The 57,671-nt window shown below is 42.0% G+C and carries 54 protein-coding genes and 1 rRNA gene (1 of these 55 running past the window's edge); 29 read left to right on the forward strand and 26 right to left on the reverse strand.

The genetic code is table 11. The features are described from left to right. Positions 1 to 99, forward strand: a 5S ribosomal RNA gene (gene rrf / locus JO943_RS16055); the annotation flags it as partial. A 76-nt stretch (positions 100 to 175) separates the two neighbouring features. Here rrf and JO943_RS16060 read toward each other — a convergent pair. From JO943_RS16060 to ribF, 6 genes are all read right to left on the reverse strand, one after another. Continuing rightward, positions 176 to 721, reverse strand: coding sequence for a type 1 glutamine amidotransferase domain-containing protein (locus JO943_RS16060; RefSeq protein ID WP_202741298.1), 546 nt, complete (start codon positions 719 to 721; stop codon positions 176 to 178). 335 nt (positions 722 to 1,056) lie between these two features. Beyond that, positions 1,057 to 1,599: an NADPH-dependent FMN reductase gene (locus tag JO943_RS16065; RefSeq protein ID WP_202741299.1), complete on the reverse strand. Its 543-nt coding sequence runs from the start codon at positions 1,597 to 1,599 to the stop codon at positions 1,057 to 1,059. 104 nt (positions 1,600 to 1,703) lie between these two features. Then, on the reverse strand, positions 1,704 to 2,186 hold the full coding sequence (locus tag JO943_RS16070; protein WP_009516399.1) for an FKBP-type peptidyl-prolyl cis-trans isomerase: 483 nt from the start codon (positions 2,184 to 2,186) through the stop codon (positions 1,704 to 1,706). A 1-nt stretch (position 2,187) separates the two neighbouring features. Further along, complete coding sequence (gene lspA, locus JO943_RS16075; protein ID WP_165569320.1) at positions 2,188 to 2,718, reverse strand: signal peptidase II; 531 nt, start codon at positions 2,716 to 2,718, stop codon at positions 2,188 to 2,190. Between the two features lie 4 nt (positions 2,719 to 2,722). Further along, positions 2,723 to 5,560 carry an isoleucine--tRNA ligase gene (gene ileS / locus JO943_RS16080; RefSeq protein WP_199949954.1) on the reverse strand — a complete coding sequence of 946 codons (2,838 nt, stop codon included), beginning with the start codon at positions 5,558 to 5,560 and terminating at the stop codon, positions 2,723 to 2,725. Positions 5,561 to 5,616: 56 nt separating this feature from the next. Next, positions 5,617 to 6,618 (reverse strand): riboflavin biosynthesis protein RibF, encoded by a 1,002-nt coding sequence (gene ribF, locus JO943_RS16085; RefSeq protein ID WP_202741300.1) that lies wholly within the window; start codon positions 6,616 to 6,618, stop codon positions 5,617 to 5,619. A 207-nt stretch (positions 6,619 to 6,825) separates the two neighbouring features. On the opposite strand from ribF, the gene JO943_RS16090 reads away from it, so the two are divergent. After that, positions 6,826 to 7,959: a TDT family transporter gene (locus JO943_RS16090; protein ID WP_202741301.1), complete on the forward strand. Its 1,134-nt coding sequence runs from the start codon at positions 6,826 to 6,828 to the stop codon at positions 7,957 to 7,959. A 62-nt stretch (positions 7,960 to 8,021) separates the two neighbouring features. Beyond that, positions 8,022 to 8,588, forward strand: a complete 567-nt coding sequence (locus JO943_RS16095; protein ID WP_202741302.1) for a 5'-nucleosidase — start codon at positions 8,022 to 8,024, stop codon at positions 8,586 to 8,588. A 98-nt stretch (positions 8,589 to 8,686) separates the two neighbouring features. On the opposite strand, the gene JO943_RS16100 is transcribed toward JO943_RS16095, so the two are convergent. The 12 genes from JO943_RS16100 to ubiG all read right to left on the reverse strand — a co-directional run bounded on the left by JO943_RS16100 (position 8,687) and on the right by ubiG (position 19,427). Beyond that, complete coding sequence (locus JO943_RS16100; RefSeq protein ID WP_202741303.1) at positions 8,687 to 9,028, reverse strand: hypothetical protein; 342 nt, start codon at positions 9,026 to 9,028, stop codon at positions 8,687 to 8,689. A 214-nt stretch (positions 9,029 to 9,242) separates the two neighbouring features. Next, a complete protein-coding gene (locus tag JO943_RS16105; RefSeq protein WP_005228225.1) occupies positions 9,243 to 9,854 on the reverse strand; it encodes a TetR/AcrR family transcriptional regulator in 612 nt (203 codons plus the stop codon). Positions 9,855 to 10,096: 242 nt separating this feature from the next. After that, a complete protein-coding gene (locus tag JO943_RS16110; RefSeq protein WP_032870817.1) occupies positions 10,097 to 10,897 on the reverse strand; it encodes an ABC transporter ATP-binding protein in 801 nt (266 codons plus the stop codon). Between the two features lie 13 nt (positions 10,898 to 10,910). Then, positions 10,911 to 11,714 (reverse strand): aliphatic sulfonate ABC transporter permease SsuC, encoded by an 804-nt coding sequence (gene ssuC / locus JO943_RS16115; protein ID WP_202741304.1) that lies wholly within the window; start codon positions 11,712 to 11,714, stop codon positions 10,911 to 10,913. Beyond that, positions 11,711 to 12,886: an FMNH2-dependent alkanesulfonate monooxygenase gene (gene ssuD / locus JO943_RS16120; RefSeq protein WP_009516397.1), complete on the reverse strand. Its 1,176-nt coding sequence runs from the start codon at positions 12,884 to 12,886 to the stop codon at positions 11,711 to 11,713. Before ssuD ends, ssuC begins: the two co-directional genes overlap by 4 nt. A gap of 21 nt (positions 12,887 to 12,907) precedes the next feature. Further along, positions 12,908 to 13,813, reverse strand: a complete 906-nt coding sequence (locus JO943_RS16125; protein ID WP_413814533.1) for a sulfonate ABC transporter substrate-binding protein — start codon at positions 13,811 to 13,813, stop codon at positions 12,908 to 12,910. Positions 13,814 to 13,907: 94 nt separating this feature from the next. Next, a complete protein-coding gene (locus JO943_RS16130; RefSeq protein ID WP_202741306.1) occupies positions 13,908 to 14,894 on the reverse strand; it encodes a sulfonate ABC transporter substrate-binding protein in 987 nt (328 codons plus the stop codon). Between the two features lie 312 nt (positions 14,895 to 15,206). Continuing rightward, positions 15,207 to 16,562, reverse strand: a complete 1,356-nt coding sequence (gene argA / locus JO943_RS16135; protein ID WP_202741307.1) for an amino-acid N-acetyltransferase — start codon at positions 16,560 to 16,562, stop codon at positions 15,207 to 15,209. Between the two features lie 112 nt (positions 16,563 to 16,674). Further along, a complete protein-coding gene (locus JO943_RS16140) occupies positions 16,675 to 17,058 on the reverse strand; it encodes an RcnB family protein (protein WP_004773416.1) in 384 nt (127 codons plus the stop codon). A 180-nt stretch (positions 17,059 to 17,238) separates the two neighbouring features. Further along, positions 17,239 to 17,985: a YciK family oxidoreductase gene (locus tag JO943_RS16145; protein ID WP_005228239.1), complete on the reverse strand. Its 747-nt coding sequence runs from the start codon at positions 17,983 to 17,985 to the stop codon at positions 17,239 to 17,241. A gap of 30 nt (positions 17,986 to 18,015) precedes the next feature. After that, positions 18,016 to 18,717 carry an HAD family hydrolase gene (locus tag JO943_RS16150; RefSeq protein ID WP_171062236.1) on the reverse strand — a complete coding sequence of 234 codons (702 nt, stop codon included), beginning with the start codon at positions 18,715 to 18,717 and terminating at the stop codon, positions 18,016 to 18,018. After that, a complete protein-coding gene (gene ubiG, locus JO943_RS16155; protein WP_009516391.1) occupies positions 18,714 to 19,427 on the reverse strand; it encodes a bifunctional 2-polyprenyl-6-hydroxyphenol methylase/3-demethylubiquinol 3-O-methyltransferase UbiG in 714 nt (237 codons plus the stop codon). The genes JO943_RS16150 and ubiG overlap by 4 nt, the downstream gene beginning before the upstream one ends. Before the next feature lie 506 nt (positions 19,428 to 19,933). Here ubiG and JO943_RS16160 point away from each other — a divergent pair. Further along, entirely contained in the window at positions 19,934 to 20,554 is a 621-nt protein-coding gene (locus tag JO943_RS16160; RefSeq protein WP_005281463.1) for a thiol:disulfide interchange protein DsbA/DsbL, read from the forward strand. Between the two features lie 52 nt (positions 20,555 to 20,606). Here JO943_RS16160 and JO943_RS16165 read toward each other — a convergent pair whose 3' ends face one another. Both JO943_RS16165 and JO943_RS16170 read right to left on the reverse strand, forming a co-directional pair. Then, positions 20,607 to 21,242 carry a TetR/AcrR family transcriptional regulator gene (locus JO943_RS16165; protein ID WP_005228246.1) on the reverse strand — a complete coding sequence of 212 codons (636 nt, stop codon included), beginning with the start codon at positions 21,240 to 21,242 and terminating at the stop codon, positions 20,607 to 20,609. Between the two features lie 107 nt (positions 21,243 to 21,349). After that, positions 21,350 to 22,000 carry a TetR family transcriptional regulator gene (locus JO943_RS16170; RefSeq protein WP_005228248.1) on the reverse strand — a complete coding sequence of 217 codons (651 nt, stop codon included), beginning with the start codon at positions 21,998 to 22,000 and terminating at the stop codon, positions 21,350 to 21,352. A 312-nt stretch (positions 22,001 to 22,312) separates the two neighbouring features. On the opposite strand from JO943_RS16170, the gene JO943_RS16175 reads away from it, so the two are divergent. The 5 genes from JO943_RS16175 (at position 22,313) to JO943_RS16195 (ending at position 28,504) form a co-directional block, all read left to right on the forward strand. After that, positions 22,313 to 23,338, forward strand: a complete 1,026-nt coding sequence (locus tag JO943_RS16175) for a flavin reductase family protein (protein ID WP_032876864.1) — start codon at positions 22,313 to 22,315, stop codon at positions 23,336 to 23,338. A 33-nt stretch (positions 23,339 to 23,371) separates the two neighbouring features. Further along, positions 23,372 to 24,514 carry a fatty acid desaturase family protein gene (locus tag JO943_RS16180; RefSeq protein ID WP_171071012.1) on the forward strand — a complete coding sequence of 381 codons (1,143 nt, stop codon included), beginning with the start codon at positions 23,372 to 23,374 and terminating at the stop codon, positions 24,512 to 24,514. Between the two features lie 97 nt (positions 24,515 to 24,611). Further along, on the forward strand, positions 24,612 to 25,328 hold the full coding sequence (rph, locus tag JO943_RS16185; RefSeq protein ID WP_005228254.1) for a ribonuclease PH: 717 nt from the start codon (positions 24,612 to 24,614) through the stop codon (positions 25,326 to 25,328). Between the two features lie 315 nt (positions 25,329 to 25,643). Beyond that, complete coding sequence (locus JO943_RS16190) at positions 25,644 to 27,824, forward strand: phosphocholine-specific phospholipase C (protein ID WP_202741308.1); 2,181 nt, start codon at positions 25,644 to 25,646, stop codon at positions 27,822 to 27,824. Positions 27,825 to 28,315: 491 nt separating this feature from the next. Continuing rightward, a complete protein-coding gene (locus tag JO943_RS16195; RefSeq protein WP_150956957.1) occupies positions 28,316 to 28,504 on the forward strand; it encodes a hypothetical protein in 189 nt (62 codons plus the stop codon). Here the strand turns inward: JO943_RS16195 and nadC are convergent. Beyond that, positions 28,501 to 29,346: a carboxylating nicotinate-nucleotide diphosphorylase gene (gene nadC / locus JO943_RS16200; protein ID WP_032876852.1), complete on the reverse strand. Its 846-nt coding sequence runs from the start codon at positions 29,344 to 29,346 to the stop codon at positions 28,501 to 28,503. The genes JO943_RS16195 and nadC overlap by 4 nt on opposite strands. Before the next feature lie 145 nt (positions 29,347 to 29,491). On the opposite strand from nadC, the gene ampD reads away from it, so the two are divergent. Further along, positions 29,492 to 30,085 (forward strand): 1,6-anhydro-N-acetylmuramyl-L-alanine amidase AmpD, encoded by a 594-nt coding sequence (ampD, locus tag JO943_RS16205; protein ID WP_005281445.1) that lies wholly within the window; start codon positions 29,492 to 29,494, stop codon positions 30,083 to 30,085. Between the two features lie 62 nt (positions 30,086 to 30,147). Continuing rightward, positions 30,148 to 31,698, forward strand: a complete 1,551-nt coding sequence (gene murJ, locus JO943_RS16210; protein WP_202741309.1) for a murein biosynthesis integral membrane protein MurJ — start codon at positions 30,148 to 30,150, stop codon at positions 31,696 to 31,698. Between the two features lie 42 nt (positions 31,699 to 31,740). Here murJ and JO943_RS16215 read toward each other — a convergent pair whose 3' ends face one another. The 5 genes from JO943_RS16215 to JO943_RS16235 all read right to left on the reverse strand — a co-directional run bounded on the left by JO943_RS16215 (position 31,741) and on the right by JO943_RS16235 (position 37,090). After that, positions 31,741 to 32,424 carry an FKBP-type peptidyl-prolyl cis-trans isomerase gene (locus tag JO943_RS16215; protein WP_202741310.1) on the reverse strand — a complete coding sequence of 228 codons (684 nt, stop codon included), beginning with the start codon at positions 32,422 to 32,424 and terminating at the stop codon, positions 31,741 to 31,743. Between the two features lie 48 nt (positions 32,425 to 32,472). After that, positions 32,473 to 33,180, reverse strand: a complete 708-nt coding sequence (locus JO943_RS16220; RefSeq protein ID WP_032870850.1) for an FKBP-type peptidyl-prolyl cis-trans isomerase — start codon at positions 33,178 to 33,180, stop codon at positions 32,473 to 32,475. 177 nt (positions 33,181 to 33,357) lie between these two features. Continuing rightward, on the reverse strand, positions 33,358 to 35,541 hold the full coding sequence (locus tag JO943_RS16225; RefSeq protein ID WP_202741311.1) for a polysaccharide biosynthesis tyrosine autokinase: 2,184 nt from the start codon (positions 35,539 to 35,541) through the stop codon (positions 33,358 to 33,360). 17 nt (positions 35,542 to 35,558) lie between these two features. Next, on the reverse strand, positions 35,559 to 35,987 hold the full coding sequence (locus JO943_RS16230; RefSeq protein ID WP_202741312.1) for a low molecular weight protein-tyrosine-phosphatase: 429 nt from the start codon (positions 35,985 to 35,987) through the stop codon (positions 35,559 to 35,561). A gap of 5 nt (positions 35,988 to 35,992) precedes the next feature. Beyond that, entirely contained in the window at positions 35,993 to 37,090 is a 1,098-nt protein-coding gene (locus JO943_RS16235; RefSeq protein WP_202741313.1) for a polysaccharide biosynthesis/export family protein, read from the reverse strand. Between the two features lie 645 nt (positions 37,091 to 37,735). Here JO943_RS16235 and wecB (JO943_RS16240) point away from each other — a divergent pair. From wecB (JO943_RS16240) to JO943_RS16325, 18 genes are all read left to right on the forward strand, one after another. After that, a complete protein-coding gene (gene wecB / locus JO943_RS16240; RefSeq protein WP_202741314.1) occupies positions 37,736 to 38,863 on the forward strand; it encodes a non-hydrolyzing UDP-N-acetylglucosamine 2-epimerase in 1,128 nt (375 codons plus the stop codon). A gap of 219 nt (positions 38,864 to 39,082) precedes the next feature. Beyond that, on the forward strand, positions 39,083 to 40,378 hold the full coding sequence (gene tviB / locus JO943_RS16245) for a Vi polysaccharide biosynthesis UDP-N-acetylglucosamine C-6 dehydrogenase TviB (protein WP_005228285.1): 1,296 nt from the start codon (positions 39,083 to 39,085) through the stop codon (positions 40,376 to 40,378). Positions 40,379 to 40,404: 26 nt separating this feature from the next. Next, positions 40,405 to 41,355: a Gfo/Idh/MocA family protein gene (locus JO943_RS16250; protein ID WP_005228287.1), complete on the forward strand. Its 951-nt coding sequence runs from the start codon at positions 40,405 to 40,407 to the stop codon at positions 41,353 to 41,355. Next, positions 41,352 to 41,930, forward strand: coding sequence for a UDP-2-acetamido-3-amino-2,3-dideoxy-D-glucuronate N-acetyltransferase (gene wbpD / locus JO943_RS16255; RefSeq protein WP_005228289.1), 579 nt, complete (start codon positions 41,352 to 41,354; stop codon positions 41,928 to 41,930). The genes JO943_RS16250 and wbpD overlap by 4 nt, the downstream gene beginning before the upstream one ends. Position 41,931: 1 nt before the next feature. Beyond that, positions 41,932 to 43,011: a DegT/DnrJ/EryC1/StrS family aminotransferase gene (locus tag JO943_RS16260; protein WP_202741315.1), complete on the forward strand. Its 1,080-nt coding sequence runs from the start codon at positions 41,932 to 41,934 to the stop codon at positions 43,009 to 43,011. A gap of 4 nt (positions 43,012 to 43,015) precedes the next feature. Next, a complete protein-coding gene (locus JO943_RS16265) occupies positions 43,016 to 44,131 on the forward strand; it encodes a glycosyltransferase (RefSeq protein WP_202741316.1) in 1,116 nt (371 codons plus the stop codon). A 13-nt stretch (positions 44,132 to 44,144) separates the two neighbouring features. Then, complete coding sequence (locus tag JO943_RS16270) at positions 44,145 to 45,569, forward strand: oligosaccharide flippase family protein (protein WP_202741317.1); 1,425 nt, start codon at positions 44,145 to 44,147, stop codon at positions 45,567 to 45,569. Between the two features lie 49 nt (positions 45,570 to 45,618). Then, positions 45,619 to 46,791 carry an O-antigen ligase family protein gene (locus JO943_RS16275; protein ID WP_202741318.1) on the forward strand — a complete coding sequence of 391 codons (1,173 nt, stop codon included), beginning with the start codon at positions 45,619 to 45,621 and terminating at the stop codon, positions 46,789 to 46,791. After that, positions 46,792 to 47,877, forward strand: coding sequence for a hypothetical protein (locus JO943_RS16280; RefSeq protein ID WP_202741319.1), 1,086 nt, complete (start codon positions 46,792 to 46,794; stop codon positions 47,875 to 47,877). After that, positions 47,874 to 48,977, forward strand: coding sequence for a glycosyltransferase (locus tag JO943_RS16285; RefSeq protein WP_202741320.1), 1,104 nt, complete (start codon positions 47,874 to 47,876; stop codon positions 48,975 to 48,977). The genes JO943_RS16280 and JO943_RS16285 overlap by 4 nt, the downstream gene beginning before the upstream one ends. Positions 48,978 to 48,980: 3 nt before the next feature. Further along, positions 48,981 to 50,051: a non-hydrolyzing UDP-N-acetylglucosamine 2-epimerase gene (gene wecB / locus JO943_RS16290; RefSeq protein ID WP_199949981.1), complete on the forward strand. Its 1,071-nt coding sequence runs from the start codon at positions 48,981 to 48,983 to the stop codon at positions 50,049 to 50,051. 4 nt (positions 50,052 to 50,055) lie between these two features. After that, a complete protein-coding gene (locus tag JO943_RS16295; RefSeq protein ID WP_202741321.1) occupies positions 50,056 to 51,291 on the forward strand; it encodes a glycosyltransferase family 4 protein in 1,236 nt (411 codons plus the stop codon). Further along, a complete protein-coding gene (locus tag JO943_RS16300; RefSeq protein WP_202741322.1) occupies positions 51,291 to 51,896 on the forward strand; it encodes a sugar transferase in 606 nt (201 codons plus the stop codon). Before JO943_RS16295 ends, JO943_RS16300 begins: the two co-directional genes overlap by 1 nt. Beyond that, positions 51,893 to 52,552, forward strand: coding sequence for an acetyltransferase (locus JO943_RS16305; RefSeq protein WP_202741323.1), 660 nt, complete (start codon positions 51,893 to 51,895; stop codon positions 52,550 to 52,552). The genes JO943_RS16300 and JO943_RS16305 overlap by 4 nt, the downstream gene beginning before the upstream one ends. Before the next feature lie 25 nt (positions 52,553 to 52,577). Next, positions 52,578 to 53,756, forward strand: coding sequence for a DegT/DnrJ/EryC1/StrS family aminotransferase (locus tag JO943_RS16310; RefSeq protein WP_202741324.1), 1,179 nt, complete (start codon positions 52,578 to 52,580; stop codon positions 53,754 to 53,756). A 138-nt stretch (positions 53,757 to 53,894) separates the two neighbouring features. Then, positions 53,895 to 55,769: a nucleoside-diphosphate sugar epimerase/dehydratase gene (locus JO943_RS16315; protein WP_202741325.1), complete on the forward strand. Its 1,875-nt coding sequence runs from the start codon at positions 53,895 to 53,897 to the stop codon at positions 55,767 to 55,769. Positions 55,770 to 55,781: 12 nt separating this feature from the next. Beyond that, positions 55,782 to 56,657 carry a UTP--glucose-1-phosphate uridylyltransferase GalU gene (gene galU, locus JO943_RS16320; RefSeq protein WP_202741326.1) on the forward strand — a complete coding sequence of 292 codons (876 nt, stop codon included), beginning with the start codon at positions 55,782 to 55,784 and terminating at the stop codon, positions 56,655 to 56,657. 20 nt (positions 56,658 to 56,677) lie between these two features. Beyond that, on the forward strand, positions 56,678 to 57,671 hold the 5' portion of the coding sequence (locus tag JO943_RS16325; RefSeq protein WP_202741327.1) for a nucleotide sugar dehydrogenase. 266 nt of this gene lie beyond the right edge of the window; 994 of the gene's 1,260 nt are visible here — the first part of the coding sequence; it begins with the start codon at positions 56,678 to 56,680; its stop codon lies beyond the right edge, outside the window.

Genomic DNA, 57,671 nt, shown 5'->3' on the forward strand with positions numbered 1-57,671 from the left:
AGAGTGAACCACCTGATCCCTTCCCGAACTCAGAAGTGAAACCTCTTAGCGCTGATGGTAGTGTGGCACTTGCCATGTGAGAGTAAGTCATCGCCAGCTTTTAAATACTAACACCCCCAACCTGACGGTTGGGGGTGTTTTTTTATTGTGGGAAAAAATAATGCTGTCTAAGAGCTTATTCTTGGCTTAACTCTTTCAAGATAGCTTCATTGAACTGTGGAATATCATCTGGGCAGCGTGAGGTGATAAGAGGCCAGTCATTGGTATTACAACGATGTACCGCTTCATCAACCCAATGTGCACCTGCATTTTCTAGGTCCAGACGAATGCTTTTATAGGACGTCAGATTTTTATCCTTAATGCGTTCTGCATTGATGAGTGTCCAAGGCGCATGACAGATTGCGGCAATTGGCTTGTTTTGATCAGTAAAATATTGAATGATGGCATGGGCTTTTTCGTTGAGCCGTAAGGTATCGGCATTGACGGTACCGCCAGGAATAATCAAAATATCGTAATCTTCTACAGAAACCTGATCCAATGAGGCTTGTGGTGTGTAACTTGGACCAAGTACCTTATCACCTTTTACCGTCTGCACAGCATCAAAGCTTTCTGCAGCATGGATGACTTCAATACCTTTGCCTTTTAAAAATTCGAGTGGCTGAATCAGCTCATCATGTTCAACGCCTGCGTTAGATGTGATGATTAATGCTTTTTTACCCATGGTTACGACCTCAAAATCATTTTTATTTTAGGGTAACAAGCTAAAAACATGAAAAATGTAGGGCTTTCTGGGGCAGATTGTATCTTGCGGGATACGATGTCAATTTCTGTTACATGCTTCAAATAGATAACAAATAGATAAAAAGAAGCCCCATCATCCTGACGGGGCTTCTTCGTATTCCGCTTATGTCGTTGATATCCTATTAACGACCACGTCCTGTGTGTTTTATTATTCTCAATGAGACTTCCTGTCTCTCTATGCTTCATATATTAACGATTAAGCTGGGTTGGATATAGACGTAAATCTACCTGATCAACGTACGCTTAGGCGTACAATTAAGCGATATGATACTTCTGTAGTTTACTTATTAACGCTGACAAGCCTTTCACTTCAAATTCATTGGCTTCAAACGTTTCTTCTTTATTACGTTTAAAAATATCACGGATTTCAAGAACTGCATTGCTGTCCACCAAGCCGATATAGGTCGCGACCTGACGGAGTTGATCAATTGAGCGCGAGCCATTGGTTGCACCATAGCCCACATAAGCCGCGGGTTTACCTTGCCATTCCTTAGCCACGTAATCCAATGCATTTTTGAGTGCTGGACTGTAGCCATGATTATATTCAGGGCTAATCAAGATAAATGCATCAGCGGCGGCAATTTTATCGGCCCATTGTTGTTGTTTAGGTTGGTCATAAACACCTGTCGCTGGAGGATGCGCGCCTGCAAAGATAGGTAAGGCCCATTCTTTCAGATCGATAATCTCGGTCTGAATATCATTTAATGAAAGTCCATTGATAGCCTGATCGACCCAATTGGCGATTTTAATGGCTGTACGGCCTTCGCGGATACTACCGACGATAATGTAAATGAGCATATTGATCTTCCTGTGTTATTGCTTTGAATCGAAAATAAATGTCTTTTAATGATCTTATACTTTTATTCAGGGTTAAAAAAAGCTCTCATTTGAGAGCTTTTATGTTACATCAATTTAATGCCTTGCTGTCCAGCAGGGGTAACCTTAAAGATTTCCACTTCAAAGGTAATATTTTTGCCTGCCAGTGGATGATTAAAATCGATTTCAGTGGTGTCATCATTGACCGATTTTACAATTCCAAATAAGGTGGCTTTGGCCTTATCTTCAAATTCAATCATATGACCAACGATGGGACGTTGTTCAAACTTAACCGTATCGAAGATCTGGATATTTTCAGCATTCCAGGGGCCAAAAGCATCTTCAGGTGGTAAATGTACAGTACGACGATCGCCTGCACGTAAACCAAATAAAGCTTTTTCAAAGCCAGGTAACAAGTTACCGTCGCCAATCACCAGACTGACAGGTTCTTCACGGCCACGGGTATTGTCGATCTCAACACCATTTTCGATTGAAACCGAAAAGTGCAAGTCAACTTTTGAACCGTCCTGAATACGAATTTCTTCGTTTGGGTGAATAATTTCGTTCATCTTATCTATCCGCATTTTGGTTGCGTTTCTTCTCGAGGAAGAAGGTATCGATTAGCAGTAAAATCGTTCCCAAAGTAATGGCACTATCTGCAAGGTTAAATGCCGGGAAATGGCTGTTCTGGTAATAGACATGGATAAAATCGACCACATAGCCCAGACTGACACGGTCAATCAGGTTGCCAATGGCTCCACCGAGAATCAACGCAATCGCCATAGGCAAAACGATCATTTTCTTTGGCATGCGCATCAGCCAGAACACAAAAATAACCGACACAATGCCTGCTAGAGAGGTAAACAGATAACGTTGCCAGCCACCCGCATCAGATAGAAAGCTAAATGCTGCGCCATGATTGTGAAGTAATGTCCAGTTTAAAAAAGGCAGAACCGGAACAGGATCAGCATAATTTAAATGCGAACTTGCAATCCATTTGGTCCATTGATCCAGCACAATGGCAAGGACAGAAAGTCCAAGCCACATGAAGTTGTGCGGGTAAAACTGGAATAAGCCTTTTTTCGCGGGGCTTGTTTGCACAGAATTATGCATATTTTCTCACTTCGCCACTGCCAGTGACATTGATAATACAACGAGCGCATAAACCAGCATGACCAACGTGTGTATTTACATCTGGCAGCACATGCCAGCAGCGTACACATTTTTCACCATCCGCCGCTGAAACCTGAACACGTAACCCGGCAAGGTCAGTGCTTTCACCTTGTTCAGCATACGGATGCACAATGACTTGAGAGGTGATCAAGACAAAGCGTAATTCATCAGCCAATTGGTTCAACAATTTCTGTAATGCTTCATCTGCCCAAAGTTCAACTTTTGCAGATAAGTTACTGCCAATCAGTTTAGCGTTACGTGCTGCTTCAATCTGTTTATTTACTGCTGATTTTACGCTAATCAATGTTTGCCAATCTGCTTCAGACAGTAAGTTTGCTGTTGATGCGGTTGGAATGTCATACCATTCAGCGGTAAACACATATTTTTCAGTTTGTTCTGGGATTAAAGGCCATGCTTCTTGTGCGGTAAAGCTGAGAATTGGTGCCATCCAGCGGACAAAGGCCTGAACGATATGGTATAGCGCGGTTTGGGCAGAATGACGTGCTTGTGAATCTGCCTTGGTTGTGTATTGACGATCTTTGATGATGTCGAGATAGAACCCACCCAAATCGTTGATACAGAAGTTGGTGAGGGCATTGGTCACAATATGGAAATTCATCTCTTCATAGGCTTGCTGAATGGTTTTTTGAACCTCAGCAGCACGTTGCAGGATGTATTGGTCTAATGCAATCAACTGGTCCACTGGCAGCGCATCCGTAGATGGCTTGAAGCCATTCAGGTTCGCCAGCAAGAAACGTAAGGTGTTACGGATACGACGGTAACCATCTGAAGCACGGCTAAAGATTTCTTTACCGGCCGTCATTTCATAACGGTAGTCTGCAGAAGCGATCCAGAAGCGTAAGCCATCTGCACCCATATCTTTAATAATGTCTTGTGGGGTAATGATATTACCTAATGATTTAGACATTTTACGGCCTTTCTCATCGACCACAAAACCGTGGGTGAGCAAGCCTTTATATGGCGCGCGTTCATTGATGGCAATTGAGGTCAGCAATGAAGACTGGAACCAGCCACGGTGTTGGTCTGAACCTTCAAGATACAAGTCTGCAGGATCTTGCAGGTCTTCACGTTCACGTAGCACCGCATAGTGGGTGGTGCCAGAGTCAAACCAGACATCCAGTGTGTCACGGATTGCATTGTAGTTTTCGGCATCTGCACCAATGAAGTCACTTGCTTCGCGGTTATACCAGCCGTCAATCCCTTCCTGTTCGATCAGCTTAGCCACTTCTTCAATCAGTTCAGGCGTACGCGGATGCAATTCGTTAGTATCTTTATGAACGAAGAACGGGATTGGCACACCCCAGGTCCGTTGACGTGAGATACACCAGTCAGGACGACCTTCAATCATGGATTGGATACGGCTTTGACCCCAATCAGGCACAAACTCGATGTCATTTTCAATCGCGTTTAATGCATTTTGGCGTAGACCGTTGGCATCCATGCTGATAAACCATTGTGGTGTCGCACGGAAGATAATTGGTGTTTTGTGACGCCAGCAATGCGGATAGCTATGCTTGATTGGCTGATGCGCCCATAAACGACCGACTGCACCCAACGCTTCAATAATTTGAGGATTGGCTTTATAGATGTGTTCGCCTGCAAAAATTGGTGCAGTGGGTAAATACACACCATTGCCGCCTACAGGGTTTTCAACTTTCAATTGATACAGCAAGCCGACTTTATAGTCGTCTACACCGTGGCCTGGTGCGGTATGAACTGCACCTGTACCACTGGTTGCAATCACGTGCTCGCCTAAAATGACAGGCACTTGGCGATCAGTTAATAGCGGATGTTGCAAAAGAAGGTTTTCGATTGCCGCACCTTTGAAATCAGCAAGAACAACTGGGTTTTCAAGCTTATAGCGCTCGATTGCCGATTCGACCAGATCTTTGGCCAGAATAAAGTTTTGCGTACCACGGTCAGTGGTCACCTGTACCAATTGATAGTCGATATCAGCATGCAACGCAACCGCCTGGTTGGCAGGCAAGGTCCATGGCGTCGTGGTCCAGATCACGATATCAGTCGCATCTTTCACCTCGACATTCAAACGTGTGCTGAGATCTTTCAGATCAACCACGGTAAAGCCGACATCAATCGCATCTGATTTTTTATCTTCGTATTCAACTTCAGCTTCAGCCAGAGAAGAACCACAGTCCATACACCAGTTCACTGGTTTTAAACCCGGCTCAATATGACCTGCCTTGGCGATTGCACCAAGCGCACGTACGATATCTGCTTCTTGTTTGAAGTTCATGGTGAGGTATGGATTGTCCCAGTCACCAAACACGCCCATACGTACAAAGTCTTTTTTCTGTAATTCGACTTGGGTGTAAGCATATTCACGGCATGCTTTACGGAAAGTTGATGCATCAACCTTGACGCCGACCTTACCGACTTTTTCTTCTACTTTCAGTTCGATTGGCAGACCGTGACAGTCCCAACCTGGCACATAAGGTGCATCGAAGCCATCTAAAACACGACTTTTGATAATGATGTCTTTTAAGACTTTATTGACGGCATGGCCTAAATGAATTTGACCATTGGCATATGGAGGGCCGTCATGAAGGACATATTTTTTCTTGCCAATACGCGATGCACGAATCTGCTGATAAATGTTGTCGGCATACCACTCTTCTAACCATTTGGCTTCACGCACAGCCAAGTTTGCCTTCATGGCAAATTCAGTCGCTGGCAAATTGAGTGTGGCTTTATAATCCACTGCATTTTCAGGAGTTTGCTTATCGCTCATGCAAGTTTTCTTCCAGTTTGATCAGTTTGTAAACTGACATGTATTACGTTTTAAATTTAAAAAGGAAATTCTGCTGTGCTGCTACGATAATCTCGCAACTTTTGCACATCATCATTAATTCCGGCTTTGAGGGCTTCAAGCGAAGGGTAATTCAGCTCACCATGTAAATAGTGAAGGAAGGTTACCCGCATCAATAAGCCATACAGATTAGCAGAAACATCAGGGAAATGTACCTCTAATCGCCATTCTGGCTGGTCTTGTTTGATGGCTGGGCGTGTTCCCACATGACCTGCACCAAACAAACTGTCGGCTTGATAGCCAGAGATGCCATTAAGGGCAGGATCTACATGTTTTATTTTTGCCGTAAGAGAGGCATCTTCACACACCACATCGACCGCATAAATCCCGTTTAAGCAGGGTTTATGGCGGTTCAAACGCACATTAATCGTTGGGAAATCAAGGGTGCGACCAATCTGGTCACCATACTGGACACGGCCAGTGATGCTATATGGACGTCCCAGTAATTTTGCCGCTAAAGCCAGATCACCTGCTTGTAGGACCTGACGAATACGGGTTGAACTGACCCGTTCACCGTTTAAGGCAATGGTATTTAAATTGGTGACATCAAAGCCATAGTTGCGTAGAAATTCGCTGTTGCCTTGACGATCTTTACCAAAATGGAAGTCATCTCCCAGTACAAGGCTTTGCGCATTCAGTTTTAATTTGAGTAGGTCTGCAAATTCTGTGGCATTTAGACTTCTAAAATATTGATCGAATTTTGCGACCGCAATGTAATCCACACCGAGCTCGGTTAAATATTCTACTTTTTCACGTAATGAGCTAATCCGTGGTGGAGCATCATAACCTTTAAAAAATTCAAGCGGTTGCGGCTCAAAAATCATCACTAATGTTTTTAAGCCTTGCGCAGAAGCCAACGTTTTGAGTTGAGCAATCATCGCTTGATGGCCGAGATGGACACCATCAAAATTGCCGATCGTTACCGCAGTCGGCGGTAACTGAAAATCTGGCGATAATGCGTTGAGACGAAGCAACTTCATGGGCGTTAAATACAGTGATTTTTGCAAAGGCTATATATTGCCATATTCTCAGCGTTTCGTCTTGTTGTTGTGTTTTTACACAGAAAAATTTCAGGATTTAGAAGTTTTATATCAATTAAATTGATTCATTAAATAAAAATAAATCAATTTTTCTTATTTAATGGTTGAATTAAAATAGCTGCATAGTCGCTTGATATCGAGATAGAGATGAAAAAGCCGTTTTATCAGCTAGAGCAGAGCACCGATGTAATACGCCATTTTACCCCGAACTGGTTTACTGCCACCATGGGCACCGGGGTTGTGGCGATGATTTTAACACAGCTGCCTTTTGCTTCATCTCTTTTGTTTATGCTTGCGACGAAGTTGTGGCAATTCAATATTCTGTTATTTAGCACTTTTAGTGTGCTGTATATCTTACGCTGGATCTTATTTCCAACTGAAGCCAAGCAGATTTTTACTCACCCCAACATGAGCTTATTCCTCGGTGCGATTCCGATGGGCTTAGCCACGATTGCCAATGGTTTTCTCAGTTTCGGAACACATTTATATGGCGATATTGCCATCCAGATAGCCACTTACCTTTGGTATATCGATGTTGTTCTTGCTGTAGTGATTGCGTGGGTGGTGCCATTTTGCATGTTTAGTTGTCAGGACCATCAACTGCAACGCATGACCGCCGTCTGGCTGTTGCCGATCGTGGCTTGTGAAGTTGCTGCCAGCTCTGCGGGCTTGTTGTTGCAACATTTAGCAGCCGATCAGCATGCCTTGACCATCTTGATCACAGGCTATGTATTATGGGGCATTTCTGTCTTACCTGCTTTTGCGATTTTAACCATCCTGATGTTACGTCTGGCATTGCATCAGTTGCCTGAGAAAGAAGTGGCGATTTCTAGCTGGCTATGTTTGGGCCCGATTGGGACAGGGGCGTTAGCGTTATTATTACTTGGTGAGCAGGCGCCACGGATCATGCAAGCGATGGGCTTTGAAGGCTTGGCAACGTTATTACCTGCTTTAGGCATCGTAGCGAGTCTGGTGTTATTAGGCTTCGGTTTATGGTGGTTTGGTATCGCGATTTTGACTACATTACGCCATATGCGCACTGGCATTCCATTTAACCTAGGCTGGTGGGGTCTCACGTTCCCGTTCGGTGTATTTATTTTGGCGATTTTTAATCTGGCACATCAGTTACATATCGGTTTTTTACAGTATGCGGCTGTGGTTCTCAGTTTGCTGCTGGTCGGATTATGGGCCTTGGTGATGAAGAAAACGCTGGCAGGGGCATATAGCGGTCAATTATTTTTCTCTCCCTGTTTGGTCGCCTTACAGCAGAAGATGCAATAATATCAAGGTGTGCCTGAGCACACCTTTTTTGTGTCTCTATTTTGATTTGAACGAGTCTTTTTATGAATGCTGATATTGCCCTGATTATGGCGTTGCCGAGTGAATCCAAAGGTTTGTTTGAGCAAGCAGGGATTGACGTTCATTACAGTGGCATCGGCAAAATTAATGCAGCATTCAAGGCATTTGAAGTGATTCAAAAGACGGGATGCAAAACGCTGATCAATTTAGGCAGTGCCGGAAGTTCCCATTTTGATGCGCATAGTCTGGTTGAAGTCACGACTTTCGTGCAGCGTGATATGGATGTAACTCCTTTAGGTTTCGCCGTGGGTGTGACACCAATGGATGACGAGATTCCTGCTGAAATCCATGCCCAGCCGCATTTTGAGCTTTTACCCAAAGGAATTTGTGGTACGGGTGATTCGTTTGAAACAGGCTTACCGAAAGTCAGCTGTAATCTGGTGGATATGGAAGGCTATGCCTTAGCTAAAGTATGTCAGAAACTGGGTGTACGTTTGATTTCTGTTAAATATATTACTGATGGTGCCAATGATACGGCTCATTTAGATTGGGAAGAAAATCTACTGCTTGGCGCGCAAAAATTATTGGCGTTGTATCAGGCGCATTTTTAAATGCAATGATCTAATGCTGTAGTATATGTTGGTGAAAAATTATTAATCTTTTGAAAGTAAAAGTTATTTTTTATTTAAATCGAATAGTGCTCATTATCTTAAATGAAAGGGTTTTCACTTTTCCATGGCTCATACCTAAAAATAATTTGACCATTTTCAACACAAATGATCCATGTATAAAAATATTCTTCGCCAAGTCCACGACATTCAAAATTAGAATTAGGAAATAGCTTTATTATTTTTTCTATTAACTCAAAACAATAAATAGGATCAACATTAAGACTATCTTTACCATTAAAAAAGGCCGTGGCTAAATTGCTATAGACATCTTCATGAATTCCATCATTTTTCAATATTTCCAAAATTTTTTGCTTTTCTGACGAAAGGTCCAACTCATCAAAGTCAGTATGTCTAATTTGTAATTCTGTGAAAAAACTCATTATTTCTAACCCTCCTATTATCAAGTGGAATTACCATACACTATAAAATTTTCCTAAAATTAATATAATATTTTTTATAATAAATACTTAAGACTTTATATTTAGCATCACTATCCTAGTCAATTCTGTTTCAGTGTTATACGCCTTGAAAAAAAGCGACTAACAAAGCCGCTTTTTCTATTTCAGTCGTTAAAATAAAGCTTATGAAGAAAATTTAACGCGGCAATACGCCGTATAACATCACATGCACAGTATGCTCGATGCTGCGTTGAAACATACTCCGATTACGCAAGGTTTTGCCTGTCACCATTTCAATCTGGGTCGAGAAATCCGCGTAATTCTGTGTAATGGCCCAGATATTCAGAATCAACAGTTCTGGATCAATCTCTGCCGACAATTTACCTTGTTCTTGCCAAGTTTGAATGACTTTAGCTTTACGCTTAAACAGCTTTTTTAACGGACCTTTCAGGATCGGCAAAATATGAGGAGCACCTTGAATAATCTCGAGTGCAAATAAACGTGAAGCCTTCGGCTGGTCACGTGAGCTTTCAATTTTTTGAATTAAATAATGCGTCAGTGCTTCTGTCGGTTCAAGTTCAGACTCCAAGGTCTGCAAAGGTGCCAGCCATTTTTGCAGAACCGTGGTGAGCACTTCCACATACAGTGACTCTTTATTTTCATAGTAGTAGAAAATATTGGATTTATGCATATTTGCGAGCTGTGCAATCTCATCCAGACTTGCGCCACTAAACCCATAGACGGAAAAAACATCCAGGGCAGCATTCAGCAGTTGATTGCGCTTTTGTGTACTTTTTTTCTGTTCCATCTGCGAGCTTGATTCAAAAAATGTCATTGACATTGTAAGATAAATTGCCGGATTTGTGCACAGTCACAGAATTTTTTTATCGAAAAAATTATACTTTTTGGGCCAAAATTGGGGATGTGTTTGATAATTATTGAAATCTAAAAAAGGTCATACATATTTTGTAAATAATTCATATATTGGTCATCAATTGAAATCGTTATTTTTGATGACTTGCCGCATTTTTTAGAAAAAGTGAAACGGTTTTAGGTGGCTAAAACCGCATCAAGGACTTGTTGTTCAAGTTGTGCAAAAGCAATACTCTTTTTACGTGGACGTGGCAGATTCACCTGAAAATTATGCGCGATATGGCCCTGATCCAGAAGGATAATTCGATCTGCCAACTGAACAGCTTCACTTACATCATGTGTCACCAGAATGGCGGTAAAGCCTTGTTCCTTCCAGAGACGTTCGATCAGGTTTTGCATTTCCAAACGGGTCAGGGCATCTAAGGCGCCTAAAGGTTCATCCAGAAGCAAAATACGGGGTGAATGCGAGAGCGCACGTGCCAGTGCGGCACGTTGACGTTGCCCCCCTGAAAGTTGTGCAGGCCATTGCGAGGCTTTTTCTTTTAAACCGACTTTTTCCAGTAAGGTTGCTGCGAGTTGGTGCTGTTCTTTAGGTAGTCCCAATTGCACATTTTGCAGAACGCTTTTCCACGGCAGCAGGCGAGGGTCCTGAAACATCACCCGAATGTCTGCATTGGTGATACCTTCACGAAAATGACGGGCAGACTGGAATTTAATTTCACCATAACTGGCTTTTTCGAGTTGGGCAATCAGACGGAGCAGGGTACTTTTACCACAGCCACTACGTCCGACGACCGCAACAAATTCACCGGCCTGAATATGCAGATCAAGATCTTCCAGAACCTTGACTTCACCATAAAACTTATACAGTTGTTCAATCAGAATATCTGCGCCATTGGCAGGTGCCTGAGCTGTTTCTGGTTCAGTGACTGGTTGCACCAGATTATTGTCATAGAAATTTAGATTTAAATTACTCATCTTTATCTCCCTTTTATTTCTGGTAGCCTGCATGCCAGCGTAATAAATAACGTTCTAAACCTTGAGCCAAGACATCGGCCAATTTGCCCAGCAGTGCGTAGAGTAAAATACCGACCAGCACAATATCAGTCTGTAAAAATTCCCGTGCATTCATGGTCATATAGCCGATTCCTGATTGTGCAGAAATTGTTTCGGCCACAATCAAAAGGACCCAGACCAGTCCTAAAGAGAAACGCAGACCGACCAGTATGGAAGGCATGGCACCGGGTAAAATGATGTCTTTATACAACTGCCAGCGGCTAAGTCCATAGCTTTTACCCATTTCGATCAGCTGGGGATCGACGGAACGGATGCCGTGATAGGTATTGATGTAGATTGGGAAAAACACGCCCACTGCAACCAGAAACAGTTTGGCCGTTTCATCAATCCCGAACCATAAAATCACTAATGGAATCAGGGCCAATGCCGGAATGTTACGGATCATTTGCAAGGTGGTATCAAGCAAGGTTGAAGCAATACGCGATGAGCCGTTGAGTAGCCCTAAAATCAGCCCCAAGCCACCGCCAATCAGTAAACCCAGTAAAGCGCGACCCGCACTGACTTTGACATGCTGCCAAAGTTCACCACTGAGCAGTAAGTGCCAGAACGCACTTACCACAGCACTTGGAGCGGGTAATACCCGGCTTTGTAACAGGCCCGAACTTGAAGCAGCCTGCCAAACCAGCACCAGTAACACTGGAAATAGCCAAGGCAATAAACCGCTGCCTATTTTTTGTGTTCCACGTGAAACATTATTGACGGAAACTTTACTATTCATGCAGTCTCCTTGGCCAAGGGCTTAGCTTCCTTGACCTCCGGCACGTAATTATTGGCAATGATTTCACCAAAGGGGCCGGTTAAATGTGGCTGTGCCAGTTTTTCGCGGGTTTTAAGGGGTAATAATGGGAAAACTAGTTCTGCAAAACGGATCGATTCTTCCAGGTGTGGATAGCCTGAGAAGATAAAGGTATCGATACCTAAATCGGCATATTCCTGAATACGTGCCGCAACCGTTTCAGGATCACCGACCAAAGCGGTTCCTGCGCCGCCACGGACCAGCCCAATGCCTGCCCAGAGGTTCGGTGAAACTTCAAGTTGATCTTTACGTCCGCCGTGAAGGGCAGCCATACGCTGCTGGCCAACAGAATCCATTTGCGCAAATTTTTTCTGCGCTGCAGCAATGGTGGCATCATCCAGATATTGAATCAGCTCATCTGCTGCTGCCCAAGCCTGTTCATTGGTCTCACGCACAATCACATGTAAGCGGATCCCGTAATTCAGGGTACGCCCTTTGGCCGCTGCTTTGGCACGCAAATATTCGACCTTTTCTTTCACTGCAGCAGGAGGCTCACCCCAGGTCAAATAGGTATCGACCTGTTCTGCTGCCAATTCAGTTGCAGCTTCTGATGAACCACCAAACCACAGTGGAGGATAAGGTTGCTGTACAGGCGGGTAGAGCAGTTTGGCGTCATCGACACTGAGGCGTTCGCCGTGAAAGGTAAACGATTCGCCAGTATGTGAGCGGGTCAGGATTTCACGCCAGATTTTGACATATTCAGAGGCAGTCTGATAACGGGTACTGTGATCTTCATAGAGACCATCACCCTTGAGTTCTTGCTCGTCGCCGCCAGTCACCAAATTAAGCAGAATACGCCCATTGGAGAGGCGGTCAAAGGTGGCGGCCATACGGGCAGCAAGTGCCGGGGTGGTAATGCCAGGGCGCAGAGCCACCAGAAATTTCAGCTGTTTGGTGGCATCAATCAGGCTGGCAGCGGTGATCCATGGATCTTCACAAGAGCGTCCGGTCGGAATCAGGACACCGGCATAACCGAGATTGTCCACCGCTACGGCAATCTGTTTCATATAAGCATGATCGACCTGACGAGCGCCCTTGCTGGTGCCAAGATAACGACTGTCACCATGAGTGGGAATAAACCAGAAAATATTCATATGCTTACCTATCTATTGAAATCACTTGGCTTGCCAAACAGCTTGTTTGATACGGATGCTGTTCGGAATAATGCCTTGCTGGCTAAAAATGTCCGCGAGTTGTTGTTGCTCTGCAATCACCTTGGCATTCAGTGGCGCGGCGGCAGAAGGGCGCGGACGACGTTGCACAAATAAACTGCTGACAGCTGGTTTAAGGCCTGTACTTTTGCCAATCAGGTCGGCAGTTTCATTCTGATGTTGCTGGACCCATCGATCGGCCTGATTAATCTGTTTTAGCAGTCCTGTCACGGCTTGAGGATGCTGCTGGACAAAATTCGGTGCTGCTAGATAAAAGGTATAATTGGGACTCAGATTTTTACCTGTCGCCAGGACTTTGGCCTGATCTTCCAGTTCGGTTGATGCGTAATAAGGATCCCAGATTGCCCAGGCGTCGACCGCTCCTTTTTGAAATGCAGCCCGTGCATCGGCAGGAGTGAGCCAAATCGGCTGGATATCACTCCATTTCAAACCTGCTTTGCGTACGGCCTGAACCAGTAAAAAATGTGCACTCGAGCCTTTTTGTAAGGCAATACGCTTACCTTTAAGATCGGCGAGCTGTTTTAAGCTGGAACCCTTTGGGATTAAAATTGCGGAAGCCAGCGGTTTTGCGGTTTCATAGGCAATGTAGTAGAGCGGTTTTCCTGCCGCTTGTGCATAGACTGGCGGGGCGTCGCCTGTGACTCCCACATCAATCGAGCCGACTGCGAGCGCTTCTAAAATTTGTGGGCCAGCTGGAAACTCGTTCCATGTCACTTTGGCATTGGGAAACTCTTGTTCCAGTAGTTTTTGCTGCTTGGTAATGGCAAAGTTAATCGAACTTTTTTGAAAGCCAATCCGCAGCTGTTTAACACTTGGATCAATTGCCCAGACCGGGCTGCTTAGCAACATGCCCAGACTGGCCAAGGTGATCAAAGATTCGAACCGACGGGTGTGTTGCTGCATGACCATATCCTTATACTCAAATAGAAGACTTAAAATGGGCTTATTTCTTGCTCAGTAATGCATCTTGAATGACCAGTTGCTTGGGAATCAGCTTCTGGGCAAAAAATGCATCAGCCACATATTGCTGTTCTTTGGCAACCTTTTCGGAAATAGGCTGAACTCCAAAGCCCATACGGGAAATCGACGTTTTTAAAATATCGAATTCAAGTGCGGTCGGTTTTTCTAATAGTTTTGCAGCATCGTCTGGATGCGTTTTGACCCAGTCCGTGGTTTGATTGAGCGTGGTGACCACGGTATTTAGCACTTGCGGATGATTTTCTGCGAATTGGCGATCAGATAGATAGAATTGATGGTTACTGACCAGATGTTCGCCATTGGCAATGACACGTGCATGAATCTGATGCTCAGCTGCAGCTAGGAATGGATCCCAGATCACCCATGCATCGACAGCACCTTTTTCAAAGGCAGCACGTGCATCTGAAGGCGGAAGGTAAACGGGCTGGATATCACTTAAGGTCAGATTATTTTCTTCCAGTAACTTAAGTAATAGGTAATGCACGTTGGAACCTTTATTCAATGCAATACGCTTGCCTTTTAAATCCTGAATCGATTGAATTGGCGAATCTTTTTGCACAATCAAGGCTTCTGCGGATGGGGCAGCGGGCTGATTGGCCACATAGACCAGATTGGGATTGGCAGCCTGGGCAAAGATCGGTGGTGCTTCACCAGCCTCGCCCAAGACCACACTTCCGACGTTTAAACCTTCCAATAACTGGGGTCCGGCCGGGAATTCAACCCATTTCACCTGTACACCCTGAGCAGCAAGCGTTTTTTCTAATTCACCTTTTGCTTTGACAATCGGCAAGATGCCATACTTTTGAAAGCCGATATTTAATGTGGTGGTTTCTTGTTTTGTGGTGCTTTGCTGCTCAGGTTTTTTGGCACAGCCTGCAACACCCAACAAACTGGCAAGACTTGCCGCGATGAGGGTAGATGTTGTCCATGAGCGATGGTTTGAAATAGCCATGATGGTTGTGCTCCCCGAAAAATCAAAAGATTTAAATAGATGAGCAACTAAGCTAAAACTTTTTTTATTGCATAAAAAATAACAAATCGGGCTTTGTTTATGAGTAAAAGTGCAAAATACAAGATTGCATAACCTTATCCATAAATGGAATAAGAATTAAAAAATGAAACATATTAAGTTTTTGTTTTTAATTGAATTTTTATTATTTTATCGGTTGGTGAATTTATTCTTCATACAGACTTAAGCAGAGATAATGATGATGAAGAGAGATCTTTATCAAAAATAAACATATCTCTTCATCGTGCTAAATGCTTAGCGCAGTCTCTTTTTAAATACCAGAGAATTACGCTGATAGTTATATAACTCCTGACGCGCATTCGGTAAATCATCGACGCTGGCAGGGACAAAGCCCTGTTCCAGAAACCAGTGCGCGGTTCGGGTGGTAAGCACAAACAGTTGCTGAATACCTTGTTGTTTGGCTTTGCTTTCCAGAAATTGTAAAATCTGGCTACCGCGATTGGATTTACGATAGCTTGAATCCACAGCCACGCAGGCAATTTCAGCAGAACGGATTTCATCTGATCCGGCCGGAATCGGGTATAGGGCTGCACAGGCCAGGATCATACCGTCCCGTTCAATTACCGCAAACTGTTCAATTTCGCTTTCCAGACGTTCACGCGAGCGATAAACCAGAATGCCTTCCTGCTCCAGTGGACGTAACAGGTTAATTAAACCGCCGACGTCATTGATATTGGCAATGCGGACTTCTTCATAATGCGCATCAGTAATCAGGGTACCGACACCATCACGGGTGAACAGCTCTTCAATCAGGGCACCATCATAGGCATATGAAATCAGATGCACACGATGCACTCCCGATAAAGAGGCCTGTTGCGCCTGTTTGAGATGGAGCGCAAATTCTGGATATTGTTGCTGGTTCTGTTGAATATAGGGTTCCAGCTGGTGCGGATTTAACTCACGCAATAACTGGTGCTGCGTATCCATTAAACCTTGTCTTTCACCCAGGAAAATCAGTTTATCGGCTTTTAATGCAATCGCGGTCTTGGTCGCCACTTCTTCTGCCAGTAAATTAAAGACTTCCCCTGTAGTTGAATAGCCGGTTGGGCCCAGCAAGACGATATTATGGTTATCCAGATGACGCTGAATGGCATCAGTATCCACCGAACGGACTTCACCCGTAAGCTGGAAGTCGATACCATCACGAATCCCGTAAGGTTTGGCAGTGACAAAATTACCAGACACCACATCAATGCGAGCGCCGTACATTGGTGAATTAGCCAGACCCATCGAGAGTAGGGCTTCAATTTCCAAACGAATTGAACCCACCGCATTCATGACACCACGTAATGATTCGCGGGTGGTAATGCGATGGTTCTGGTGAAAGGGCGTGTCAATATTGCGATCAAGCAGATTCTGATTGATTTGCGGGCGTGCGCCGTAAACCAGAATGAGTCGGATGCCCAGAGAGTGCAACAGGGCAATATCATGAATAATATGTTGAAAATTTTCGTGTTGAACTGCTTCACCGGCAAACATCAGGATAAAGGTTTTATCACGATGGGCGTTAATATACGGTGCGGAATGGCGAAACCAGTGTACATAATCTTTGGTTGTACTATGTAACGTTTCAGTCATTTGGGTCGCCATGTGAATCTCAGAGATGTACCAATTGATCTGATTTTAACGAAAAAAATGAAAAGATAAATCACTTCCTAAACCAACAACCCAACTTTTAGCGGTCAAGCGATTGGCGCTGTGCCTAGAAACCCATAATACGGATAATGCTGTTATCTTCCGAATTGACCAAAATATAGTCGTTGTTGATTTTGTACCATTGCTCGTTACGGCTCGGTCGAGGAAGATTATTATCTTTATAATCGACTTTATAACCGTTGCCACGATAGTGCTGTGGCATGACATAACCTGCCTGCCAGCGATGTTGCTTTAAGCGCTCGACACCACGTTCTTCACGCATACGGCGTTCACGTTGACGATTTTCACCATCCGGACGATCAAAGCCACGACCATTTTGCCAGCCGCCACCGCGCGAATCCTCATCACGATCGTGCGGACCTGCAAAACTCCCCATGCTACTGAACAGGGTGGTTGAACCTAAAACCAAGATAATGAAAAATTTTTTCATGATGCACCTTATTGACTTCGGATGTCTCTCATGTGAACTACTGTACGTTAAAAATGCAGAGAAACTGTGAAGATCAATTCATTATTGTTTTAAAACAATGAAGAGTTTTCACTCATTTCTCTGAAAAAACAGTTTTAACCTCAGGGTCCAATGTTATTTAGAATTATTGTAAGGATGAAATTAAGCTTGGGCGTCAATACTTTGCCCGTTCATGTCCAGACTATCGTCACCCATCAGGTACAGGTAGGCTGGCATAATGCTATCCGGTGTTGGAAGAACCTTTGGATCTTCTTCCGGATAAGCCTTGGCACGCATCGCGGTACGTGTACCCCCTGGATTGATGCAGTTAAATCGGATATTCGGATAGGTATTTTCAGCGGCAAAAATCTTGCTCATGGCTTCAGTGGCTACTTTAGAGACTGAATAGGCACCCCATAAGGCACGGGCTTCACGGCCGACACTGGAACTGGTAAATACCACAGAGGCGTGTTCAGATTTCTGTAGCAACGGTAATAAGGCCTGGGTAAGGGCAAAAGGCGCACGTAAATTGACTGCCATGACATCATCCCAGACATCGACCGGATATTCTGCCAGTTCAACACGGTCACCGAGCATGCCTGCGTTATGCAAGATACCATCAAGGCGGCCGAATTGCTGTTCCAGCGTATTGACCAGAAGCTCGTAGTCATGCGTTGAAGCAGTGGAAAGCTGCAAAGGTAAGATTGCAGGTTGAGGCGCACCCAAACCTTCAATTTCGTCATAGATCACTTCAAGTTTATTCAGGGTACGGCCGTGTAATACAACGGTTGCACCATGAAGGGCATAACTCATCGCAGCAGCACGTCCAATACCATCACCAGCACCAGTGATCAGGATAATACGGTCTTTCAGCAAATCTGGACGAGGTTGATATTCTGAATATTTCATTGTTATGCCTCCTGTTTTTATCGTTAATAATTAACCCATCATACCCTGATTTTCTGACAAAACAGTGATTTTCTGTTTGAGCAGCTGGTGTAATTCGGGGATGGTGTGAATAATGGCATCGGCCTGCCAGGCCGCCAGATCATCACGTGTTTCTACAGGCAAATAACCATAAGCAGCCAGAATGGTATACATGTCTGCATTACGGCCTGCATCAATATCACGTGGATGATCGCCGACATAAATGATGTCTTTGGCATCAAGATTAAGCTTTTTAGCCGCCAGATACATCGGTTCCGGATCGGGTTTGGTGTGGCTGACATCTTCCGGGCAAACCAGCACAGCGCAACGATCGGTCAGGTTTAAGGCCGCGAGTAAAAGCTCACTTAAGCCACGAGGCTTATTGGTCACAATACCCCACGGGATATCGTGGGCTTCCAGTTCTTCCAGTAAAGGATACATGCCTTCAAACAGGTTGGTGTCGACTACAATATTGTCACCATAGACATCTAAAAAGCGCTGGCGATGTCCTAAAAATACAGGATCGGTAATCTCTAATTCGGGATAGACCAGTTTCACCATGGCACGTGCGCCTTCAGACACCTGCGTGCGAATGGTTGCGGCATCCACCACAGGGCGCTGCTCATCACGGCACATTTGCTGAATGATACGGATAAAGTCGGCAGCGGTATCGATCAGCGTACCATCAAGATCAAATAAAACAGCTTTCATCACGCACCTGTATTTGTGGTATGAACCATATAATTCACGTCAACATTTGGCGCTAACCAGTAATGTTTGGTGATCGGGTTGTAATGTAAACCGGTCATTTCTTTGAGGGTGAGACCTGCATTGCGGATATCATGTGCCATTTCTGAAGGGCGAATGAATTTATGATAGTCATGCGTGCCTTTTGGCAGTAAACGAAGCACGTATTCCGCACCGATAATGGCAAATAAATATGATTTCGGATTACGGTTAATGGTCGAGAAGAATACATGACCGCCTGGCTTAACCAAAGCCTGGCAGGCTTTGACGATTGAAGCAGGGTCTGGTACATGTTCCATCATTTCCATACAGGTTACTACATCATATTGACCGGCCTGTTCCTGCGCCAGTTGCTCGACTGGAATCTGACGGTATTCAATATTTTCAACATTGTCCTGCTGGGCATGCAAACGCGCCACGGCAAGCGGCGCTTCGCCCATATCAATGCCCACAACATCGGCACCACGACGTGCCATGCTTTCTGCCAGAATCCCGCCACCACAGCCGACATCAAGGACTTTCTTGCCTGCTAGGCCGCCCACGCGTTCATCCACCCAGTTTAGACGTAAAGGGTTGATTTGATGGAGCGGGCGGAATTCAGAATGTTGATCCCACCATTTGGCAGCCAATGCTTCAAATTTTGCGATTTCTTGCGGGTCAACATTCAATTGCGACATGGAAGAGCCTCTATCAATATTTTATGGAGTTGTAATGATGATCAAATCCTTAGTTAAAACATTAAACCAAGCAGAGTCTTGCCGAGTTTTCATCTTATTTCAGGATAGACCTTCGGTTCGACCTACCTTACGAAACGTTGTTTCTCATTTCGGGAAAAGTAGGCAAAACCATTGTCATCTGCAAAACCTGAGGGACGAATAGCAAAGATTAATAATCTTTGCCGTACCGCAAGGTGAAAGCTATGCTTGAAAAAAAACTACGCACTTCGCTTGTCTTGCGCTACACCAAAGCTTTAATGCTTTGGTTCGCTCAGGTTGCAGATGACGTTGTCGAGTATCTAATTTCAGAGAATGTTTTGAGTCTGAATTTAGCTTAGTGTAGCGATTCTGGCAAAAAAAGCGATAAATCCAATAAAAAACTTCACAGAAGCAAAACGAATTGCTCGTGTTTGTTTTATATTTAGCATATAAACTTACGAAAAATGCTTAGAGGAAAAGCAAAGTCAATGAAAAAGTTAGTATTAAGTGGTTTGAGTGTGGCTGCATTAGCATTTTCAATGAATGCCGTGGCAGCTGATTTTGTGGCTGGTAAGGACTATACCGTGATTGCAAATCCAGGTAAAACGGTTGCACCAGCCGGCCAGCTCGAAGTGCGTGAATTCTTCTGGTATGGTTGCCCGCACTGCTTCAAGCTTGAACCGCATATGCAGGCATGGTTAAAACAAATTCCAAAAGACGTCTATTTCCTTCGTACACCGGCGGCAATGAATAAGGTCTGGGAACAAGGCGCGCGTGGTTATTATGTTTCTGAAGCATTAGGTGTGCGTAAAAAGACACATATTCCACTGTTCCATGCGATTCATGAAGGTGGCCAGCAGATCTTTGACCAGGCTTCTCAGGCAAAATTCTTTGCCCGTTACGGTGTACCTGAGCAGAAGTTTAACAGCATGTTTAACTCTTTCCCGATCTCTGCAAAAATTGCCGAATCAAATAAACTGGCACAGCAGTACCAGTTGACGGGTGTTCCTGCCGTGGTGGTAAATGGTAAGTATGTGGTTCAGGGTGAAGATGGTAAAGTCACTCAAGTAGTCAATTACCTGTTAGAAAAAGAACGTAAAGCCAAATAATTAATGCATTTACATATTTAAAAAAAGGACTGCCGCGACAGTCCTTTTTTATTTAGTCTTGTTCCAGCTGAAAGTCTTTTAAATCAATCTGGACTTTCTGGGTGGGCAGCGACAAGGCCTGATTGACATACAGATTAATCAATTTCTCACGTGAACCGATCGAACGCTGGTAGTAGCTTGAGTTCAACAATAAGGCCGCGCCATAGGTCAGTGACCAGATATAAGACAAATAATCACGGATCGACATATCGTAATTCTGTGATTTTAAATATTTTTCAGTCATGTCTTTTAACGACACAATACGTTGTTGACGGATCGAGTAAAGCTCATCAAACAGATGCTTTAACTTGGATTCGGTCATGGTCAGATGTTCTTCTAACTGATGCAGCAGAATGGTACGGCTTGGTGAAGTAAGGTGATAGAGCATGTAACGTGGTGCATACTCTTTGACATCCGTATTGTATTTATCTGAAATTTTTAAGATTTCTTTTTCATTCTGGATAATCAGTTCCAGCAGTAACTCATTTTTACTACGGAAATGTTTATATAGGGTGCCTTTGGCAATATCCAGTTCAGCAACCAGTTCATCGAGGGTCATTTCTTGGTTGTTTTCTAATAACAGCTTTTCTGCAACCTGCAAGATTTTTTCTTTACGAATTAAGAACTGAGTATGACGATCTGGATTCATGATGCTTATAAGCTCCTCATAGTGTTCTACACTGCATTTGCATTAGTGTCCAATGCATCATAACGCGAAGCAATGCTTTTATATATCAAACTTTGGTTTGGATATGATCAAGCGTTTTGGGGTTCCCAGTTGGAAATCCCACTGAATAATAAGCGCACTTGGGTCGCGGCATTGTCAATAAACAGATTTTGCTGTTCGAGTAAATGATCGATCGTGTATTGTTTTGGCAGATTGATCCAGGTCATGGCCCAGGTAAATGACATATTAATCAGGATGGTCGAAAGCACCTGCAAATGCTTGGCTTCCTTGATGTGTTTGAAGGTTTCTAGCTTGCACAGGTCAATCGCCAGATCTTCGATCAGAAATTCAATTTCACGTGCGATAGCAATACGTACCGTTTCAGATCCGCCCCAACGCTCCGCAATCATAAATTGCCATTGTTGCGGGCTGTGATTAACCGCCTGTACAAATAATTCAATGCTGGTCCGGGTTTTGGCCGAACCACTGTGTAACAGATAACTTTGGCCCAATTGATGAATCAGGCTTTTTAAATGCAAGGAAACCTGATCGACCAGCTCTTGTCCGAGCGCATCCATGTCCTGAAAATGACGATAAAACGCCGTTGGAACCAAACCAACTTCACGTGCAACTTCACGCAAGCTAATACTACTGAATGAGCGCCCAGCAGTGCTGAGGTGGAGGGCTGCATCCAGTAAAGCCTGTCGACTCTGTTGTTTTCGTTCATCTCTAATCGACATGAATAAGATCCATTAAAACCATACCAAAGAGTCTAGCAAAAAAAACGGAAACTTTTTAGTCTTCGTACATTGCTAAATACAGATGTTTTTGATCTTTATGGATGCAACAGGTATGCAAATTACCCGTCGTATCTGAAAAAAGTGCTTTATTTTCCCCGTATTTTGAGTGGCTTATAACACGTATAAAAAATATTCAAAAAATTAGTGAACAAGTGTTGACTCAGTGAACACAAATAAATATAGTGTACACATGTTCACTACATGAACATTTGTTCACTCAAAATAAATAGCCAGATACAAAACGAGGAACGTATGAACGCAGAGTTAAGTTATCAGCCACATTGGATTCGAGAAGATTTCGTTGATTTTATCTTGCAAAAGATCAAACCAACCTTCGCTTGGAAACGCATTCTTGCGCAAGTCACTGCTGTGCAGCCGCTGAGCGAAGATATGGTTTCCCTCAGCTTAAAGCCCAATCATCATTTTGATGTTCGCCAGGTGAAAGCCGGTCAAAGCGTTTTGATTACCCTGATGATTAACGGGGTCTATCAGCAACGTAGTTATTCGATTATTGAAGTTACGCAGCAAGGCGAAATCCGTCTAGGCATTAAAGTGCAAGGTGTGGTGTCTAAAGCAGCACAACAATTGCGTGTTGGAGACAGTTTCGAGATCTCTCAGCCACAAGGTGATTTCGTCTTACATCAAGGTCAGCAACCTGCATTACTGATTGCTTCAGGTTCAGGCATTACCGCGATTTATGCTTTATTAAAACAAGCGTTGCAACAGCAGCTTGAACACGTGCATGTGCTGTATTTTAACCGTGCTGAAGTATTGCATCAGGACATCTTGGCTTTGGCTGAGCAATATCCACAGTTGCACTATCACTTCTTTAATACGGCACAGCAAAAACAGCATTTAGATGTAGCATTGTTAGAAAAGTTAGTCCCGAATTTTAAACAAATGCAAGCCTATGCCTGTGGTCACCACAGCATGATGAAACAGGCGCAACAGATTTATACCGAGCATGCGGCAGCGGAAAACTTTCATCAAGAGTTTTTCCAACCTGTACAAGTCGAGCACTCCAGTGAAGCTCAACCGGTTAGCTTCCGTCGTGCACAACAGAATTTTATTGCCACCACCAATCTGTTGAGCAGTGCAGAGCAAGCGGGCTTACGACCACAACATGGTTGCCGCATGGGTGTGTGTAACCGTTGTAGCTGTACCAAAGTCAGCGGCGTAACCCAGAACCTGCTCACGGGTGAAATTGATGATCAACCGAATCGTCCAATCAAGTTATGTGTGAGCCAGGCACTGAGCCCAGTTACCATTGACCTATAAAAACAAAGATATTTGAGGATCAGCACAATGAATATGGCATTAGAATTTAAAAACGTATCCAAGTCAGCGCATTTAACCCCTGAACAGGTTGAAGAGTTTGGTCGCCGTGTCGAGCAAATCCGACTGGAAGTGATGCAAAACCTCGGTGAGCAGGATTCAAAATATATTTATAAAGTGCGTAATTTCGTGCGTTATACCGAAATCGCATCGCGTGGCATGCTGATGTTCGGTGGCTGGATTCCACCGGTATGGTTACTGGGAACCGCCATGCTGGGTGTGTCTAAGATCGTCGAGAATATGGAGCTGGGCCATAACGTGATGCATGGACAGTTTGACTGGCTCAATGATCCAAGTTTACGTGGTGAAGATTACGACTGGGACAATACCTGTTCAGGCAATGACTGGCGCTATACCCATAACTATATGCACCATACCTATACCAATATTGTCGGTAAAGATCATGATGTGGGTTATGGCATTTTACGTGTCACAGAAGACCAGAAATGGGAAGTACGCCATTTGGCCAATATTCCGTTGGCCTTACAGTTAATGTTCTTTTTCCAGTGGTATGTGGGGGTACAAAACCTGCATCTGGAAGATGCACTGGTGTATAAAACCAAAACCTGGAAACAGGTCTGGGCAGATGCGGCGGAGTTCCGTAAAAAAGCCAGACGCCAGGTGCTGAAAGATTATGTATTCTTCCCGGCTATTGCCACTGTCAACTTTATTCCAGTATTGGCGGGTAATGCCGTAGCCAATATTATCCGGAACCTGTGGTCATCAGCTGTGATTTTTAATGGTCACTTTACTGAAGATGCCGAGACCTTCGAAGCGGACAATACCGAGAACGAGACCAAGGCGCAGTGGTATCTGCGCCAGATTCGTGGTTCGAGTAACTTCACCGGCGGGAAGTGGATGCACTTCATGAGCGGTAATTTAAGCCATCAGATCGAGCATCATTTATTTCCGGATATGCCTGCCAATCGTTATGAACAGGTGGCACCACAAATCAGGGCATTATGTGCCGAATATGGCGTGAATTATAACGAAGCCAACTTTATGAAGCAGTTCTGGACCGTGTGGGTGCGTTTGGCCAAATGTTCATTGCCGAATGACTTCTCTGCGCAACTGGCACAAGGTTGGAGCACCCTTAAGTCAAAGTTTAAGTTTGCTTAATTGGGTGAATTGTAACGAATAAGTAAAACTGAAAGCACGTGTAATTGAGCTATACTATGGCGCAATGATATTTGAGCCATAGTTTTAAGGAATCGTTATGCGTATTGACCAAAGAGCATTAGACCAATTACGTGAGGTAAAAATTACCCGTAACTATACCCGTTACGCAGAAGGCTCAGTTTTGGTTGAGTTTGGTCATACTAAAGTGTTGTGTACGGCGAGTATTGATAACTCGGTACCACGCTTCCTGAAAGGTCAGGGTCAAGGCTGGGTAACTGCTGAATATGGCATGTTGCCACGCTCAACCCATACCCGTAGTGATCGTGAAGCGGCGCGTGGTAAACAAACCGGTCGTACTCAGGAAATCCAGCGTCTGATTGGCCGTAGTTTACGTGCCATGGTGGACTTGAAGAAGTTAGGTGAGAACACCATTACCATCGATTGTGATGTGATTCAGGCCGATGGCGGTACCCGTACTGCGGCAATCACCGGTGCAGCAGTGGCTTTGGTAGATGCTATGAATGTATTGCTCAGCAACAAGAAAATTAAACAGGACCCATTAAAAGGTCTGGTGGCAGCAATTTCAGTGGGCATGTATCAGGACGAAGTGCTCCTCGATCTATGCTACGAAGAAGATTCAAATTGCCAAACGGATTTGAACGTGGTGATGACACAGGCGGGTGAATTTATTGAAATTCAGGGCACGGCAGAAGACAAGCCGTTTACCCGCCAGCAGTGCAATGCCATGTTAGAGCTTGCAGAAAAAGGAATCATGGAATTGATTCAGAAGCAACAGCAGGCACTCGGTTGGTAAGTTCCAGTTGATAGTGCGGGCGGTCTGGTGTGTTTAGACCGCCTTTTTTTTATCTGTTTTTTGTCATCAAACTGCGATCAAATCATCATCGAACTGTCATTTAGATTGTATTGACTATCTGCACTGATATTGAACGGATCGTCAAATGCGAAATTTCTTTTTAGCCTTACTTGCTGGGAGCTGCCTGTTACTCAGTGCCTGTAACGATAGCGATAGTGGCGATAACAATAACGCTCAGCCAGAGCCGAAGCCACCTACCTCAAGCTGCAAGATGCATTGCGCCCCTTAAAGAATAACAATAAGGAAATGAATAAAATGAATCGTCGTGACTTTTTATTAAATTCGACTAAGGCACTATTTGGGACTGCAGCGCTGACCAGTTTTCCAATGAGTATTCAAAAGGCACTGGCAATTGATGCCAAGGTCGAAACCGGCACCATCAAAGATGTGAAACACGTGGTGATCCTGACTCAGGAAAATCGCTCTTTTGATAATTATTTTGGTACCTTGAAAGGGGTACGTGGATTTGGCGACCGTTTCACCATTCCTTTAAGTGAAGGTCGTAAAGTCTGGGAACAGTACGATGCCAAAAAGAACAAGGTCTATCCGTATCACCTGGACAGCAGCCGCGGCAATGCGCAGCGGGTCAGTGGTACACCGCATTCATGGACCGATGGGCAATATGCCTGGGATCATGGCCGGATGGGGAAATGGGTGCAATACAAGCAACCACAATCGATGGGCTATTACAAACAACAGGAAGTGGAGTTCCAGTTTGCCTTAGCCAATGCCTTTACTCTGTGTGATGCGTATCACTGCGCCATGCACACCGGAACCAACTCCAACCGTATGTTTATCTGGACGGGAACCAATGGTCCAACCGGGGCCAATGTTGCCAGCGTGGTCAATGATCTGGACTCGATTGGGTCATCTCTCACCGGTTATGACTGGACCACTTATCCTGAACGTCTACAGCAAGCAGGCGTCAGCTGGAAAGTCTATCAAAACATGCCGGATAACTTTACCGATAATCCCTTGGCTGGTTTTAAAAAGTATCGCCGTGCCAATGAATTATCTGGCAAACCCGTGAATAACACCACCATTTGCCCAGCTTATGACCCAGCCATTGATGCCAGACAACCCTTGTATAAAGGGATTGCCAATACCATGCCAGATGGCGGTTTCCTTGGTTCATTTAAAGACGATATTGCCAAAGGGCAGTTACCGCAGGTGAGCTGGCTGGTGGCCCCTGCAACCTATAGTGAACATCCGGGTCCTTCAAGCCCTGTGCAAGGCGCATGGTATATTCAGGAAGTCCTCAATGCACTTACAGAGCGTCCGGAACTCTGGAGCCAGACGGTTTTCCTGATTAACTTCGATGAAAATGATGGCTTCTTTGACCATGTACCTTCACCAAGTGCACCTTCAATGGATATATCCGGTGAGGTCTATGGCAAATCGACCTTAAGCAAGGAACAGATGTCCTATGAGTATGCAACACATGCCAAGGCATCCAGTGGCCAACCGAATTTTACCAATCCAGAGGTCAGTAATGGGGTCGGGGTCTATGGGCCAGGAATCCGTGTGCCGATGTATATCATTTCGCCATGGAGTCGTGGCGGCTGGGTCAACTCACAGGTGTTTGACCACTCCTCCGTAATTCGCTTCCTAGAACAGTGCTTTGGGGTACAGGAACCGAATATCAGTCCTTATCGTCGTGCCGTATGTGGTGATTTAACCTCGGCCTTTAACTTTAAGACTCCGAATTTACTGCCTATGCCAGATCTGGCAGGTAAGAAGAGTAAAGCCGATGCGGATGCGATTCGTAAAGCACAGGAGCAATTAGCGCAAGTCAGCCGTCCAGACAGCCAGACTTATCCTGTTCAGGAACTGGGTATCCGACCATCGCGTGCCTTGCCATATATTTTGCACACCAGTGCCAAAGTGGATAGCAGCGCGAAAACAGTCAAACTGATGTTCTCTAATACCGGGACACATGCAGCCGTATTCCATGTCTATGATAAATTGAATCTGGATGCGGTACCGCGCCGTTATATGGTGGAGGCAGGCAAGCAACTGGATGATATTTGGCAGAGCAAGGACAACCAGTATGATTTGTGGGTATTGGGTCCTAATGGTTTTCATCGCAGCTTTAGCGGTGACCTGACACAGATCGCACAAATTCAGGCATTGCCAGAAATCCGGATTTGTATGGAGGAGTGTGATCCCAAACTGTTCCTGAAAGTACGTAATGATGCGGGGCAGACTGCAAAATTGCTGGTCAAAGCCAATGCCTATTTGCCGAATAAGACTTGGCACATTGAAACGGCTGCGGCTGAACAGGAACTGAGCTGGGATATGAGCGAGTTCGGCGGCTGGTATGATTTTACCGTCACCATTGAAAATGATCCGAGCTATCGCCGTCGCTTTGCTGGACGTATTGAAACCAATGAAGACTCGATTTCTGATCCGTATATGGGCTTTATGGCGTTATAAATTATTGGATGAGATCAGAAAAAGCAGTCTAGGTGAGCACTTGGGCTGCTGTTTTAGATTCAATTAGCGTAATAAAAAGTAAAGACATAGTACAGTCAGCAGTGACACACTAAGAAAACCTGCTACATATACTTCAGTACTGTCAAAATCCACCCGCTGCCCGAAACGATAACAGCGGACGACCGCATAACCGATACTGCGGATCAATCCTTCAAACAGAATCTCAAAGATCACATTCATAAATACAAAGCGAAAAACTTAAAAAGTAACTGGAATAAAGCCTCAAATATACTGTCCATCATTATTATTTTAATCAGTCACGTTGCTGAGCATTGTCGGCTTACACAGCAAGAAAGGAAAGCAGACATAAAGCCAGCATCGTCAACACAACATTACCGAGAGTTTACATGCCTGTAACACAGCCCACTGATTTGACTCATTTAAATTTGCTAGATTGAGGAAAATTGAAACAAGCACATTGAAGGGAAAGCATGTTACAGGTATTTTTGGTGTTACTCACCGCAGTAACTTTTGTTTTAATGGCGGCAGATCCACGCCCCACTGATTCGACCGAAGCCAAATCAGCATGGCAAGTTGAAACGACAGAAGTGACTAAAAAAACAGAGCTTTTTGCTTCACAAAAGCATGAGTCTCAAAACAAAGAGACCGACCAAGCTTAAGCGTTAAAACGCATCGATAAATCAACCGCTGTTACATCTTTGGTCAATACACCCATTGAAATGTAATCCACGCCAGTGGTCGCCACTTCACGCAAATTTTCAATAGTGATATTGCCCGATGCTTCTAGCTTGCAGCGACCTGCGACGTGTTTCACCGCATCAATCATCTGTTGCTGACTAAAGTTATCCAGCATCACGATATCAGCCCCTGCTTCCAGTGCCTGATTTAACTCCTCCCAAGTTTCCACTTCGACTTCGACCGGTTTGCCCGGTGCGATTTCGTGTGCTTTGGTGATGGCCTGGGCAATGCCGCCAGCAGCCATAATATGATTTTCTTTAATCAGAAATGCATCAAATAAACCCAAGCGGTGATTTTGTCCACCACCGATGGCTACCGCATATTTTTGTGCAATACGCAGGCCTGGCAAGGTTTTACGGGTATCCAGCAGTTTGGTATGTAAACCGTCAAGCTGTTTGACATAGTTAGCGGTTTTAGTTGCAACCGCAGACAGGCTCTGGATAAAGTTTAAAGCTGGGCGTTCTACTGTGAGTAAGCTGCGCGCTGAACCAGCGAGTTTGAGGAACGCTTCATTTGCCGCAACAACGTCACCTTCTTGCTTTAACCAAGTCACTTGCACGCTGTTGTCATAGGCTTGGATCAAGGCATTCACCCAAGGCTGACCAGCCAAGACCATTTCTTCACGGCTAATAATGGTCGCAGTGGCTTGCTCATCGACTGGTGTAAGCATGGCGGTAATATCGCCATCCCCAATATCTTCCTGTAATGCTTGTTGAATATTGATTTGAATAGATTGTTCAAGCAAAGATTGAGGAATACTCATACCAGTTCCAGTGTATGTTTGACTAAAAAACGTGTGTCATATATTAACATCCTCCCTGCAAAAAATAAGTATTTCATCTCGATTATTCTGGAGAAAGCATGGCAGAATGGCGCCTATACAGATTAAATTGCTGATTCGAGTCACAATGCAACACGCTAGATTTGCTCAAGTACAAGAGGGTGTATTGGTGGGGGCGACCCAGATTGCCTCGCCTAATTTTAATGCACGACCTGCCGGAACCGATATTCAACTGATCGTCATCCACAATATCAGTTTGCCGCCTTCCCAGTTTGGTGGGGGCTATATTCAGCAATTTTTTCAGAACCAGCTGGACTGGTCGCTCCATCCTTATTTTCAGACTATTCAAGGGATGCAGGTCTCGGCACACCTGCTGATTTTGCGCACAGGTGAAGTCATTCAGTTTGTGAACTTTAATGAGCGTTCCTGGCATGCAGGACGTTCAAGTTATCTTGCGCAGAAAGAATGTAATGATTATTCGATCGGGATCGAACTGGAGGGGAGTGATGATTTACCCTTTGAGCCCGAACAATACCAGTCTCTGGTTGAAGTGGTCAGCACCTTACAGCAGGCTTATCCAAAAATTCAGAATCATCTTGCAGGGCATTCTGACATTGCACCCAAACGCAAAACCGATCCAGGTGAGTATTTTGATTGGCCATTGTTCCGGAATTTGCTTGCTCAACACAAGTTAGCCGAAAAAACATCGATAGATTTATAATTTCACAACGAAATCCATCAGGACTTTCATTACAATAACGCTTTTTAAAAGATAAGCCGTAGGTGAGTGCGATGGCATTGTGGCGATCGACTGTAATTGTCAGTGCAATGACAATGTTATCCCGGGTGTTGGGGTTGGTACGTGATGTGGTACTGCTCAATGTATTTGGTGCGGGTAAGGACTTCGATACCTTCGTTGTTGCCTTTCGTATTCCCAACTTTTTTAGGCGCTTATTCGCAGAAGGGGCTTTTTCTCAAGCCTTCATTCCGGTTTTAACCGAATATAAAACCAGCCGCACTCATGCTGAAGTCCAGATTCTCATTAGTCGGGTATTTGGCTGTTTGCTCACGGCCATGTCCTTACTGACCTTTGTGGCGATGGTGGCTGCGCCTGCCATTATTTATCTCTATGCCCCGGGCTTCCATAATGACCCAGAGAAGTTTGAGCTCGCGGTCGATATGTTCCGCCTGACCATTCCTTATCTGATGTTTATGTCCTTGACGGCCTTTGCCAGCAGTATTCTCAACAGTTATGGTTCTTTTGCCTCACCTGCGTTTTCTCCGGTCTTGCTTAATGTGGCAATGATTGCTGGGGCGTGGTGGTTGACGCCGTATATGGCTGAGCCGATTATGGCATTGGGTTGGGCAGTGGTTGCCGCAGGGATTCTGCAGCTAGCGATTCAGATTCCGGAATTATGGAAAAAGAATTTGTTAATTCCACCTAAAGTGGATTTCAAACATGAAGGTGTGGATCGCATCTTAAAGCTGATGTTACCTGCTTTATTTGGTGTATCGGTCACCCAGATTAACCTGTTGCTGAATACCATTTGGGCTTCCTTTATGCAGGATGGTTCAGTCTCATGGTTATACAGTGCTGAACGTATGACCGAGTTACCTTTGGGACTGATTGGTGTCGCGATTGGTACCGTGATTTTACCATCATTGTCTGCGCGCCATGCTGAACAGGACCAAACCAAATTTAGAAGTATGATTGATTGGGCCGCCAAGGTAATCATGCTGGTCGGGATCCCTGCCAGTATTGCCTTATTTATGTTGTCGACGCCGATCATTCAAGCGCTATTCCAACGCGGTGAATTCACTCTGGAAGATACCAAGATGACCGCTCTGGCACTGCAATGTATGAGTGCAGGGGTGATCTCGTTTATGCTGATCAAAGTATTTGCCCCGGGCTTCTATGCACAGCAAGATACCAAAACGCCTGTTCGGGTGGGTTTAATGGCGGTTGCTGCGAATGCCATTCTCAACGTGGTGTTTATTGGCTTCTTTAAATTGATTGACTGGCAGGCGGAGCATATGGCTTTAGCCTTAGCTTCTTCTGGCTCCGCTTTGGTGAATGCAGGCATGCTGTATTTCTATTTGCATAAACGTAATATCTTCCGTTTTGGCGCGCATTGGAAAAAACTGGCGTTTCAATATGCAGTGGCCAATATCGCGATGATTGCAGCATTGTGGTATGGCTTAACCTGGTATCAGGGAGAGGTCTCGCAATGGCTGCGTATTGCAGAAGTGATCGGGTTATGTGTGGTAGGGGTAGTTGCTTACCTAATCGGATTGCTGGTAACAGGATTTAGACCGAGACATTTAAAAGCATAAGTCATTTGAAAAATTAAACCCTCCAACATGGAGGGCTTTTTATTATTTCACTTCCAGTAATTCAATATCAAAAATTAAAGTACTGTTTGGTCCGATCGCATCACCTGAACCGACGTCGCCATAAGCAAGATTGGCTGGAATAAAGAAGCGACTCTTACCGCCTTCCTTCATGGTTTGCACACCTTCCGTCCAGCCTGCAATCACCTGGTTCAGTTTGAACTCCACAGGGTGATTACGGGCGATAGAACTGTCAAATACGGTACCATCCAGCAAACGGCCTTCATAATTGACTTTAACGGTAGAGGTGGCTTTGGGAGATTTTCCCTTACCAGCTTGGAGCACTTGATATTGTAAGCCTGACTTGGTGGTTACGATATCGGCTTTTTTGCCGTTTTCCACTAAAAACGCTTTGCCGGACTGATCATTTTTTTGGGCCTGTTCCTGAAACTCAACCAGTTGCTTGGCTTCCAGACGCTTTTTATATTGATTCAGCACATTGGCCATTTCTTCATCGGTTAAAGAAGCCGCTTTACCTTGCATGGCTTCCTGTAAGCCTTGTACAAAGGTCTCGATATTTAAATCTTTGAGTGTTTCGGCATTTCCTCGACCCATCAGATAGCCGTAGCTATAGCCGAGTTGATCTTTTTGTGGGCTCTTTGTTGAAATGGATGCTGCTTGAACCGTTCCGATGGTTGAGGCAATTAAAATCAGGCCTAATCTTTTCATTCTATCTTCCAAAAAAATAAAGGAGGGCACCAGCCCTCCTTAAATCATTTATTTTACAGCGATTAATTCTACGTCAAATACCAATGGGCTATTTGGTGGAATTGAGCCAGGAACACCTTGTTCACCGTAACCGAGGTTGGCAGGAATATAAAGCGTTGCCTTACCGCCTTCTTTCATCAACTGTAGGCCTTCGGTCCAACCAGGGATAACCTGGTTCAGTGGGAATTCAATTGGCTCGCCACGGTCATAAGAGCTATCAAATACTTTACCGTCTGGAAGCTGACCTTTGTAGTGAACTTTCACGGTAGAGCTTGCAGTCGGTTGCTTGCCTGTACCTTCTTTGGTGATTTTATATTGCAGGCCAGAAGCGGTGGTTTTCACGCCTTCTTTCTTGGCATTTTCTGCCAGGAAGCTGCTATTGGTTGCTTCAACTTTTTTCGTTTCATCCATTTGCTTTTGTTGCAGCTGCTTCTGGAATTCTACATAGGCTGCCTGTAACTCTTCTTCTGTATATGCAGCAGGTTTTTGTGCATGGGCATCACGGAAACCTGTAATAAATGCACTGGTTTCTAATTCTGGTGGTGTTTGCTTAGCCACTTCGTAGCCGAGTGCATAACTGATTTTCGCGACAGGCGCTGCATTTTTATCAGCTTTTGCCCCAAGTTCAGTCGCTGGGTGTTGAGTTGCATAATAGACAGGAACGAGTGCTGCACCGCCTAATACGGCTGCGACAACGAAAGGTAAAGCTTTACTCATGAGATGTCCCAAAGTGAGATTGGAATAAAAAATATGGCAATGATCTTAGCATGTCTAAGCTGAGGCATTGAATAATTAAGCGCAAAAATGCGTGGGTTTTTTATAAGATTTATGTGTTTAAGCATAAAAAAACCAGATCCCGGGATCTGGTTTTTTAACAATCAATTTAAAGTTTGCTTAGTCATCTTTATTGGCTTTATAAGCATAAGAATAGTTATAACCATAGCCGTAACCGGCACTTGAACGTTGAATGTCATTCAGGATGAAGCCATTCACTTTCACATTCGCCTGTTCAAAACGGTTCAGGCTCAGCTCAAGCTCTTTCATTTGTGATTTGGCATAACGTGCAACCAGTAAATTCACACCCGCATATTGCGAAATAATAATACCATCGGTTACTGCCAGGATTGGTGGCGTATCGATAATGATATGGTCGTATTGCTGGCTCAACTGCTCCATCAAAGCTTTAAACTGTTCTGAACTCAACATTTCAGACGGATTCGCCGGATTTTTACCCCGTGCAATCACACTGAGCCCAGCTACATCGGTTTGACGGACGACTTGGTTCAAATCAGCCAAATTGCTCAAGTATTCCGCTAGGCCAGGTTTAACCTCTAAATTAAAATATTTATGTATATAACCACGACGCATATCGGCATCAATCAGCAATACCTTTTTATTGCTCTGCGCAAGGATGGTGGCTAAATTGGTGGAGATAAATGATTTTCCAACTTCTGGTGATGGTCCCGCAATCATGATGATATTATTTTTTGCATTTGATAATGCAAAATGAATCGCGGTTCGAATACTACGTAAACTTTCTACTGCAATATCATCATTATGTTTAACCGCCAAAATTGGAATCGATTTCTTTTTCTTCAAGATACTCATACGGGTTTCTTGAACAGGCGAACGAGGCACGGTGGCATACACAGGCAGATCAAACTCATTTTCAATTTGGGTCGAATCTTTAACACCAGTACGTAACATACTACGTAACAAAGCAATCAAAGTTCCTAAGAAACCACCCAGGAAGATTGAAAGGATTAGAATCTGTAATTTTTTTGGTTTAATTGGTTGCACAGGTTCAACTGCGGTATCCACGATCCGTACATTGCCAATTTCGCCCGCTTTGGCAATACGTAATTGCTGATACGAGTTTAATAGGGCTGTATAGAGTTGGGTTTTGACTTCAACTTCACGATACAACTGCAGGTACTGACGTTGAACATCTGGTAACTGTTTTAAGGTACTATTGAGTTCTGCTATCTGTTTATTTAATGCACCAATTTGTGCATTGATTTCACGCATGGCTGGATGCTCAGCTGTATATTTGGCTGCCAGATCTGCCTGTTGCTGTTGTAACTCAATTTTTTTGGTTTCAAGTGTGATACTTTGGGTTAAATACAGTTCCGATTCTTTAGTGACATCAACAGTATTATATTGTTGACGGAACTTGTTAAATACCCGTTCTGCATCATCCAGTTGCTTTTTTAACTCAGGTAATTGCTCATCCAGAAATTTTAAGGTTTGTGCGGTTTCAGCAGAGCGGCGCTCGACATTTTGTGCGCTATACGCAGCTAAAACGGCATTCAGCACTTTGGTAATATGTTCTTTGTCCTGACCTTGATAGTTTAGCTCAAGAATCCCGGTTAGTTTACCTTTTTCTGCAACCGAGTAGTTGGCATTAATTGCTTGGACTGCGGCAGGTAGAGAACTCTTCCTTAAGAAATAATGTGTATCAAAGGTGTCTTTAGCAAAAATAGCAAGCTTCCAGACACCATAACGGGTACTGATTTGATTTAGCTTATTTAATGGTGCAGTTAAAATTACTTCTTTAGTTGCAGGGTCGGTTAAGCTAAAATTTTGATCTTTAAAACTTAAGCTTAGTGTTTTATCTAGATAATAGTTTGGTATATCAAATTGCTGGATATCAAATGATTTTTGCTCATCATGAAATGTAACTGCTTTAGGGTTATATTCCGTCGCATAATCAGCTTTATTAAATAAACGATGTGAAAAAGTATTTTCCGGACTGGAAATATTTAGGTCCAGATGCAGGGCCTGAATCACCGAGCCAAGTACCAGACGTGACTTTAAGATTTCAATTTCGGACTGTGCCGGTGATTTCTGATCAATCACTTGTGATAGATCACCGAGTAGGGCAGCGGAAGCCCCTTTTTTGTCTTCCACTTGTACCAGTGCATCGACTGAATAAGTATAAGGTGTAACACGTAGGTAGAGTAAAGCAAGGACCAAGCTTAGAATAATACATAGCGCAATGAGCTTCCATTGGGCAATCAAAGCAAAGAAAAGCTCTTTCAGGTCAATTGTATCTTCAGTATTGGTAGTTTGGCTCATAATCTTAATCTAAAAAGTTAAATATAATTTTTCCAGTCAGCTACGCACTGTTGAATTAGCTGACAGGTATTATCAAAAAAGGCCTGATCGTGTTGGTAGGGATCAGGTACATTCTTATTTTGCCAATGCCCTAGACGAAATACTTTGCCTTTTGCAAACGGCCATGTTTGCTCGATATGCTTTTGCTGATTATGGCTCATCACTAAAATCAGATCTGCCTGTTTGAGCTGTTCTGCATTTAGTTTTTTGGCAATATGCGGACCCATATCAATATTTAAACGTTGCATACACAATTGGGCTTTGTCATCGGCCGGATGCCCAATCAGCCCGGAAATACCTGCAGATTCAATCTGCAGGTTAGGGTGTTGCTGTTTGAGCATATACTCTGCCATGGGGCTACGGCAAATATTACCGATACATACAACTAAAATCTTTTTGATATCCATTCTAGTTATTGTCCCAAGCGGTCTATGGTATATAAAGCATTTGAGAACGGAATAATCTGGTTAACAACACGTTGCCAACGGGTCAGGCCAGTAGAATCTACATAGACAATATCATTACTACGCAGTTTAAACTGATTGGCTAGACCAAAATCGCCCAGACTTGATAAATTCAAGTGATACAGTTCGGTACGACGATCTTGCGGATTGGTGCGGAGCACATAAATCCGGCTGGCGCTGGCTGAAAGTGGGTTGAGGCCTAAACTTTCACCTAAGGCATCGCTGAGGGTCATACCCTGATCACGCATTGGCAATGCCTGGTTTTTACCTGATTCACCCATCACATAAATTTTTTGATTTTCTCGATTAGTGACATAAATCGTATCATTAGGCTGCACTAATAGTTTATGTAGCGAATAGCCTGCTTTTTCCAGCGCGATGGTATTCAGGTCATAAGTAATACCATTACGAATCAGTTGAATAAAGGTGTTATCACCTTTATCGGTGACACCACCGGCCATTCCTAAAGCAGTATAAATACTAATTGGTTGGTTGTTCAAAAAGAACTCCCCCCCTTTAGGAACACTACCTTGCACTGAATAACGCTGTCCCTGATAAGAGATCACCCGCACAATCACATCCGGATTCTTTAAATATTGTGAAAACCGGTTGCGTAAGTCAGTGTTGAGCTGTGCCAGTGTTTTTCCAGCAGCTTTATAGCGACCCACTAAGGGCAGTTGTATATAGCCACTTGCATCAATAGGATAACCATTGGCTTGGACAGTCTGATCATTACTAATCGTTGTAGGAGGTGTAATTTCTGGATAAGCCCAAAGCTGAATGGAAAGCACATCACCAAAACTTAGACGATAAATTTGCTGCTGTTGTTTAAAAAGTGTCGAATAATTATTGCGATAGTCAATTTGAGCGGGCTGAATCGCGGGTAAGTTGTCTTGGGTAATTTTAATTACATTGACATTGCTTCCTTGGCCAGTCGTGTATACACCTTCACTTGGAATATCATAGGTTTGTAAGCCAGAAGTCACAGCACAGGCTGTTGCACTCAGACTAATTGCAAGAATGGAAAAAAGTTGATAATGCTTCACACTCGACCCTTGAATAGTTATATCTGTTGTCACGCAACAACATATCTTTGGACTTAGAATTGGGGTCATTCTAGCTGAAAAATATCAAAAAAGCACCGAAGAATCATTTCGGTTTGTATGTTTAGTTTATCTGAAAAAACATGAAAATGACTTTGCAGCATATGATACTTACAAGGCTAGGGATAACCTTGTAAAAAGCTTTTGAGTCCTGTTAGAGCGTTTAAATCAGGTTCGGTTAAGTCTTTGCTGTAATAACGTATTTCAGCTTTGCTTAAAGCCATAAAATGGACTGTTTACTACATGTAGAAGACATTTAAAAAAGATAAAGTTGATTGAAATCATTCCTGCTATATTCAGTAAAAATAGTGTCATTCGAGTGTATGAGAAAAGTTAAAGCCTTTTGCTTTAAAATACAGCAGTGATAGAAGTTGATGAGCAACAAGTAAGATATTCTCATTAGGAAAACAGGATTTTAGCGACGAGCTGTAATTGTTATTTCGTCAAATCCTTTCAATCAAGGACTCGTTGTTCCTACCCAAGTACTGGGCGATAGGAGCAAGAAAGCGTGTATTAACAAAATACCTGAGAGGAATAAGCAACTTTTAAAGCATACATAATAAGTCATATATAAAAAGGGTGAATTTGATGAAGAAAGTTTTATTGGTATTCGGCACACGGCCAGAAGCGATCAAGATGGCGCCTTTGGCTTTAAAGTTACAACACTATTCGCAAGATTTTGAGACCAAAGTCTGTGTAACCGGACAACATCGGCAGATGCTGGATCAGGTGTTGGAACTATTTAGTTTAAAACCTGATTTTGACTTAAATTTAATGAAGCCAGGACAAACGCTCTCCGATGTGACCTCCGGAGTACTTAAAGGTCTGGAGCAGGTGTTCGAGCAATGGCTGCCAGATGTGATTTTAGTACATGGTGATACTGCGACTACATTTGCCGCATCCTTAGCTGCGTATTACCATAAAATCAAAGTAGGGCATGTTGAGGCTGGGCTACGTACAGGTGATTTATATTCTCCTTGGCCGGAAGAAGCCAATCGACAATTAACCGGTGTATTGGCAAATTATCATTTTGCACCAACACAATCCTCTTATGACAACCTGATTAAAGAAAATGTGAACCCAGCGACTATTGTTGTGACCGGTAATACCGTGATTGATGCGCTATTGCAAGTCAAACAAAAGGTTGAGCAAGATCAAACACTGATCGAACAATTTCAACAGCAGTTCTCATTTCTCGAGAAAGAGAAGAAACTGATTCTGGTGACGGGTCATCGTCGTGAGAACTTTGGTCAGGGTTTTTTAAATATTTGTCAGGCCTTAGCGAATCTGGCAAAAAAATATCCGGATATCCAGATTGTGTATCCGGTGCATTTAAATCCCAATGTACAGCAACCGGTGAACGCACTTTTGGCCGATATTGACAATGTGTATCTGATTGCACCTCAAGACTACTTACCTTTCGTCTATTTAATGAATCGTAGTTACCTGATTCTGACCGACTCTGGCGGGATTCAGGAAGAAGCACCTTCTTTAGGTAAACCAGTGCTGGTAATGCGAGATACCACCGAAAGACCTGAAGCTGTACAGGCTGGCACAGTGCGTTTAGTGGGAACAGAGATCGCTGCGATTGAACAGTCGGTAGCAGAATTGCTTGAAAATCCTGATGTTTATGCTGAAATGGCTTCAGCACATAATCCATATGGCGATGGTACGGCCTGTCAGCAGATTATTCAGTTTTTGCTTCAAGTCTCATAATAAAGATGTTGGTGAGTGACTCAGCTTTATAATTTTTCTTGATTTCATTTATAAGTCGATAAGAATGATTGGTAAGTTTCAGTAAACACAATCATACAATTGAAATGAGGGAGTCTTAAAAAATTTGCTATAGTACGCACGACGTTTAATGTGAAGCATTAGGCCTGAAAAAATCATTTGATACTGATGTAAACTTTATAAAGGAATAGGCTGATTGTGATGCAACTTGCCGAATTGAAAATAGCAATTATTGGTTTAGGGTATGTAGGTTTGCCATTGGCAGTTGAGTTTGGCAAAAAAACTCCTGTAGTAGGTTTCGATATCCACCAAAAACGTATAGATGAACTTAAAAGTGGTCAAGACCATACGTTGGAAGTGTCACCAGAAGAATTAAGTCAAGCCACCAACTTAAGTTATAGCGCAAATTTAGAAGACTTAAAAAGCTGTAACTTTTTTATTGTGACTGTACCGACCCCGGTTGACGAGGTGAATCGTCCAGACTTGACACCTTTACGAAAAGCGAGCGAAACCTTAGGCAAGGTGATTAAAAAAGGCGATATCGTTGTTTACGAATCCACCGTTTATCCGGGGGCTACCGAAGAAGTCTGTATTCCTGTGCTCGAAAAAATTTCAGGCCTAAAGTTTAACCAGGATTTCTTTGCGGGTTATAGTCCTGAACGGATCAATCCTGGCGATAAAGTAAATACCTTAACCAAGATTAAAAAAATCACCAGTGGTAGTACGCCCGAAGTTGCAGATAAAGTAGATGCGGTTTATGCCAGCATTATTACTGCCGGTACCCATAAAGCATCAAGTATTAAAGTTGCAGAAGCAGCCAAGGTTATCGAAAACACACAGCGTGACTTAAACATTGCCTTGGTGAATGAACTATCGGTGATTTTTGATCGTCTGGGTATTGATACCATAGATGTGCTTGAAGCTGCTGGCAGTAAGTGGAACTTCTTGCCATTCCGTCCAGGTCTGGTAGGAGGGCATTGTATTGGTGTCGATCCATACTATTTAACCCATAAAGCTGAAGAAGTGGGCTACCATCCACAGGTTATTCTGGCCGGTCGTCGTATTAATGACAATATGGCACGCTATGTCGCGCGTAATACCATCAAGCGTATGTTACAAAATGGTATTGATGTACCTCGTGCAAAAGTAGGCGTACTCGGCGTTACCTTTAAAGAAAACTGCCCGGATATCCGTAATAGTAAAGTCGCGGACTTGATTAGAGAGTTCGAAGCCTGGGGTGCTCAAGTGGTCGTTGCGGACCCGTGGGCAGATGCTGACGAAGTCAAGCATGAGTATGGAGTTGAATTAGGTCAGGTCAATGCAGAACATCCGGTCGATGCACTGGTTGTTGCGGTGGGACATAATGAATTCCGTAACTTGTCTGCAGCCGAGCTAAAAAGCTATGTGCGCACTAATCAACCTGTTCTTGCCGATGTCAAAGGTTTATTTGACCGTATCAGCATGACTGAACAGGGTTTTACAGTCTTCCGTCTATAATTTAAAAATTGAAAAGAAGTGAAACGATGAAAAAATTTGCTCTTATCGGTGCGGCTGGATATATCGCACCCCGCCATTTGAAAGCAATCAAGGAAACAGGCAATACTTTGGCTGTAGCCATGGATGTAAATGACTCTGTCGGAATTATGGACAGTCACTTCCCTGAAGCAGAATTCTTTACTGAATTTGAAGAATTTGAAGCCTATGTAGAAGACCAAAAATTAAAAGGTGAAAAGCTGGATTATGTTGCGATCTGCTCACCCAACTATCTCCATGCCCCTCACATGAAATATGCGTTAAAAAACGGTATTGAAGTGATTTGTGAAAAACCATTGGTACTGAATTCAGAAGATTTAAATATGCTTTCTGAATATGAAAAGCAATATGGTGCTAAGGTAAACTCAATTTTACAGTTACGTTTACATCCGTCTATTATTGCCCTGCGCGATAAAGTTCAAGCTGCACCGGCAGATAAAGTATTTGATGTTGACCTGACTTATCTCACTTCTCGTGGTAAATGGTATTTAAAATCCTGGAAAGGCGTAGACAACAAATCGGGTGGGGTTGCGACCAATATTGGTGTGCACTTCTATGACATGCTGCATTTTATTTTTGGCAAAATTGTTAAAAATGAAGTGCATTTCCGCGATGAAAAAACGGCTTCAGGTTATCTGGAATACGAACGTGCGCGCGTACGCTGGTTCCTGTCGATTGATGCCAATAACCTTCCAGACAATGCAGTACAAGGTGAGAAACTGACTTATCGCAGTATTACCATTGAAAATGAAGAACTTGAATTTTCTGGCGGCTTTACCGATCTTCATACCCAAAGCTACCAGCGTGTACTGGAAGGTAAGGGTTACGGGGTTGAAGAAAACCGTGCAGCAATTGAGACTGTTGAAGTGATCCGTGTTTCTCCTATTGTTGAAAATCCGGAAAATCCTCATCCATTATTGGCAAAGGTGAAAAAAGCATGAGCTTTTATCAACATGAAACGGCCATAGTGGATGATGGCGCACAAATCGGTGAAGATTCACGGGTCTGGCACTTTGTGCATGTCTGTGGCGGCGCCAAAATCGGTAAAGGTGTGTCTCTGGGTCAGAACGTATTTGTGGGTAACCGCGTCATTATTGGTGACCATTGTAAAGTCCAGAACAATGTATCGGTTTACGATAATGTCGTTCTGGAAGAAGGCGTATTTTGTGGGCCGAGCATGGTCTTTACTAATGTGTATAACCCGCGTTCGTTGATAGAGCGTAAAGATCAATATCGTGACACGCTGGTGAAAAAGGGTGCCACATTAGGCGCGAACTGTACCATTGTCTGCGGTGTGACAATCGGCGCATATGCTTTTGTTGGGGCGGGTGCAGTCGTGAATAAAGATGTCCCTGCTTATGCACTGATGGTGGGTGTACCTGCAAAACAAATTGGCTGGATGAGTGAGTTTGGTGAGCAACTAGATCTTCCTTTGCAAGGACAGGCACAAGTGACCTGCTCGCATACAGGCGCAGTTTACCAACTTGATGGAACGATACTGACAAAGCAAGGTTAATATGATTGACTTTATTGATTTAAAAGCACAGCAACATCGAATTAAAGATAAAATTGATGCCGGTATTCAAAATGTATTGACGCATGGTCAATATATTCTAGGTCCAGAAGTAACTGAGCTGGAAGAAAAGTTAGCCGCCTATGTCGGTGCGAAGTACTGTATTACCTGTGCCAATGGAACCGATGCCTTACAAATTGCACAAATGGCATTTGGTATTGGTCCAGGTGATGAGGTAATCACACCAGGCTTCACTTATATTGCGACCGCGGAAACAGTGGCTTTATTAGGTGCGAAGCCAGTCTACGTGGATGTTAACCCTAAAACCTACAATCTGGATGCGGAAAAACTAGAAGCTGCCATTACTCCTCGCACAAAAGCCATTATTCCGGTGAGCCTATATGGCCAGTGTGCTGACTTTGATGCAATCAACGCGATTGCTGCAAAGTACGGTATTCCGGTAATTGAAGATGCTGCACAAAGCTTTGGTGCAACTTATAAAGGTCGTAAAAGCTGTAATTTAAGTACAGTTGCTTGTACCAGCTTTTTCCCAAGTAAGCCATTGGGTTGCTATGGCGATGGTGGGGCTATTTTTACCAGCGATGATGAGTTGGCTAAGGTGATTCGCCAGATCGCACGTCATGGGCAAGATAAGCGTTACCATCATATCCGTGTCGGCGTGAATAGTCGCTTAGATACCATTCAGGCTGCAATTTTGTTACCGAAACTAGAAATTTTGGATGATGAAATGCAGGCACGTCAAAAAGTAGCTGAAGTTTATAACCAGTTATTTAATCAGGCGGGTATCCAGACAACGCCATATCTTGAGCCACATAACACCAGTGCATGGGCACAATATACGATTCAGGTCGATAATCGTGCAGATGTTCAGGAAAAACTAAAAGTTCAAGGAATTCCAACGGCTGTACATTATCCGATCCCATTGAATAAACAACCTGCAGTGGCTGATGCAAGTGTGAGTTTGCCCGTCGGTGATGAAATTGCGGAAAGAGTTATGAGCTTGCCAATGCATCCCTACTTGACGGTCGAAGCTCAAGAGAAGATTGTTACGGCTTTAAGGTAAAATCATGAAAAAAATACTTGTTATCGGAAATGGGGATTCAATTTTCGTTAAAGATTTTATTAATCAATATAATAAAATTGGAGTGTTAGTGGATCTTATTTCCTATGGCAAGGAAAGTATGAATGAAAATGTTCGATTGCAGAAAAATTTTCCTATCCGTTTAGGATTAAGTTTTTCTGCAATCAAAAATTTCTATAAATTTAGGAGTGAAGTAATAGATAAAATGGATAATGACTATGATGCTGTTGTTATACATTTTATTAACTTTGCATTAGGTCCTCATATTTTTTCTTTAAAAAAGAAAACAAAAAAAGTTGTTTCTGTAGTGTGGGGAAGTGATTTTTATCGCGAAAACTCTAAGATCAAAAAGTTTTTTCAAGATTTAATATATAGAAATTCACATTCTATTGTTTTTACAAATCCTAAAACAAAAGAATTATTTTTGTCTAAAAAATCTTATATCCCTACACAATTAGATATTGCAAGATTTGGTTTGCCAGTTTTAGATGAAATAGATGAGTTTAAAGAGAGTGAATATAAAGAAGCTTGTGATTTATTTGGTCTACCTAAAAATAAAATTAAAATAGCAGTAGGGTATAATGCTAGTTTAGATCATCAACAATTATTAATAGTTAAACAAATAATCAATTTTGATAGTAAATTTCTAAATAGGATTCATCTCATTTTCCCAATGGGATATGGCAATATTGAAAATAAAAAATTAATAGAAAAAGAATTATATAAAAATAAAAATATAGAATATACAGTTTTAGATAAATTCTATAATTTTCATGAGGTGGCTAAGCTTAGAAAGGTTACAGATATTTTAATCAATATTCAACCTACAGATCAGTTTAGCGGTTCAATGCAAGAAGTATTATATGCAGGTGGTTGGATATTAACAGGTGCGTGGTTACCTTATGAGAGTTTAATGAATTTAAATCCTAAAATGGTTTTAATTAATGAAAAAGAACAAGTCGGAGAAAAACTCATAGAACTAATAGAGAATAGTGCTGTAAGTTCTATGGATAGGACAGAAGCTATAAAAGCTTTTATTAGAAATGAATCTAGTTGGGAGAATAACTTACCTATCTGGAATAGAATACTCTTTAACTATTGATTACAGAAAGATTATGAATATTAAGAAAATTACTGGTTATGCAATTGGTCCAATAGGCTCGGGTATTCTAGGTTTTATTACACTTCCAGCGATAACTTGGTTTTATTCTATTGATGACGTTGGGCGCGTTTCAATGTTGCAAGTATTCACTAGTTTTTTTATTTTATTATTTTGTTTGGGGTTAGATCAAGCTTATATAAGAGAATATCATGGTAGTGAAAATAAATCATTATTATTGAAAATGTCTTTATTGCCAGGATTTATTTTAAGCTTAGTGTTTTTCCTAGTTTTGTTTTTGTATGATGAAAAAATTATATCAATATGGTTGTATGAGTTATCTGATACATATTTAAGTATTTTAACTGCTATTTGTTTTGTAGTTGCTCTTATATCACGGTTTTTATCATTGGTTGTTCGAATGCAAGATCGTGCTTTTGCTTTTTCGATGAGTCAATTATTAGCAAAAGTTTTGTTTTTATTTTTTATATTAATTACAGTATGGCTTGGTTTTGCTCGAAATACATATAATCTAATAACCGCCAATGTATTATCTATGTTTTTTACTTTTCTAATTTTTTCTTGGAATACAAGGAAAGATTGGGTTGAAATTTTCAATAATAAAGTTGATAAAATCTTATTAAAAAAGTTATTAATTTTTGGCCTGCCTTTAGTAATAGGTGGTTTAGCTTTTTGGGGGCTAAATGCAATGAGTAGGCTCTTTCTTAGAGCTATGTCCACCTATTCAGAGTTAGGGATTTATTCGGTTACAATGAGTCTTGCTTCAGTAGTTACTATATTATCAAGTATTTTCAATACAATTTGGTCACCTATGGTGTATAAATGGGAAAGTGAAAATTCTATTGATATAAGTAAAATAAATTCTATTTCTGAAATTATATTAGCGGTGATTTATTTTTCTATTGTAATAGTAGGCTTATTTGCATGGATTATTCCTTTTTTACTTCCTCATGAGTATATGATGATACAATTTTTAATAACGTCTTGTTTGATTGGACCGTTATTATATACATTATCTGAAGTTACGGCAGTTGGAATTTCATTAACCAGAAAAACAAAACTGTCTATGATAGCAGCAGTATTTGCTATGTTTGTGAATTTATTAGGTAACTATTTTCTTGTTCCTATATATGGAGCAATAGGAGCTACTGCCTCTACAGCCCTAGCTTTTTGGATATTTTTTGTTTTAAAAACTGAATTTTCAAAATTAGTTTGGCATAAAATTTCTGTTATAAAAGTATATGTGGTTACAGGTGTGTTAATATTATACTCAATCGCAAGTATGTTTTTTTTACAAAAACATATGTTAATTTTAATTCTTTTTTGGTTGATTTTGTTTTTTATAGGATTGTTTGTTTTTCAACAAGTAATTAAAAAAACTATAAAGCAAATTAGAATTAAATTAGTGAAAGTTTATTGAATTTTATTAAAATTGTCTTGAAAAAATTTATTATTGTGAGAGGTGATATATGAGCAGAGTTAATAATGGCTTAATTACTGTAAGTTCAATATTAATGTTGCTTATGTTTTTATCTTTTTTTAAAGTTGTAGATTTCAGTTTGTTTATTATATTGGGGGATGTGTTTTTATTATCTTCTCTAGTTTTTATTTTTCTTGTTTTTTTAGTGCAGATTGATAAATTTAAGAAAATTAATAAAGATGTTTTTTTTATAATATTGCCTTTAATTTTTATTGCTTTAATTTATTTTGTAAATATTTTTTATTCAATGAGTCCACTTGTTTCTTTGCAAAGATCTTTTTTAATTTTTCTAATAGGGATTTCTTTTATTTTCTTCTATAAAGTTGGTACGCTAGATAAAAATCAAACAGTTAAGAAGAATTTATTTTGGTTGTTATCTTTAATTGTTATTTCTATAGTTCTATTTTATTTAATTCGACCAGAAATATCAGGAGCTAAGCTCTTTTTTCTTAATGCAAATGCTTTTGGTATGTATGTCACTCTTTTGTTTCTAAGTTTGATGACTGTCGGGACAAAGAAATTAAGATGGTTGATATTTTTTGTGGGATTGTTCTTTGTTTTTGTAAGTTCTTCAAGAAGTTCTTTATTAGCTTATATAGGGAGTTTCCTTTTTTTACTTTATGGTGATTTATTTTATAAATCTAAGAAAGTTTATATGTCAATAATTTTGTCTTTAATTTTTCTTTCTGTCGCTATTATCTATTTTATGATTTATATTGATTTATCTCAATATAATGAACTGGTAAGGGACTATTCTAATAAAAATCTTATGTCTGGTCGAAATGAAGTTTGGCCTTTTGTTTTAGATTTAATTAAAGAAAAACCTTATTTGGGTTGGGGTGGCGGATCTACATTAGCTGATTTAAGTTCTTATAATTTTTCTAGCCACAATATGTATTTACATACAGCCTTACAAATTGGTGTGGTTGGGGTTTTGTTTATTTATGTATTTTACTTTAATCTGTGGAGATCTTTATGGAAGTTTAAAGGAAAAAATAGTGAAATATATAAAGTTAATGCCTTATTTGTTTGGTTGATTTGGATTCAAAATTTTGAAGTAACTTTATTGCAAAATAATTTAGCAATGAGTATTCCTGTTATTTGTTTAATTGCATATTTTATGGGTATTAGTAATCTTAAATTAAAAGAGGGTTCATTTTAAATGAATATTATTTTTCACTGCCCATTTCCTTTAGATCAAAATGCTAAATCTGCAAGTGGAATTCGACCAGTTAAGATATTGCAAGCTTTTTACGATTTAGGCTTTAATGTGGATTTGGTTGTAGGGTACTCAGATGAGCGTGCCTTAGCAATTAAAAATATAAAGCAAAAAATAAATAATGGATATCAATACAATTTTGTATATTCTGAAAGTTCAACTATGCCAACGGCTTTAACAGATCCTCATCATTTGCCACTAAAACCTTTTCTAGACTTTAATTTTTTTTCCTTCTTAAAAAAGAAAAATATAAAAATTGGTTTATTCTATCGAGATATTTATTGGATGTTCGAAGACTATGGGAAAAACTTACCTTGGTATAAGAAGCAACTAGCTCTATTCTTTTATCGTTTCGACCTAAAAATGTATAACAAACTACTTGATAAACTTTATTTACCTTCATTGAAAATGGGTGAATATATAAAAATTTCTAATAAAAATGTAATTGATGCTTTACCGCCTGCGCATTCTACTAATGATTATCGAGTTCAGCCGAAATATGAAGATAAGTTGAATTTACTCTATATAGGGGGCATGGGTACTGATTACAAAATGCATAAATTATTTGAAGCTTTAAAAGTACTTCCAAATGTTTCTTTAACTCTTTGTACCAGAGAGAATGATTGGGCAAGCGTGAAAGATGAATATGGTCTAATTCCTGATAATATTCATGTAGTTCATAAAAGTGGAAATGAACTTGAAACTCTCTATGATAATTCTCATTTAGCTGTTCTATTTGTTGAACCAAGAGATTATCGTGAGTTTGCAGTACCGTTTAAGTTATATGAGTATATAGGCAGAAATAAACCTATTATTTGTACATCATCTACATTAGTAGGAAACTTTGTCGAAGACAAATATATTGGTTGGGCGCTTGAATATAACACTGATAAATTAATAAATTTATTATCTAATATCACAAAAGAAGAGGTAGATAACAAAATCCAGCAAGTTTTGCGGGTTAAAGAAAATGAGACTTGGGAGAGTAGAGCTAAGAAAGTATGTACTGATTTGGGTATAAAGCTATGAAAGTAATTTTTCTATCTAATGCTGGCAGTATTCATACTATTCAATGGGTAACTTATTTAGCAGATTTAGGTATAGACGTTCAAGTTATTTCTCAACAACCCATAGGCGAGAGTTTTCCTGCTCATATTCCTGTTCATATATTGCCCTTTAAGGGTTTTCTAGGATACTTTTTGAATACAATTCCTTTACGGAAATTGTTGAAAGAGCTTAAACCTGATGTGTTGAATGTTCATTATGCAAGTGGTTACGGTACAACTGCACGCTTAACGAATTTTCATCCTTATGTATTGTCTGTGTGGGGCAGTGATGTTTTTGAATTTCCTTTACGTTCATCTTTGCATAAATACTTATTAAAAAAGAACTTGGCTGCAGCAGATACGATTGCTTCGACAAGTATTGCTATGCGTAATCAGACACAACAGTTCCTGGCAGCAGGGCGCCCAATCTCAATTACTCCTTTTGGTGTGGACTTTTCTAAGTTTAGTCGAAAACAGATAAGCAAAGGACACCAGAGTAGCGTTACAGTTGGTACGGTTAAAACACTTAAGCATGTATATGGTATTGATATTTTAATACATGCTTTAGCAAAAGTTTATAATCTTTTACAACAGCAAAATAGCAAATTAGCTGAGAAAATTAAATTTCGTATTGTTGGTGGTGGGGAAGATTTGCACAAGTTACAGCAACTTGCTGAAAATCTAGGTATAGAACATATTATTACTTTTGTTGGTAGGGTTGAGCATGATGCTGTTCCCCAGGAGCTTGCGAAATTAGATATATATGTAGCGTTAAGCCGCCAAGAAAGCTTTGGTGTAGCAGTGCTTGAAGCACAAGCTATGGGTTTACCTGTAGTAGTTTCAAATGTCGGTGGTCTTCCAGAAGTGGTTAAACAGGGTGAGACAGGATATATCGTAGAAACAGAAAATCCAGATCAAGCAGCAGAAATGATTATTAAGCTTGTGTTAGATCAACAACTCAGAGATGAGTTTGCCATGAATGCAGAGCATTTTGCGCGTCAAAATTTTTCTTGGGAAGCATGTGCTCAACAGATGCAAAAAGTTTATCAAGACACATTAGTTAGTTTTAAGAAAAGAGTATAAGTTATGAAAATTCTTACTGTTATTGGTGCACGACCACAGTTTATCAAAGCAAGTGTGGTCTCAGCTGCAATTCAGAAAAGTTCAGAATTACAGGAAAAAATTATTCATACTGGACAGCATTTTGATGAAAATATGTCTAATATCTTTTTTGATCAATTAGGCATTCCTAAGCCTGATCATCAATTAGATATTAATAGCGGTAGTCATGGTGCCATGACGGGACGTATGCTTGAAGCAATTGAAAAAATTTGTCTAGAAGAAAAGCCAGATCGTTTAATGGTTTATGGGGATACTAACTCCACCTTAGCGGGTGCGTTGGCAGCTTCTAAGCTTCATATTCCGGTCGCGCATATTGAAGCAGGTTTGCGTAGTTTTAATATGCGTATGCCAGAGGAAATTAATCGAATTTTAACTGATCAGGTCAGTGATATCTTATTTTGTCCTACGGATACAGCAGTAAAGAATCTCAATAATGAAGGATTCAATGCCAAGCCTGTGAAGGTCTTGAATGTAGGTGATGTTATGCAAGACTCATCTATGTTCTTTGCTGAAAAAGCAGTAAAAAGTGCGGTATTGGATCATATTCCTGAAACAGGATTTATTGTGGCCACTTTGCATAGAGCCGAGAACACCGATGTACCTGAACGCTTAAAGGCGATTATTGAAGCATTAAATTATATTCACCATCACATCCAGCCTGTAGTTCTACCTTTACATCCACGTACACAGAAAGTTGTAAAATCTCTTGGTTTAGCGCTTGAGATGATTGTACTTGAACCTGTTGGCTACCTGGAAATGATCTGGTTACTTAAGCATTGCAGCGCAGTTGTCTCAGACAGTGGTGGCGTACAGAAAGAAGCATTTTTCTTTAAAAAACCATGTATTACCATGCGTGATCAAACCGAATGGGTTGAGTTGATAGAAAATGGTGTCAACGTATTGGCGGGTGCGGATACTCAAAAAATTATTGAGTTGACTCAAGCAATGCTAAATAAAAATATTGAAGATCCTTTCAATCTTTACGGTGGTGGTAAAGCGTCACAAAATATTGTCAATGTTTTAGCCAGTATGTAATGTTATGAGTCAGAATAAAACGATTTGGATTATTAATCAGTACGCCTCTACCCCGGAAACGGGATTAGGGGGGCGGCATTATTACTTCGCTAAAGCACTGGCAGAGATGGGATACGAAGTTTTTCTTGTTACTGCAAGTTATACACATTTGCTTAGAACTCCCCCAGCGATTTCGGAAAATTTTAAAGTTGAAACCATACAGGATGGATTTAATTTTGTATGGGTCAAGATGCCTGCTTATGGTGAGGCACACAGTAAAAAACGAATTTTAAACTGGTTCTCTTTCGCTTGGAAAATTCTGAAATTAAGGAATATCCTACCTGCGCCTAATGTTATTTTATATTCTTCACCAAGTTTAGTCGGTTATCTAGGAGCGGAAAAACTAGCGAAGGATCTTTCAGTACCTTTGGCTTTTGAGGTGAGAGATATTTGGCCGCTTACTTTATGCGAGTTAGGTGGTTATTCGGAAAATCATCCTTTTATCAAATTATTACAATGGATTGAAGATCGAGCATATAAAAATTCAGATTATATTATTTCTAATCTGAAAAACTCTTTTCAGCACATGCAAAACCGTGGAATGGATTTAAAGAAATTTTCTTGGGTTCCCAATGGTTTTCTTCAAGCAGAAGTGGATACTGCTGCGCCTTTAGAAAAAATAACCTTAGAACAATTGCCAAAAGATAAATTTATTGTTGGCTATGCGGGCACGTTTGGTATTGCCAATGCATTGGAATCTTTCATTGGTGCGGCAGAAAAACTTAAAGACTATCAAGATATTGCATTTGTTTTGGTGGGGCAAGGTAAATTAAAGGAAACTCTCCAGCAGAAAGTCACTGATCTGGGTTTAAAGAATGTATATTTTGTAGATGCAATACCTAAAAAACAAATTCAAACCCTGCTGGGACATTTTGATGTTTGTTATATAGGCTTGACTAAAGACCCTTTATTTAGATTTGGTGTATCTCCAAATAAACTTTTTGACTATCTCTATTCAGGTAAACCCATTATTTACGCAATCGACTCCGGTCAATATACACCGGTCGCCGATGCTCAAGCTGGTATCCAAGTTGAGCCGGAAAATGAACAGCAAATTATAAAGGCTGTTTTAGAGCTATATAGCTTATCAGATGAAGAACGTAAATTAATGGGTGAGAGAGGTCATCTGGAAGCTGTGAATTCTTATGAATATGGTAGTTTAGCTAAAAAATTATCAAAAATATTATTGGATGAAAAGTAATGAAACGGTTACTGGATATCATTATTGCCTCTACTGCCCTAATTCTGCTTTCACCTTTATATGCCTACGTTGCTTATAAAGTGAAAAAGAATCTGGGTTCACCTGTATTGTTTCGTCAGATTCGTCCAGGCCTGCATGGTAAACCTTTTGAAATGATCAAGTTTCGAACCATGAAAGATGCAATTGATGAGCAGGGTAATCCGTTACCGGATAGTGAGCGTTTAACCCCTTTTGGCAAGATGTTACGTTCGACCAGTCTGGATGAGATGCCTGAACTCTGGAATGTAATTAAAGGTGATATGAGTGTTGTAGGCCCGCGTCCACTCTTGATGGAGTATTTACCTTTATACAATCAAGAACAGGCAAAACGCCATGAGGTCCGTCCGGGTATGACGGGATATGCTCAGGTCAATGGCCGGAATGCGATTAGCTGGGAACAGAAGTTTAAACTGGATACTTGGTATGTAGAAAATAGATCAGTTTGGTTAGATTTTAAAATTATGTTGCAAACGGTTAAAAAGGTCATTGCTAAAGATGATATCAGTGAAGCTGGTGAAGCGACGATGACAAAGTTTACAGGTACCCCATCGGAAGAAAAGGAATGAGCCAACCGATCTATGCGATCTATGGCGCGTCAGGCTGTGGCCGCAGTTTGATGCCCGTTGCACGACAACAATTACAGCGCTTGAATAGTGCAGCCGAAATTTATTTTATTGATGATAGCTTACTAGAAGAAAAAATTATTAATGGACATAAAGCAATCAATTATCAGGCTTTTAAAAATTTAAATGCTGACGATAAATATGTATTGATCGCAATTGCGAATAGCCAGATTCGTGAAAAAATCGCCAATCAGCTCTTGAGGGATGCCATTCACTTATGGACTGTACAAGCGGATAATACGGTCATGATGGACAATATTGAGATGGGTGAGGGCGCAGCGTTAAGCCCTTTTGTTTCAATTACATCAAACATAAAAATCGGCAAATGCTTTCATGCTAATTTATACAGTTATGTTGAGCACGATTGCGTGATTGGTGACTACGTTACTTTTGCACCAGGTGTGAAATGTAATGGCAATATCCATATTGAAGACCATGCCTATATTGGATCAGGTGCTGTGATTAAACAGGGCACACCCGATAAGCCGTTAGTGATTGGCAAAGGTGCCGTCGTTGGTATGGGCGCGGTGGTGACTAAAAGTGTACCTGCAGGTGTAACCGTGGTCGGTAACCCTGCAAGAGTTTTAGAAAGAAAGTAAGACATATTTTTATTAGGAAATCATAATGTTAAATACTGCATTTGAACCATGGCCAAGTTTTACCCAACAAGAAGCAGACGCAGTTAAAGATGTATTACTTTCCAATAAAGTAAATTACTGGACCGGGCAAGAATGTCGGGAGTTTGAAAAAGAGTTTGCAAGATTTGCCGGTACTCAATATGCAGTAGCTTTAACCAATGGTACCGTTGCGCTGGATGTCGCTTTAAAAGCCTTAGGCATTGGATCAGGGGATGATGTGATTGTCACTTCACGTACCTTCCTGGCTTCAGCCAGCTCAATTGTCACGGCTGGCGCCAATCCTGTATTTGCCGATGTAGAACTGGATTCACAGAATATTTCACGTCGTACCATTGAAGCAGTACTTACGCCAAATACCAAAGCGATTATTTGTGTGCATCTGGCAGGCTGGATGTGTGATATGGACCCGATTATGCAGCTTGCTGAAGAAAAGGGACTGTATGTCATTGAAGACTGTGCCCAAGCGCATGGTGCCAAATACAAAGGCAAACCGGCCGGTTCGATTGGGCATATTGCGGCTTGGTCATTCTGTCAGGATAAGATCATGACCACCGGTGGTGAAGGCGGTATGGTGACTACCAATGATGAAATGCTATGGAAGAAAATGTGGTCTTATAAAGATCACGGCAAAAGTTATGATAGCGTTTATAACAAGCAACATCCGCCAGGTTTCCGATGGTTGCATGATTCATTTGGTACAAACTGGCGTATGATGGAAATGCAGGCGGTGATTGGTCGCATCCAGTTAACACGTATGGCAGAGTGGACACAACAACGCACTGAAAATGCAGAGAAAATTTTAAAGGCATTTGAAGGTTCTCCTTATTTTACTGTTCACTTGCCTTCGGATGACTATATACATGCTCATTATAAATGTTATGTCCAAGTCAATTTAGCTGCATTGCCTGAAGGTTGGTCACGTGACCGCATCATGCAGGAAATTAATGCGCAAAATGTACCGTGTTTTAGTGGTTCATGTTCGGAAGTCTATCTGGAACATGCCTTTGACGGCACACCATGGCGCCCTGAACAGCGCTTACAAAATGCCCAGCAGCTCGGTGAGACCAGTTTGATGTTCTTGGTTCATCCAACTTTAAGCCAAGACAGTATAGATAAAACGATTGATGCGATTCAGCATGTGAAAGAATCAATTCAAGCCATATAAAAAAGCAAATGCAAGAGGATGATCAGAGGTCAGACTCTTGCTTTTATGATTATGTAATCAGTATGTAAAAGTCATTTCTAGTTCTATAAGAAATGCGTATAAAGATCAGACTGAAAACGAGACACCCAGAAGATCATCGTGAAAAAGATTATTCATCAATTCGCCTCAGCACCACGGCAATTTAAGCAAATTTTCCTCATTATTTTGGATGCTTTAGCTTTCCCTGTGATTTTATGGTTGTGCTATGTCATCCGTTTATTTGATTTAGGCGCAGACATTATTCCAGGTATTGATCACGGGATTATTCTGGTTAGCCTGATTACGGTTATAAGCTTGGCGCTTACCGGTGTTTATCATTTTATTGTACGGACATTTAACGAAGTCTTTATCGTTAAGCTGGCGATTGCGGTTGCCTTGACCATGGCCACCTTGTACGTCCTGAATGTATGTACGCAAGCCTATATCCCGATGTCGATTCCATTTATGTATGGTTTCATGATGTTTGCCTGGGTATGGCTCAGCCGTGCAGTGATTCGCTTTATGATTAAGGCATCTTACTATTCCGAAATTGGACGTAAACGCATTGCGATTTATGGCGCTGGTGATGCAGGTCAGCAAATTGCTGCGGCTTTGCATCGTTCAGATGACCATTTACCGGTATTCTTTATTGATGACTATACTTCTTTACAAGGACAGACAGTTGGTGGTTTAAAGGTCTATTCGGTTGAAAAAGCCTTACAGCGCTTTAAGAAAGACCGTATCGATGAAATTTTACTGGCGCTGCCTTCAGTGGGGCGGGTACGCAAAACAGAAATTATTCAGCAGTTTGAAAGTGCGCGTTTAAAAATTACCGAACTCCCTGGATTGACCCGTCTGGTCGACGGTGAAATCCAGGTTTCGGATATCCAGGAAGTGGATATTATCGATTTATTGGGGCGTGATCCGGTGCCACCGATTTCACATCTGATTGCCAAAAATATCCAGAATAAAGTGGTCATGGTGACAGGCGCGGGTGGTTCAATCGGTTCTGAGCTATGTCGTCAAATTATTAAAAATAAACCTAAAATGTTAGTGCTGTATGAGCTCACAGAATTTGCGTTATATGACATTGATAAAGAGTTAAGACAAACAGCTACCTGTGAAATTGTTCCAATTTTGGGAACGGTACAGGACCAGCAAAAACTTGAACGGATTATTGAACAATACCAGATCCAGACGGTTTATCATGCTGCGGCCTATAAGCATGTTCCTTTGGTTGAATGTAACCCGATTGCGGGATTGAAGAACAACAGCATTGGTACCGCAAACAGCTTGAATGCTGCCGTGAAAAAAGGTGTAGAAACCTTTGTGCTGATCTCAACCGATAAAGCGGTACGTCCGACCAATGTGATGGGGGCATCAAAGCGTATGGCTGAGCTGTATTGTCAGGCCGTGGCTGAAACCAAACCTGCTACCCAAATCAGTATTGTTCGTTTTGGTAATGTATTGGGCTCTTCCGGTTCGGTTGTTCCATTGTTCAAGCAACAGATCGCCAAAGGTGGCCCGATTACCGTGACTCATCCTGAAGTGACCCGTTACTTTATGACCATTCCAGAAGCATCACAGCTTGTCATTCAGGCAGGTGCCTTGGGTTCTGGCGGGGATGTATTCCTGCTGGATATGGGTGAACCGGTCAGAATTCAGGATCTAGCGCGCCAAATGATCAAGCTCAGCGGTTTAAAAGTGAGAGAAAGTGGTTCACTGGATGGTGATATCGAAATTGCCTATAGCGGCTTACGTCCAGGCGAGAAACTGTATGAAGAACTGCTGATTGATCAGGACAATACCGAATATACTGAACATACCCGTATCCTGCGTTCCTTTGAGAAGCATTTTGCATTGGACGAAATTCAGGAAGTCTTTGGTAAAATCAGCCAGATGACTGCAATTGATCATGATGTTGACTGGGCCTTAACCCAGCTTGAACATTATGTAGATGGCTATAAGCGCAGTGGCGAAGTTAGAGTAAATTAATCTGAGAAAGTAATGATCAAAAAAGCAATTTTACCTGTTGCAGGCCTGGGTACACGTTTTCTACCTGCAAGCAAATCGATTCCCAAGGAAATGGTGACCGTTGTTGATCGCCCAGCCATCGAATATGTAGTGCGTGAAGCGGTTGAAGCGGGAATTGAACAAATTATTCTGGTCACCCATTCTTCAAAAGCATCAATTGAAAATTATTTTGATCGTAATTTTGAGCTGGAAACGACGTTAGAGCAAAAAAAGAAATTCGACTTGCTCAAAGAAATCACTGACATTCTGCCAAAACATGTCAGCGTGGTGAGTGTGCGTCAACCACAGCCATTGGGCTTGGGTCATGCGGTACTTTGTGCAAAAGATATTGTCGGCGATGAAGCCTTTGCGGTGCTTTTGCCTGATGTGTTAGTAAAAAATGCAACCTCTGAAAATGATCTGTCTTTGATGATTCAACGCTTTGAGGCCGCTCAAGCTGCACAAATCATGGTGGAGGCTGTGCCCGATCATCTGGTTGATCAGTATGGGATTGTGGATGTCGCGGTTTCACCGAATGAAGGTGAGAGTATCGTGATGCAAGGCATTGTAGAAAAACCGGCAGTCGGGACAGCGCCTTCGAATTTATCGGTGGTTGGCCGTTATATTCTGCCTGCCCAGATCATGGAACTGCTGGAAAATACCCCACGTGGTGCTGGCAATGAAATTCAGCTAACAGATGCGATTGCCACTTTACAACAGGCAAAAACCGTTGAGGCATACCGCATGAAAGGTCAGACCTTCGATTGTGGTAGCAAGCTGGGTTATCTAAAAGCTGTGTTACATTATGGGATTGAGCATCCAAAACTGGGCGCAGAGTTTAAGGGCCTGATTAAGGAATTGGCCCTGTAATCATTGAGGGCAAGCATGTTATGAAAGTTGCAATCTTTGGCAATACCTTATATGCAGGCGTGATGTCTGCATTATTGTCTGAAACGGGGCATCTGGTGTATTGGTGCTCACAGCTCGATACCAAAGCGGATGATCAGCAATATTCCTTTCATGATGAAAATGTCAGCCATTTACTCGAAAAACAGCTGACCACGGGTTTTCTGCGTTATAGCGATTTAGCCAGTATTCCGCTAGATATCGATGCCTATCTGTTCAGTTTTAATCAGACGCAGGAGCAGCAGGTTTTTCAGCTGTTACACTCACTGAAACAACGTCCGATCATTCATCCAAAACTGATGATCAATGCCTCAACCTTTGGTTTACGCGGAACCGAAAAGTTCCAACAGATCTTGTCGGATGATGACTGGGTGTATTTGCCGGATACCATGCAGGAAGGTAATGCCTTACAGAGCTTGACCCAGGCCAAGCAGCTGATTGTGGGCTGTACGCGCAGTGAAGTGCAGGTCAAGGTCAAAGAGTTGCTCAGACCTTTTTTTCCTTTAGAACAGCAATATCTATTTATGCCGATACTGGATGCCGAGTTTACCAAACTGAGTATTTCCGGCATGTTGGCGACCCGCATTAGTTATATTAATGATCTGGCCGTGGTGGCTGAAAAACTCGGGATTGATATTGCCTCGGTGCGGCAGGGTATGTCTGCAGACAGTCGTATCGGCTCGGCGTATCTGGCACCTGGTGCCGGTTTTGGCGGGGAAAACTTCTCGCATGATATTTTGACCCTTGCCAATACCGTTGCCAATACCGGGGTGAAAAGCCAGTTGCTTGCCCAGGTCTGGGATATTAATGAGCAACAAAAAGAGATCCTGTTCCGTAAGTTGTGGAATTACTACCACGGCGCTTTACAAGCAAAATCCGTTGCAATTTGGGGGGCTTCTTTTAAGGAGAATACCTCCAGCATTCAACATTCTCCAATTCATCAAATGCTTGCCGCCCTGTGGGCGCAGGGTGTTACCG

This window comes from Acinetobacter sp. 'aerobic (ED)' (genome assembly GCF_904886855.1).
GTDB lineage: Bacteria > Pseudomonadota > Gammaproteobacteria > Pseudomonadales > Moraxellaceae > Acinetobacter > Acinetobacter courvalinii.

Coding starts and splice junctions, on each gene's coding strand:
- JO943_RS16130 (WP_202741306.1), bottom strand. CDS start 14,894: ATGGCTATTTCAAACCATCGCTCATGGACAACATCTACCCTCATCGCG.
- wbpD (WP_005228289.1), top strand. CDS start 41,352: ATGAGCTTTTATCAACATGAAACGGCCATAGTGGATGATGGCGCACAA.
- JO943_RS16140 (WP_004773416.1), bottom strand. CDS start 17,058: ATGAAAAAATTTTTCATTATCTTGGTTTTAGGTTCAACCACCCTGTTC.
- JO943_RS16275 (WP_202741318.1), top strand. CDS start 45,619: ATGAGCAGAGTTAATAATGGCTTAATTACTGTAAGTTCAATATTAATG.
- ileS (WP_199949954.1), bottom strand. CDS start 5,560: ATGAGCGATAAGCAAACTCCTGAAAATGCAGTGGATTATAAAGCCACA.
- JO943_RS16295 (WP_202741321.1), top strand. CDS start 50,056: ATGAGTCAGAATAAAACGATTTGGATTATTAATCAGTACGCCTCTACC.
- JO943_RS16180 (WP_171071012.1), top strand. CDS start 23,372: ATGGCATTAGAATTTAAAAACGTATCCAAGTCAGCGCATTTAACCCCT.
- JO943_RS16280 (WP_202741319.1), top strand. CDS start 46,792: ATGAATATTATTTTTCACTGCCCATTTCCTTTAGATCAAAATGCTAAA.
- JO943_RS16250 (WP_005228287.1), top strand. CDS start 40,405: ATGAAAAAATTTGCTCTTATCGGTGCGGCTGGATATATCGCACCCCGC.
- JO943_RS16195 (WP_150956957.1), top strand. CDS start 28,316: ATGTTACAGGTATTTTTGGTGTTACTCACCGCAGTAACTTTTGTTTTA.
- galU (WP_202741326.1), top strand. CDS start 55,782: ATGATCAAAAAAGCAATTTTACCTGTTGCAGGCCTGGGTACACGTTTT.
- argA (WP_202741307.1), bottom strand. CDS start 16,562: ATGGCGACCCAAATGACTGAAACGTTACATAGTACAACCAAAGATTAT.
- JO943_RS16310 (WP_202741324.1), top strand. CDS start 52,578: ATGTTAAATACTGCATTTGAACCATGGCCAAGTTTTACCCAACAAGAA.
- ssuC (WP_202741304.1), bottom strand. CDS start 11,714: ATGAATAGTAAAGTTTCCGTCAATAATGTTTCACGTGGAACACAAAAA.
- JO943_RS16285 (WP_202741320.1), top strand. CDS start 47,874: ATGAAAGTAATTTTTCTATCTAATGCTGGCAGTATTCATACTATTCAA.
- rph (WP_005228254.1), top strand. CDS start 24,612: ATGCGTATTGACCAAAGAGCATTAGACCAATTACGTGAGGTAAAAATT.
- JO943_RS16305 (WP_202741323.1), top strand. CDS start 51,893: ATGAGCCAACCGATCTATGCGATCTATGGCGCGTCAGGCTGTGGCCGC.
- JO943_RS16225 (WP_202741311.1), bottom strand. CDS start 35,541: ATGAGCCAAACTACCAATACTGAAGATACAATTGACCTGAAAGAGCTT.
- wecB (WP_202741314.1), top strand. CDS start 37,736: ATGAAGAAAGTTTTATTGGTATTCGGCACACGGCCAGAAGCGATCAAG.
- JO943_RS16065 (WP_202741299.1), bottom strand. CDS start 1,599: ATGCTCATTTACATTATCGTCGGTAGTATCCGCGAAGGCCGTACAGCC.
- JO943_RS16265 (WP_202741316.1), top strand. CDS start 43,016: ATGAAAAAAATACTTGTTATCGGAAATGGGGATTCAATTTTCGTTAAA.
- JO943_RS16060 (WP_202741298.1), bottom strand. CDS start 721: ATGGGTAAAAAAGCATTAATCATCACATCTAACGCAGGCGTTGAACAT.
- ssuD (WP_009516397.1), bottom strand. CDS start 12,886: ATGAATATTTTCTGGTTTATTCCCACTCATGGTGACAGTCGTTATCTT.
- ribF (WP_202741300.1), bottom strand. CDS start 6,618: ATGAAGTTGCTTCGTCTCAACGCATTATCGCCAGATTTTCAGTTACCG.
- tviB (WP_005228285.1), top strand. CDS start 39,083: ATGCAACTTGCCGAATTGAAAATAGCAATTATTGGTTTAGGGTATGTA.
- nadC (WP_032876852.1), bottom strand. CDS start 29,346: ATGAGTATTCCTCAATCTTTGCTTGAACAATCTATTCAAATCAATATT.
- ampD (WP_005281445.1), top strand. CDS start 29,492: ATGCAACACGCTAGATTTGCTCAAGTACAAGAGGGTGTATTGGTGGGG.
- wecB (WP_199949981.1), top strand. CDS start 48,981: ATGAAAATTCTTACTGTTATTGGTGCACGACCACAGTTTATCAAAGCA.
- JO943_RS16270 (WP_202741317.1), top strand. CDS start 44,145: ATGAATATTAAGAAAATTACTGGTTATGCAATTGGTCCAATAGGCTCG.
- JO943_RS16260 (WP_202741315.1), top strand. CDS start 41,932: ATGATTGACTTTATTGATTTAAAAGCACAGCAACATCGAATTAAAGAT.
- JO943_RS16110 (WP_032870817.1), bottom strand. CDS start 10,897: ATGAGTAATTTAAATCTAAATTTCTATGACAATAATCTGGTGCAACCA.
- JO943_RS16100 (WP_202741303.1), bottom strand. CDS start 9,028: ATGAGTTTTTTCACAGAATTACAAATTAGACATACTGACTTTGATGAG.
- JO943_RS16070 (WP_009516399.1), bottom strand. CDS start 2,186: ATGAACGAAATTATTCACCCAAACGAAGAAATTCGTATTCAGGACGGT.
- JO943_RS16095 (WP_202741302.1), top strand. CDS start 8,022: ATGAATGCTGATATTGCCCTGATTATGGCGTTGCCGAGTGAATCCAAA.
- JO943_RS16170 (WP_005228248.1), bottom strand. CDS start 22,000: ATGTCGATTAGAGATGAACGAAAACAACAGAGTCGACAGGCTTTACTG.
- JO943_RS16165 (WP_005228246.1), bottom strand. CDS start 21,242: ATGAATCCAGATCGTCATACTCAGTTCTTAATTCGTAAAGAAAAAATC.
- JO943_RS16220 (WP_032870850.1), bottom strand. CDS start 33,180: ATGAGTAAAGCTTTACCTTTCGTTGTCGCAGCCGTATTAGGCGGTGCA.
- JO943_RS16190 (WP_202741308.1), top strand. CDS start 25,644: ATGAATCGTCGTGACTTTTTATTAAATTCGACTAAGGCACTATTTGGG.
- JO943_RS16175 (WP_032876864.1), top strand. CDS start 22,313: ATGAACGCAGAGTTAAGTTATCAGCCACATTGGATTCGAGAAGATTTC.
- JO943_RS16160 (WP_005281463.1), top strand. CDS start 19,934: ATGAAAAAGTTAGTATTAAGTGGTTTGAGTGTGGCTGCATTAGCATTT.
- JO943_RS16125 (WP_413814533.1), bottom strand. CDS start 13,813: ATGTTGCTAAGCAGCCCGGTCTGGGCAATTGATCCAAGTGTTAAACAG.
- JO943_RS16230 (WP_202741312.1), bottom strand. CDS start 35,987: ATGGATATCAAAAAGATTTTAGTTGTATGTATCGGTAATATTTGCCGT.
- JO943_RS16300 (WP_202741322.1), top strand. CDS start 51,291: ATGAAACGGTTACTGGATATCATTATTGCCTCTACTGCCCTAATTCTG.
- JO943_RS16090 (WP_202741301.1), top strand. CDS start 6,826: ATGAAAAAGCCGTTTTATCAGCTAGAGCAGAGCACCGATGTAATACGC.
- JO943_RS16105 (WP_005228225.1), bottom strand. CDS start 9,854: ATGGAACAGAAAAAAAGTACACAAAAGCGCAATCAACTGCTGAATGCT.
- JO943_RS16215 (WP_202741310.1), bottom strand. CDS start 32,424: ATGAAAAGATTAGGCCTGATTTTAATTGCCTCAACCATCGGAACGGTT.
- JO943_RS16145 (WP_005228239.1), bottom strand. CDS start 17,985: ATGAAATATTCAGAATATCAACCTCGTCCAGATTTGCTGAAAGACCGT.
- ubiG (WP_009516391.1), bottom strand. CDS start 19,427: ATGTCGCAATTGAATGTTGACCCGCAAGAAATCGCAAAATTTGAAGCA.